Genomic DNA, 42,782 nt, shown 5'->3' with positions numbered 1-42,782 from the left:
CCCCTCGGGGGAGGGGGACCATCCGAAGGATGGTGGAGGGGGCATCTCCTCCCCCACCGGGGGAGGGGGACCGCGCGAAGCGTGGTGGAGGGGGCCGCCAACCCCAAGCTCACACCCCTACGGCCACACCTCCGCCACCCCCGGCGGCAACCCCGCATCTTCCCGCCACGCCTCCCGGTTCGCCTCCAGCGTGACCTGATCCAGCACCCACAGGTCCTCCAGCCGCCCCGCCGCGTCCCAGAAGCCGTCGGTCCAGGCGTGCTTGCGGAAATACTCCCTGTCCGCCGCCGCCACCTCGGTCTCCAGATGCTCGGCCCGCCAGGTCAACACATGCCCCGCATGCCACAGCGGCACCCGCTCCAGCGGCCCGCCCTGCATGGCGGCGGCCAGCACCTCGGCCAGCTGCCGCGTCTCGTCCCGCTTCAGCTCGAACGCCTCCATCTTCGCCCGCGCATACCGGTCCCAGCCCTCGATCGGCTCGGGCTTCGGGTCCGGGCCCTTGCGCCTCACCCAACTTTCGGTCGCCCGCCGCCGCCACAGATTGTCCAGCCCGACGTCATAGCGCCGCGCCAGCGACGCCCCCGTCTCCCCCGCCTCCCACGCCCGCCGCACCTCGCCCCAGGTGTCGAAATCCCTCAGCTTCCGCGTCGTCTGAAACTCCATCCCTTCCGCCCCTATCGCAAGTTGGAGGAAGCCATTCCTCCCCCACCGGGGAAGGGGAACCGCGAAGCGGTGGAGGGGGCTACTCCTCCCCCACCGGGGGAGGGGGACCGCGCGAAGCGTGGTGGAGGGGGCAAGGCCCCAGCACTGATCGATGGGATAGCCCGGCCACACCCCCTCATCGCCGCATCTCCGCTTCCAGCCGCGCGACCTGCCGCTCCAACCGGGCCAGCAGGACATCCTGCATCTTCCCCGGCGCTCCGGCCTGCATCATCTCCTGCAGGCGCAACATCCCGTCCAGAAAGCTCTGCGCCTGGGCCATCCGCGCCGCCACCCGCTCCAGCGGCTGCGCCCCCTTCCCGTCCCGTGCCGTCATCCGATCCTTCCCATCTCACCGCCGGGCCCCGATGCCTGGCCCCGTCATTATGCCCCCGCCCGCCCCCGTGCTGAGGAAGCGGGGTCCACAAGGACCGGTTGGGGACGCAAGGTGTTGAAACTATTGGGGTCGCGACGACACACCCCCTGTTCGGGCGGGATGGGAATAAAGTTTCAGGCCTCAGCCTCGCGAGGGCCGGGAAGGCTCGGCGAAGGGCGCGAAGTGGCGGGAGGATGGGGGGGCGGGTGACTTCTTGCCCCACCTCGACATTCTACGAATCGCAAGATAGCCAGCGAGCGGTAGGGAGGCGTGTTTGGCCAATATCGAAGATCTTGCCCGGCTCGAAAGTGTTATCGCGGATAACGCGAACCTCAATGGAGCACTTGCGCAACCACATATATTCCCCAAGGCGCGAGAGAAAATCACGAGAATTTTTGACCTATTAGACGCACCTCAGCAAAATGTATTTTTGTCGCTTGTGTCTCGATACAGTATACATTTTGACTATGGTCGTATAGCCTACAATCTAGTTCCAAGAATATTCGATTTATACAAGACTTTTAACAAAGTTTCATTGTGCACGCCCTATATTGACGCCCCCAAAAATCAAAAAAGCGCGGGACTCATAACTTATGAGATTCGAGCACAGCTTGTTGCGCATGACGTGCCTAAGAGCAGAGTCTCAATCCGAGACGTAGTTCCAAACGATGTTGTCGACGGCCCGCTCATCGTCGTCGATGATTTTTCTGGCTCAGGAAGAACCATTCGAAAGGCTGTCGAGCGTCTCTTGGTAGTCGGCTACAAACCTGAAAACATTTCTGTGTCCGTGCTGTATGCCATGCGAGACGCTATTCAATGCATTGAGGCATTGGGGGTGCGTGTTGACGCCGCGCTATCAGGCACCCGATGCCTCACAGAGTATGAATTTTCTGAGGCTGAAGGCGGCGCAGCGGCTCCTGAGATCTACGGTCAGATCGAAGCGAAACTAGGGGTAACAGAGGAGAACGTTAGAGGCTTTGGCCAAACGGAAGCGCTGGTGTCCATGAAGGCTACTCCAAACAACACTCTCCCAATTTTCTGGTACAAAGGCAAAAAGGGTGTGGGCTGGCCCTGCCCATTTCCGAGGTAAATAATCATGAGGGGACTAGATCGAATAATCATGGAGTCGATCGCTGCTGGCTCAGAATCCATGTCCGCTGCGGTATCTCGCGGATGGAGCTACAGCCAAATCCTTGACGGCGTCGCTCGGCTTCAAACCTTAGGCCTTGTCGTTAGAACAGAAGGGCAACTGGTACTTAGTACGCGGGGGCAGGCCGCCCTCGAAGCCGCTAAGAGAATGACCTTTCCAAAGCCTCGTATTTCAACCCGGGTTGAGCGCCTACCATCTAGTGCCGTATATGTTCCATCGGAAGCCGCTCTCGAGGAGATTCGGGAGTCAGTCAGTACAGCCAGACAAGGATAAGGGTTCGCCCAAATCTTTTGCTGGGCGGGCGGCGAGTCGCCGTCCAGGAGAAATCGCGAAGAACACAGCCTATGGCGCAAAATGGATTCGCATGATGCTCCCCATTTCGCGCCGCGAACTGCGTTCGCAAGCTCGCTACGCTCACTCGATAGATAAAGGGTGACCAACTTCCCTCCGCAGGGCGGCTTCCAATGATATATAGCCAATCCAAAGATTTTATTCTGACGGCTTCAAAAGCCGGTTGGTCAGAGCAAGATATTGCTTACGCCATCAAATACTCGGCGCGATTGAGTCAATCGGGCCTCCCAACCATTTTCGATGTTAGACACCTGTCAGTTTTGTCTGGCTTCAAAAGAGATTTTCTCTATCGCGCCGCTAACGGCCAAAATAAATTTTATAGGAAGTTCTCTGTTAAAAAACGTGATGGCTCAGAACGACAATTAGTAGAGCCGCTTCCGGACCTAAAGGAATTTCAGTCTTGGCTTGCCGATTCCGTGGGCTCTAAGCTTCCTGTTTCAAAGTACGTTCATTCTTACCGACCAGGCCGCAGCATCAAAACTAACGCTAGGTTTCACTTAGGGAAGAAAGTTGTTGTTCGTCTAGACGTGAAGGACTTTTTTGCTTCTACAAAATTAGGTGCGGTAGAAAAGGTCTTATTGTCTTGCGGTTATACATCAAGCGTCTCTAGGATTTTGGCTAGCTTGACAACTTTGAATGGAGCACTTCCACAAGGCGCTCCGTCTAGCCCATCGCTTTCAAATGCAATATACATTTCGCTCGACAACAAGCTTGGATCATACGCGCTAGAGAATAATTGGCACTACACCCGATATGCTGACGATCTTACATTTTCAGGCTCTGGCTCTCCTCGAAGTCTTATATCTTTTGTAGAAAATTCCCTCAAAGACGAAGAACTTGAATTAAACGAATCTAAGATTCGGGTGATGCGAAGAGGCAGCAGACAGGTAAGCTGTGGAGTAATTCTGAACGAATGTCTTGGGCCTTCCCGTGAAATGCGCAGAACATTTTTGCAGGAAGTTCATTTCGTACGAAAATTTGGCTTAGCTGGCCATATCGATCGAAAAGGAATTGAAACATCCGATTACATTTCGACATTAATAGGTCGAGGAAATCATATACTTTGGATGATGGCTCAACACCCTAACAGACTCCCTCCGTTTCAGGAGGCCTTGAGTTTTTTAAAGAGCGTCGAGATCGAATCCCGAAGTTAAGGAAAGTATTCCTCGTCACCAATTAGACGACTAAAATCTCCCCCACTCTAACGCCCCTTCCGGAACGCCTCCGCCTTCTCCGCCGCCGCCTCGGCTCGCCAGCGTTTCGGCGCGGCCTTGTCGACCGCCTGCCCTTCCGCCGTCATGACGTCGTTGGCGAACTCCAGGTCCATCAGCTTCATGCGCTTGATCTCGTCGCGCAGGCGGGCGGCTTCCTCGAACTCCAGGTTGGCGGCGGCGTTGCGCATGCGGCCTTCCAGGTCCTTGAGGGCGGCCTGGAAGTTGGAGCCGGTGAAGGGTTTGGCGGCCTCGGCCACGCCGGGGCGGGTCAGGCGATCCATCTCGCGGCTCTCGTAAGGGCTGGCCATGATCTCCTTGATGTCGCGCTTGACGCTTTCGGGCGTGATGCCGTGTTCGGTGTTGTAGGCCTGCTGCTTCTCGCGCCGGCGGTTCGTCTCGGCGATGGCGCGCTCCATACTGCCGGTCATGCGGTCGGCGTACAGGATGACCCGGCCGTCGACGTTGCGGGCCGCGCGGCCGATGGTCTGGATCAGTGAGGTCTCCGAGCGCAGGAAGCCCTCCTTGTCCGCATCCAGGATGGCGACCAGGCCGCACTCGGGAATGTCCAGCCCCTCGCGCAGCAGGTTGATGCCGATCAGGCAGTCGAAGGTGCCCAGGCGCAGGTCGCGCAGGATCTCGATCCGCTCCAGCGTGTCGACGTCGGAGTGCATGTAGCGGACGCGAATGCCCTGCTCATGCATGTATTCCGTCAGGTCCTCGGCCATCTTCTTGGTCAGGGTGGTGACCAGGGAGCGGTAGCCGTTGCGGGCCACGGCCTTCACCTCGTCGATGACGTCGTCGACCTGGTTGCGGGTCTGGCCGCTGACGGGACGGATCTCGACCGGGGGGTCGATCAGGCCGGTGGGGCGGATGACCTGTTCGGTGAAGACGCCGCCCGTCTGGTCCATCTCCCAGCTGCCGGGGGTGGCGCTGACGAAGACGGTGGCGGGGCGCATGGCGTCCCATTCGTCGAACTTCAGCGGGCGGTTGTCGATGCAGCTGGGCAGGCGGAAGCCGTATTCGGCCAAGGTGGATTTGCGGCGGTAGTCGCCCCGGTACATGCCGCTGATCTGGCCCACGGTGACGTGGCTCTCGTCCACGAACAGCAGGGCGTTGTCGGGGATGTATTCGAAGAAGGTGGGCGGCGGCTCGCCCGGCGCGCGGCCCGTCAGCCAGCGGGAATAGTTCTCGATCCCGGCGCAGGAGCCGGTCGCCTCCATCATCTCCAGATCGAAGCGCACGCGCTGTTCCAGGCGCTGGGCCTCCAGGAGCTTGCCGTTCTCGACCATCCAGTCGAGCGTCTCCTTCAGCTCGGCCTTGATGCCGGTCATGGCCTGGTTCAGCGACGGACGCGGCGTGACATAGTGGCTGGCCGCATAGACGGTGATCTCCTCCAGATCGGCGGTCTTCTTGCCGGTCAGGGGGTCGAACTCCTGGATGCTCTCCAGCTCGTCGCCGAACAGCTGGATGCGCCAGGCGCGGTCCTCCATGTGGACGGGGAAGATCTCCAGCACGTCGCCGCGCTTTCTGAACATGCCGCGCTCGAAGGCGGCGTCGTTGCGCTTGTACTGCAGCGCGATCAGATCGGCCCGCAGCTTGGCCTCGTCGATCTGGTCCCCGACCTTCAGGGTGAAGGTCATGGCCGTATAGGTCTCGACCGAGCCGATGCCGTAGATGCAGCTGACCGACGCCACCACGATGACGTCGTCCCGCTCCAGGATCGCCCGCGTCGCCGAATGGCGCATGCGGTCGATCTGCTCGTTTATCGAGCTGTCCTTCTCGATGTAAGTATCTGATTTCGGGACATAAGCTTCGGGTTGGTAGTAGTCGTAGTAGCTGACGAAATACTCGACCGCATTGTCTGGGAAGAAGGCCTTGAACTCGGAATAGAGCTGGGCGGCCAGGGTCTTGTTGGGGGCCAGGATCAGCGCCGGGCGCTGGGTCTGTTCGATGACCTTGGCCATGGTGAAGGTCTTGCCCGAGCCGGTGACGCCCAGAAGGACCTGATTGCGCTCGCCGGTTTTGGCTGTCGCGACCAGTTCGGCGATGGCGGCAGGCTGGTCGCCGGCGGGGGTGTATTTCGTCTCCAGCCGGAAGGGAATGTGCTTGCGGTCGGCGGGACGATCGGGGCGGTGCGGGGTCCAGTCGGCAGGCTTGCCAGGGGCCTCCTCCGGCGTCAGGCGCGGGCCGGTGACGGGGGCGAACATGGGGAGTTTGTTCGTCGCTGCCGCCGGATCGAAGATGAAGGGGGCCGACGCCTCAGCCACGCCCTGTGCCGACTGGCCGGGGACGTGGACGGGTTTGACGGGCTTGCCGGGGGTCGGAGCGGAACGGGCCATGAACACCATCTAGGCACGGGCGGGCCGCGATGCCAGCCGCAGGGCACCGCCCATGCTGGCAGCGGATGTCAGCATGGGCAGCAGGATGGCATCAGCGGCGGATGCGCGCGCGCAGCTCCAGCTCGCCGATGCGGCGATCCAGATAGGCGCGGTCGTCGGAGGACGGCTGACTGCGGGCATAGGCGGCCTCCAGCCGGACCAGATCGCCGTGCTCGACCGCGATGTCGGCAGCTTCGGTGCGACCGATGGCCGAGGCGTTGGTGGACAGCGCACGCTCGATGTTGGCCAGACGGGTGCGATTGTCGAGCGGAGCGGTCGAGCCGCCGCCGTAGCCGACATCGCCGACGCGGGCGTCCAGCGCATCCAGTCGGCTCTCCAGATCGTCGCGTTCGCGGGTGCTGAGCGAACCGTCGCGCAGATAGCCGGCCTCGACCTGGATCAGGGCCTGGTAATCTGACTTCAGGCGCGTGCCCTCGGTGCGGGTGATGCGGCGGTTGCGCACGGCGGTGTCCACGCGCGCCTCGAATTCGGCGCGGCCGCCGGAGACGGAGACGTAGCCGGTGTCCGAGCCCTGATCGTCGCCGAAGCCGCCGTCGGCCAGTGCCTGGGTCAGGGCCCCGTAGCGGTCGTTCAGCTCCGTGCGTTCGCTGGTCGTGAAACGGCCGTCGGCGGCATAGCGGGTCTCAAGCTGCACCAAGGCGTCATAGTCGGCCTTGATGCGGGTGCCGGTCGAGGACGACAGACGACCAGAGCGGACGTCGGCATCGACGCGGGTGTTGAACTGAGTGCGCTGGGTGTTCAGCGGACGCCGCCCGGCCGCCCACTGGGCATCAACAGAGGTCGATACCCCCAGCCGATCGCCGAACAGCGCGCCGAGAATAGCACCGATCGCCTCCTGCTGCTGCGACGGCTGTTGCTGGCTCTGGGTGGAGCCGTAGGGCGTCTGGGCCAGCGCCACGCCGGAGGATAGCAGCAGGGCCGAACCGGCCAGGGCGAGTGTACGGATGGAGGCAGTCTTGATGGTCGTCATCGCAGGGATGTCCCAGGTGGAAGTTGCGGTGGAAACGGCTGGCTCCGAGGGAGGTTGCGCTGGCTGCCGCCCAGCGCTCAATGCCTGCCCCTGATGCCCGCTTGACACATGTAACCCCAAGGTGACATGTAACCGATAGGTGACATTGCGTGAGGTTCGGGCGGTGATGCGGGATCAGGGTGAGGCGAAGCGGGCGTTGAATGACCGGGCGCGCCGGTATGGCTGGGGGCTGGTTCTGACCGCGGTCGGCGTAGTGGCCTGCGGAGCAGGCTTTGTCGTGGGAGACGGACGCACGGGTGATGCGGCGACGGCGGCGGGTGTTCTGGCCGGGATCGGATTTGCCATCATGGTCGTGGGACTGATCCTGGCGGCCTGGCATCACCCATCGCGGTCGCAACAGATCGGCGAGCGGGCGCAGACGAAACGGGATCGCTTGCAGGCCGAGCGGTCGCGCATGTTGTGGACGTTCCCGCTGATCGGGATGGCCCTGTTGGGGATCGCCTTCGAGGCGGCGCGCGACATTCAGACCGAGGGCCCCAGCCTGATCGGCGTTCTTCGGCTGGGCGTGCCGGTGCTCTATGCCTGGCTGGTGGTGCTGATGGTGCTGGGCTGGGACAACTATTCGGGGACCAACAAGCGGTTCCTGGACGACGAACTGACGCGCGTCTTCCGGGCCCAGGCTCTCAAGGCGGGGTTCGTGGCGCTGATGGCGGGGATAACCTTGACCCTGGGCCTGATGATCTGGTGCCCCGAAGCCGGCCTGACGGCCATGATCGTCGCCCTGATGGCGGGGGCGGCGACGGCGGGATTTCGTTTTGCCTGGCTGGACCGCGAAGCCAATCAAGCGGATACGGCAAGCGACGATGAGTGACCCGCGCTTGGGCTCGCGGCTGAAAGAAGTGCGGACCGCGGCGGGGCTGACGCAGGTCGAACTGGCGGCGCTGGCGGGTGTGTCGCGCAAGACGGTGAATACGGTCGAGAACGGGGTGTTCGTGCCGTCCACGATACTGGCGCTCAGCCTGGCGCGAGCCCTGAACACCACGGTGGAGGATCTGTTCTGGCTGGTCGATTCAGGACCGTCTAGACCGCTGGCATGACCGCATTGCCGCTGAGCGAAATCCTGATGCTGCTGGCCGCCCTGGTGGCCGCCGGGCTGGTCGGGGGGCTGATCGCGGGTCTGTTCGGGGTGGGCGGCGGGACGGTGATCGTGCCGGCGCTGTTCTATGCGTTCGAAGTGCTGGGGCTGGGCGGCGAGAGCAATCTGCACGTCGCCATCGGCACGTCCCTGGCCACCATCGTGGCGACGTCCTGGCGGTCCCTGAAGGCGCACCGCGAGCATGGGGCGGTGGACGAGGTGGTGCTGAAGACCTGGACGCCGTGGGTGGCGCTGGGCGGCCTGATCGGAGCGGGGGTGGCGGGGCTCACGTCGATGGAGGGGCTGGCCATCGTTTACGGGGTCTGTCTGGCCCTGATCGCGGCGCAGATGGGGCTGCTGCCCGAGCGTGTGGTGCTGAGGCGGGACATGCCGACCGGCTGGGGCCGCCGGGTGACGGCGACCGTCATCGGCGGACTGTCGGCCATGATGGGTATCGGCGGCGGCAGTTTCGGCGGCCTGACCATGACCCTGTGCGGCCGGCCGATCCATCAGGCGGTGGCGACGGCGTCAGGGTTCGGTCTGGCCATCGGAGCGACGGCGACGGCCGGTTTCGTCGTGTTTGGCTGGAGCGCAGACGGGCGGCCGCCGCTGTCGCTAGGCTATGTCAACATACCGGCAGCGGTGGTGATGGGGCTGCTGACCACGGCGGTGGCCCCCTATGGCGCCCGGTTGGCGCACCGGCTGAACAAGACGACGCTGAGGCGCGTGTTCGCGCTCTATCTGCTGGCGACAGCCTTGTCGGTGGTGGTGAAGGCGCTCTAACTCTTGAGCGTCAGGGTCGTCGGTGTGGCGGTGAAGCTGGACAGGCGGCCCAGATAGCTCATGCCCAGCAGCGAGTGCGGCAGGCCATTCTCGATCACCAGGGCCTCGACACTATCGACGCGCGTGCCCCCGATGCTGACCGAAGCCAGGGTGACGGGTGCGGCGCGGACCCGACCGGCGGCGGTGATGATTGTGCCGGAGAAGTCGGCGGCGGTGACGTGCACGCCCAGACGTTCGGCATCCGCACGCGTCAGGGAGACGACGCTGGCCCCCGTATCGACCATGACGCGGATGGGCCGGCCACCGGTGCGGGCATTCATGCGCGCCTCGGCCCAATAATGTCCGTCGTCCGAGCGGGCGATGCGTGTGTCGGCGCCGGTGGCGGGTGCCGGCGTCGCTGCGGCAGCGACAGTCACGGGCACGACGGCCGCCTGGGCCTGGCCACGGTCGCCCAGCTGATTGACCCAGAAGGCGGCCGTCAGCGAGCAGGCAATCGCCAGGATCATCACACCGAGGTTGGACAGGTTCAAACGCATGGACCGAACACACTCACCAGACACGACCGCTTCTGCGACTCTGACACCCTGGCAGGGGTCGGTTGGGATGCGGTGAACGGGCGTGGTGGACGCGGCGTTAAGGCTATTCTCCGACCAGCACCTGACGCTCGCGTCCCGGCAGTGCCGCCATGATCGTCGCCCGTTCTGCATCCGTCATCGCGCTCCAGCCCGCGATCTCGGACAGGGTGCGGTAGCAACCCAGGCACAGGCTGGACGCGCCATCGACCACGCACACCTGGACACACGGGGTGGCGATGGAGCGCGGAGGGCCTTGTGGCGTGGGCGACACGTTTGATGACATCGGTGCGAAATATGGTCCGGTTGCGGAGTATAAATCTTGCAATTTGCAGCACGCCTGCTAGATTGGATGCTGACGCGAAACGACTATGACGGTGAGATTCCCGAAAAGCACGACGCGTCTCTTTTCATCTTTCATCGAAAGGAGACGCCAAGATGAATAACAAGGAGCGCAACCTCCAGCACGCCATGATGTCCTTTGCCCTGTTCGGCGGGATGCTGGTGAACACGAAGAATACGAACGGCGCAGGCGACCGCGTGGTCAGCCACCCTTCGAACTTCGTACCCATCAAACTGGACCGCAAGCGCTAGAAGAGCGACAGCGCCAGTGAGAAGACCGAGCCCCGGCCCCTCAGGACCGGGGCTTTTTGGTGGGTGCTATCACTCGGCTCGCGGAGCCTCGTCGCTTGAGCGATTTTTTGGGCGCTAGCACTCGCCGCGCGGCGGCTCGCTGCTTGAGCGAGGAGAGCGAATGCGGCACAGCGTGGCCATGACCCTGATCACGCGCGAACGCCAAGGCCCCCTCGAAATATGGACCCTGGACCGGGCCGAGCGGCTGAACGCCCTACCCGATCCGCAGGACGGCGAGGCGTTTGCTACGGCCTGCGAGGCGGTCAATGCGGACCGAACCGTGTCCTGCGTGATCCTGACCGGCGCGGGGCGGGCGTTCTCGGCAGGCGGCGATCTGACCGCCATGCGGGATCGGCGCGACCTGTTCGGCGGTACGGGCATCGACATCCGCGAGAACTACCGCCGGGTCGTGCACCGGATCGTGCGGTCGCTCTATGGGCTGGAGGTGCCGCTGATCGCGGCGGTGAACGGCCCGGCCATGGGGCTGGGGTGCGACATCGCCGGACTGGCCGACATACGTATCGCGTCGGAGGCGGCCAGTTTCGGCGTCCCCTTCCTGAAGCTGGGCATACTACCGGGCGACGGCGGAACCTGGCTGATGCCGAGGAACGTCGGCTATGCCCGCTCGGCGGAACTGCTATTCACGGGCCGGACGCTCGATGCAGCCACCGCGCTGGACTGGGGCCTGGTCAACCGGGTCGTGCCTGCTGACCGCCTGATGGAGGAGGCCTTGGCCACGGCGGCGCAGGTCACCGCCCAGGCCCCGCATGCTCTGCGCATGACCAAGGCCCTGCTGCGCCAGGGAAGGGATGCGACCTTCGACCAGATCCTGGAGATGACCGCCGCCATGCAGGCCCTGGCCCACCTGACCGAGGACCACGCCGAGGGCGTCAGCGCCGTGCTGGAGAAGCGGGCGGCGACGTTCGAGGGGCGCTGACGGTCAACTAACCCCTGTTCGGCGTCTGCATGGAGCGGTTGGCCGGGACGCCGACGGTGGCGGTGCGGGGGGCGCCCGCCGTTTCGCCGGGCTTCATGAACTTGACCAGGACGCGCTGGCCGATCAGCAGAGGGGCGTCGCCGACGGTAACGACGACCTCGACGACGCGCTCGTCGGAGCGTTGCGACGGGTCGTCCGACGCCAGCTTGCGGGCCCCGAAGACGGCGGCACGGCGCAGGACGGTGCCGACATAGACCTTGGTCGTGTCACCCTCGGGCGTGACTTCGACGGCCTGGCCGGCGCGGATGTTGGGGATGTCGCTCTCGACGATCTCGGCGCGGGCAATGCGCGGGGCGTCAGGCTCCAGATCGAACATGTTGGACACGTTCAGGGTCGAGGCCCCGGCGCCGGGATTGGCATAGCGGCGCACGATGCGGCCGTCGGCGGGCGCGCGGATGACCGTCAGCTCGACATTATAGGCGGCCTGATCGCGGCGGGCGCGGGCGGTATCGACGGCGGCGCGGGCCGAGGCCATGCGAGCTTCGGCCGTGGCGATGGCGTCGCGGGCCTGGTCCAGCCGCTGGGCGGCGACGAAGTTGGTGGCGACCAGCTGCTGCAGGCGATCGAACTCGCGCTGGGCGGTGCGGATGTCGACCTGGATCTGGCGCAGCTGGCTTTCGGCCTGGGCGACGTCGGCGGCGGCGCTTTGCAGGGCGAGGCGGGGTTCGTCATCCTCCTGACGAGCCAGGATCTGACCGGCCACGACGCGGTCGCCTTCCTGGACCAGGACTTCCCGCACGACGCCGCCGCGACGGGCCGCGATCTGGATGATGCCGCCCTCAACGTCGACCTTGCCGTTGGCGATGGCCGCATAGGGGCTTTCGACCTTGCTGGCCTCGCGCTCGGCCTCCTCGGCCTTCTTGGCGGCGGCAGCGTTGTTCATGAACATAACAACGAGGCCGATGACGACGATCAGCGCGAGGCCGATCCAGGTCCATTTGCTTTTCAGGAAACCGGGCATTCTAGGGGGTCCTTCAGGGCGTTCAGTGCGACGCGAGCGTGGCGTCGGGATTGGGGGTGCGGCGCTGATCGTCGATGATCACGCCGTCTTCGATGTGGATGACCCGGTCGGCCCAGGCCTCGAGGCGCGGGTCGTGGGTGACGCAGATGACCGCCGCGCCATGTTCGGTCGCGGCCCGGCGCAGCAGGCGGATGACCACCTGGCCGTTCTCGCCGTCCAGGGCAGAGGTCGGTTCGTCGGCGAACAGGATTTTGGGGTCCTTGGCCAGGGCGCGGGCGATGGCGACGCGCTGCTTCTCACCACCGGACAGGGCGGCCGGGCGCTGATGCAGGCGATGGCCCAGGCCCACCTCTTCCAGCGCCAGGGTGGCACGTTTGCGCGCCGCGTCGGGCGACAGGCCCTGATATTTCAGTACCGTAGTGACCTGGGCCAGGGCGCTGAGGGCCGGGAACAGGTTGAAGCCCTGGAAGATGAAGCCGCAGTGATCCAGCCGGAACTTGTCGATGCGCCCCGACGACAGCTTCCACATGTCGTCGACATCGAGAGCATCCACGCGCCCGGCCTCGGGCCGCAGCAGGCCGGACAGGGCGGCGATCAGGGTGGACTTGCCGGAGCCCGAGGGCCCCATGACCATGGTCAGGTCACCGTGACGGGCGTCGAAATCCACGCCCTTCAGTACCTCGACGAAGGCCTTGCCGGACTTGAAGCGCTTGACCAGTCCGGTGGCCTCGATGGCGGCGGAGCCGTGACGGCCGTGCAGCTTGGTATGGCCGATCATCGCAGCAGGTCCGCAGGTTGGCTCTTCTTCAGTATGCCCATCGACAGCAGGCCCGAGGCCATGGCGATCAGGATCAGGCCGCCGCCGACGACGATCAGCAGCACGGGCGGCAGGGAGATGATGACGGCATTGGCCGCCGCCAGCAGCGACACCAGCCAGGTCAGCAGGATGGCTGCACCGACCCCCACCACGCCGACCCAGAAGCTAAGTTCCATGACGATGCGGCGAAGGCTGCCCATGCCGACGCCCAAGGCACGCAGGGAGGCGAACTCCTTAATGTTGGCCATGATGGCACCGCGCAGGGTCTGCCAGGTGATGGCCACGCCGATGATGATGCCCAGGACGACGCAGCCGCCGATGATGATGACCAGAATGCCCTCCTCGAACATGGCCCCTGCGTTGGCGTCGGCCAGCTCCTGACGCGTCCAGGCCTTCCACTGCCCGTCACCGCTTTCATTCAGCTGATCGGCGACCAGACGGGCTTGTGAAGGGTCGCGCAGCTTGACCATCAAGGGACCGACGCGTGGGCCGGTATCGGCCTGGCCCAGCATGCGCAGGGTGTCGCGCGACATGACGATGTTGGCCTGCATCATGTTGGGATAGCCGCGCGTGATCGCCGCCACCGTGACCGTCTGACCGTTGTAAAGGGCCTTCTCACCCAGCTTGACCCCCAGTTGTGGCAGGGCGGTCTCGTCGACCGCGACCGTGTAGGGCTGGCGCAGGGCGTCGATCAGGTCCTGGGAATAGTCGGTCGGAATGGTGACCGCATCCGGCGTGGTGTCGATGATGCTGGCCTGCACGAAAGCCTGACGGGGCGCATCCATCTTGGCCCGATCGGCCTGGGAGAGGGTCGGATCGACATTCTTGACCGACTGGAAGGTGCCCCCTGCGCCGTCCAGGGGCTGGACCTCCACGACTTCGGGGTTGTTGTAGACCAGAGGTATGAACCGGCGCGGCACGCCGGACGGGCCGCCGATCAGGCTTTTCGCGCCGGGCTGCATGACGATGATGTCGGCACGCGACCGTTCGATCTGGGCCGTGAAGCCCTTGCCGATGCCGATGAAGACGCCGGTCATGGCCAGGACGAGCAAGCCCGACAGCGCCAGCGCCATGACGGCGGCCATGTAGCGGCGCCACTCGAAGAGCAGGGTGGAGAGAGCGAGAGACATGGGACCCCTTGGTTGTCCGCTATCTGACGCCGCCAGGTGTTCCGGCCAAGTTAAATCGGGGTAAGGCGACGACCCGCATTCGCCAAAGGGGGCAAACAGGCTGTGGACGAGAGCGCGGCTTCGGGTCTAGTTATTCTGTAACAGCCCGCAAGGAATGGACGGGCCAGGGAGAACCACCAGACATGCTGCTTCGTTCACTTCGGTCCGCCATCGCCGCGACCGCCTCCATCGCCACCGTCGCCGGGGCGCTGGCCGTCACCGCCGCCCCGACCGTGGCCAAGGCCGACGAAGGAATGTGGACCTTCGACAACTTCCCCATCCAGATGGTGAACGACAAATACGGCACCCGCATCGATCAGGCCTGGCTGGATCGGGTCCGCAACTCGGCGGTGCGTCTGCAGGGTTGCTCGGCCTCGTTTGTGTCTGAGGATGGGCTGATCCTGACCAACTGGCACTGTGTCGTCGGCTGCGTGCAGGACCTGTCCAGCCCCGAGAACGACTACGTCAAGAACGGCTGGATGCCTGCCACCCGCGAAGAAGAGAAGACCTGCCCCGGCCAGACGGCCGAGGTCCTGACCGACATCGTGGACGTGACCGATCGCGTTCTGGCCGCCGGCGAGGGCCTGGAAGGCGCGGCCTTCAACGCCGCCCGCAGCGCCGAGACCACCAAGATCCAGGAAGAGAACTGCGCCGGCGATCCCAAGTTCAGCTGCCAGGTGATCAGCTTCTACCGCGGTGGCCGTTATGCGCTCTACAAGTTCCGCCGCTATGACGACGTGCGTCTGGTGTTCGCGCCCGAGAACCAGGCGGCGTTCTTCGGTGGCGACCCCGACAACTTCAACTTCCCGCGCTATGCACTCGATGCCGGTTTCCTGCGCGCCTATGAGGACGGCAAGCCGGTCGAGACGCCCAACTTCCTGAAGTGGAACCCCGAAGCGCCCAAGGAAGGCGACGTCACCTTCGTGGCCGGCAACCCCGGTACGACCCAGCGCCTGCTGACCATGAGCCAGCTGGAGCGACTGCGCGATCAGCAGTTGCCGACCCAACTGATCCAGGGGTCCGAACTGCGCGGGCGTCTGCTGGAATATTCGCTGGAGGATGACGAGGCGTATCGCGCGTCGTTCGACACCATCTTCGGCCTCGAGAACAGCTTCAAGGTCTGGTACGGCCAGCAGGCCGCCCTGACCGATCCGGCCTTCATGGCGACCAAGCGCGAACAGGAAGCCGAACTGCGCCAGCGCGTCGCCGCCGACCCAGCCCTGCAACAACGCATCGGTGATCCGTGGGCCGAACTGGAAGCCGTCGAGGCCGCCGCGCGCGATCTGTATCTGCCCTATCGCCAACTGGTGCAGGGCGCGGGTGGCGGTTCGCAGCTGTACAGCTATGCCCGGGCCGTGGCCGGTGTCGCCCGCGACAACGCCCGCCCCGAGGCCGAGCGCCGCATCACGCCGGCCCAGCGCACGGCGCTGGAAGGTCGCATGGCCACCGTCCTGCCAGTCACGCCCGCCATCGACGAAATCCAGATGCGCCAGTGGCTGTCCAAGACCCGCGAATATCTGACGGTCGACAATCCGACGGTGAAGGCCATGCTGGGCCGCGAAAGCCCGGAAGCCCTGGCCGAGCGGTTGATCGCCGGGACCAAGCTGGCCGACCCGGCCTTCCGCGTCGCCGCCCTGTCGATGACGCCGGAACAACTGGCCGAGGCCGATCCGCTGATCGGTTTCGTTCTGGCCAATGAAGCAGCCAGCGCCGAAGTAGCCAGCCAGTGGGCCAGCACGGTCACGGCCCCCACCTCCCGCGCCGCCGAGCGCGTCGCCCAAGCCCGCTTCGCGGTTTATGGCGACAACCTGTACCCCGATGCGACCTTCTCGCTGCGCCTGTCCTATGGCCAGGTGCAGGGCTGGACCTATCGCGGCGTGACGGTGCCGGCCTTCACCTACATGGGCGGGCTTTACGAGCGGGCGACGGGCTCGGTGCCGTTTAATGCGGCCCAGAAGTTCCTGGACGCCGAGGACCGGATCAACAAGCAGACCGTCTATGACTTCGTCTCCACCAACGACATCATCGGCGGCAACTCCGGCTCGCCCGTGATCAATGCCGCCGGCGAGGTGATCGGCACGGCATTCGACGGCAACATCCACTCTCTAGGCGGGTCGTTCGGCTACGACGGCAATCTGAACCGGACGGTGTCGGTCTCGACCGCCGCCATCACCGAGGCGCTGCGGGTGGTCTATCCGAGCCCGCGCCTGCTGGAAGAGCTGGGGGTCCAGTAACGATCCTTCTCCCCTTGCGGGAGAAGGTGTCAGGCGCTGCCTGACGGTTGAGGGGTCGCACCGATCTTGCCGGGCGACCCCTTCGTCATTCATGGTCTTTCATCGACAATCGCACCCAATGGTGCGACCCCTCATCCGGGCCACCCGTCGTCGTCTCGCAATGCGAGCCTCCTTCACCCGCAAGGGGAGAAGGGCAAGGAGTCACTCATGCGTCTCACCCCCACCCTCGCCGCCGCCCTGCTGACCCTCGCTGCCGGCTCCATGGCCCCCGATCAGGCTTTGGCCGAGGAAGGCATGTGGACCTTCGACAACTTCCCCATCGCGCGGGCCAATGCGACGCTGGGGACGAACATTGATCAGGCCTGGCTGGACCGGGTGCGGTTGAGCTCGGTCAAGTTCGGCGGCTGTTCGGCGGGCCTGGTCTCGGCCGAAGGGCTGGTGATGACCAACAACCACTGTGTCGCCACCTGCGTGGCCAATCTGTCGACCCAGGCCGTCAACTATGCCGAGACCGGCTTTGCCCCGCGCAGCCGCGAGGACGAGCTGAAATGCCCCGGCGGCACGGCCGAAATCCTGACGGAGATCACCGACGTCACCGAGCGGATGCAGGCGGCCGGTGCCGGTCTGGAAGGCCAGGCCTTCACCCGCGCGCGCGATGCCGAAGCCGGACGGATCGAGCAGGAGGCGTGCGGCGATGCGACCGACAAACGCTGTCAGGTCGTCAGCCTGTATCGCGGGGGTCAGTTCAAGCTCTATACCTACAAGAAATTCTCCGACGTGCGCCTGGCCTGGGCCCCCGAGGATCGGGCCGCGACGTTCGGCGGCGACCTGGACAACTTCAGCTTTCCGCGCTTCGCCATCGATGCGGCCTTCATCCGCCTGTATGAAAACGGCGCGCCGGTCGCGACGCCCACCCACTTCAAATGGAATGCCGACAAGCCCGTGGAGGGCACGCCCGTCTTCGTATCCGGCAGCCCCGGCGCGACCCAGCGCCTGCTGACCCAGGACCAGCTGTTCACGATCCGCGATGTCGTCCTGCCGATGGATCAGCTGCTGGCCAGCGAGCTGCGCGGGCGGCTGATCCGCTTCAGCCAGGAGAGCGAGGAAAACGCCTTCATCGCCATGGACCCGATCGTGGGGCTGGAGAACACCTACAAGCGCGGCCTGGGCCGGATGCGAGCGCTGACCGACCCCGGCTTCATGCGCATGAAAGCCGAGGCGGAAGCCGATTTCCAGACGCGCATTCGCGGAGCGACGGCAACGCCTGCCGATCCGTGGACGACGCTGTCGTCGGTCCAGCCGATCGCGCGTGAACTCTATCCCGCCATGGCCCTGCTGGAAGGCGGCACGGGTCTGGGTACCACCCCGGTGGCGGGCGGCTCGCAGCTGTTCAACTGGGCGCGGACACTGGTGCGCGGCGCGCAGGAGCGGGAGAAGCCGTCGGCCGAGCGCCTGCCCGAGTTCGCCGACAGCCGTCTGGCTGCGGTGCAATCCGGTCTCTTCGCCGAACGCCCGGTCTATCCCGGTCTGGAGCAGGTGCGGATGGAATGGTGGCTGTCCAAGACCCGCGAATGGCTGACCGTCGACGACCCGCGCATGCCCATCCTTCTGGGTCAGGAATCGCCAGAGGCGCGGTCGGCGCGTCTGGTCTCTGGCACGACGCTGGCCGATCCGGCCGTGCGCCGGGCGCTGTGGGAGGGGGGTCTGGCCGCCATCCAGGCGTCGGACGATCCGATGATCCAGTATCTGCTGACCTTGCAGGAGCCGACCCGGGCCATTCGGGCCGACTGGGAGGCCCGCGTCGATGCGCCGACCGCCCGCGCATCCGAGCAGCTGGCCGCCCTGCGCTTCCAGGCCTATGGCGACAGCGTATATCCCGATGCGACCGGGACGCTGCGCCTGACCTATGGCCAGATCGAGGGCACAGACGTGCCCGGACAGCGGTTCAGGGCGTTCACGACCTTCAGCGGCCTGTGGGACCGGGCGACCGGCTCGGCTCCGTTCGATGTCGCACCCAAACTGCTGGCCGCGCGTGAGCGGATCGACGGGGATACGGTGCTGAACATGGCGGTCTCGTCCGACACCATCGGCGGCTCGTCGGGCTCACCGGTCGTCAATGAGGCGGGCGAGATCGTGGGGGCGAACTTCGACTCCACCGTCCTGACCCAGCGCAACGCCTACGGCTACGACCGCAACGTCAACCGCTCGGTCATCGTGACCACCGGTACGGTGACGACGGCACTGCGGGATGTCTACGGAATGCAGCGGCTGGTCGAGGAGTTGGGCGTCCGGTGAGGACGCCCTTGCCGCGGCATCGAACTGGAGGAAGGGTTTAGCCGCCCACCTGTCCGAAGTCGGCGACCCGGCCCATGACGTCGCGCACCTGGCCCAGCAGCTTCAGGCGGTTGTCCCGCTCCTCGGCCACGTCGGAGTTGACCAGCACCTTGTCGAAGAAGGCGTCGACCGGGCCGCGAAGGCCGGCCAGGGCGGTCATGGCGGCGGCGAAGTCCTCGGTTTCCAGCGCCGCGTCTACCGCCGTGCCGGCGGCCCCGACGGCAAAGGCGAGGGCGACTTCTTCCTCGGGCTGGCCGGGCAGGCCGGTCTGGACCATGCCGGTGGGCACATCGCCCTTCTTGGCCTCGGCCCGCAGGATGTTCGACGCCCGCTTGTAGCCCGCCAGCAGATTGGCCCCGTCGTCAGTGCTCAGGAACCCGTCCAGCGCCTCGACCCGCCGCACGATACGGACCAGGTCGTCGTCGCCCAGCGCGAAGACGGCATCCACAAGATCGTGGCGCTTGCCCTGGTCGCGGAGGAGGACCTTCAGGCGGTCGGCGAAGAAGACCTTTAGCCCGGCTTCGTCGGGATAATTTTCGAGCGGCAACAGTGGATCTTCGGTGTCGTTCCTTAGCCACTGTACGTTCGCTTCAAGACGCTTCAACTCGGCTCGAAGCTTCTCAAGCACATTGGGCGGCATATCCACGATGTCGTCCATCGAAGCCCGCCGCGGCGCTGCGAGCTTCACTCGCATTGCAGAGACCTGAGCTCGAAGCTCTTGCCGCCACAAGACTGCATTCAGCGACAAAGAGAGGTTGTTCTCCAGCACCAACCGGATCACCCCCAGCGCCGCCCGCCTCAGGGCGAACGGGTCCTTCGACCCCGTGGGCTTTTCGTCGATGGCGAAGAAGCCGACCAGGGTGTCCAGCTTGTCGGCCAGGGCTACCGCCACGGTCAGCGGCGCGGTCGGGACGGTGTCGGCGGGGCCCTGGGGCTTGTAGTGGTCGCGGATGGCGTCGGCGACAGCGTCGGGATGGCCGAAGGCGCGGGCATAGTACCCGCCCATCACGCCCTGCAGTTCCGGGAACTCGCCGACCATGCCGCTGGCTAAATCGGCCTTCGCCAGACGGGCGGCGGCCTCGGCCTGATCGGGGTCGGCCCCGACCAGGGGCGCGATCTCGCGGGCCAGAGCAGCGATGCGCTCGACCCGGTCGTGCAGCGTGCCCAGCTTGGCGTGGAAGGTGACGCCTTTCAGCTTGTCGTTCCAGACGTCGAACCCGACCTTCAGGTCCTCGTCCCAGAAGAAGCGGGCGTCGTTCAGGCGCGCGCTCAGAACCCGGCTGTTGCCGGCGGCCAGGGCCTGGCCGCCATCGGACGCCTCGACATTGGCGACGACCAGGAAGTTGGGGGCGAGCTTGTGCGTGGCCGGATCGCGCACGGCGAAATACTTCTGGTGCACCTTCATCGACAGGCGCACCACCTCGGGCGGCAGGTCCAGGAACTGCGGGTCCATGTCGCCCAGGATCGGCGTCGGCCATTCGGCCAGCCCCGCCACCTCGTCCAGCAAGCCGTCGTCATCGACCAGCGCCAGCCCCCGCGCGGCGCAGGCAGCCTTGGCGCCATCGAGAATGCGCAGCTTGCGGTCGGCCACATCCAGCAGCACGAATTCGCGCTCCAGCTTCGCCCGGTAGTCGGCGAAGTCCCTGACCGTGAACGGCTGGCCGGAGCCGAGGAAGCGGTGGCCCTCGGTCGTGTAGCCGCTGTGGATGCCGTCGATCTCGAACGGCACCACCGCCCCGTCGAACAGGGCCACGATGCGCTTCAGCGGCCGCACCCAGCGCAGGGGGCCGGACCCCCAGCGCATCGACTTGGGCCAGGGAAAGCCGCGCACAATCTGGTCGACCATGTCGGGGATGATGGCCGTCGTCGCCTGCCCCGTGGACGACAGGACGCCGAACCAGACGCCGTCACGCTCGGTCAGTTGATCCTTGGTCAGGCCGGTCTTGCGCAGGAAGCCGTCCAGCGCCTGATCGGGCGCGGAGGTGCGCGGGCCCTTGACCTCTTCGGACCGGTCCGGCGTCGCTGATGGCAGCCCCTCGACTACCAGCGTCAGCCGCCGCGGGCCCGCATAGGTGGTCAGGGCCTCGTAAGCGAGACCCGCCGCCTTCAGCCGCTCGGCCGCCATCCGCTCCAGATCACGCGCCGCCCCCGCCTGCATGCGCGCGGGGATTTCTTCGGAGAACAGTTCGATGAGAAGCTGGGGCATCAGGCGGTTTTCCGCTCTTGTTCGACATAGGCGACGGCACAGGCCTTACACAGGTCCCTGATCCGTCCGATGTAGCTCTGGCGTTCGGCAACCGCGATGGCGCCGCGCGCGTCCATCAGGTTGAACAGGTGCGACGCCTTCAGCACCTGATCATAGGCGGGCAGGACCAGGGCCTGATCCTGCGGGCCTTTCATTGCGAGAAGGCGCGAGACCTCGGCCACCATGTCTTCGAACCGGCGCTTCAGGCCGTCAACGTCATAGCCGTGAAAGTTCGCTTCCGACTGCTGGCGCTCGTTCTCCAGGAAGACCTCGCCATAGGTCAGGCCCTCCTTGGTGAACTTCAGATCATAGACGTTGTCCACGCCCTGAACGTACATGGCCAGGCGCTCCAGCCCGTAGGTCAGTTCGCCCGAAACGACGTCCACCTCAATGCCGCCGACGCCCTGGAAATAGGTGAACTGCGTCACCTCCATGCCGTCGCACCAGACCTCCCAGCCCAGCCCCCAGGCACCCACGGTGGGGTTCTCCCAGTCGTCCTCCACGAAGCGGATGTCGTGCAGTTTCGGATCGATGCCGATGGCCGCCAGGGAGCCGAGGTACAGTTCCTGAAGGTTTTCCGGATTGGGCTTCAGGATCACCTGATATTGGTAATAGTGTTGTAATCTATTGGGATTTTCGCCGTAGCGGCCGTCGCCAGGGCGGCGGCTGGGCTGGACATAGGCGGCCTTCCACGGGCGCGGACCGAGCGCGCGAAGCACCGTCGCCGGGTGCAGGGTGCCGGCCCCAACCTCGATGTCGTAGGGCTGCAGGATCGCGCAGCCCTGATCGCCCCAGTATTTGTGGAGGGTCAGGATCAGGTCCTGGAAGGCGAGAGGTTCGGTGGTCACGGGTGGCTGTTCGCAGTCGCAAAATGAGAGGCGCGGACCCTAGACGGCGGGCCTTTGCGCGGCAAGCCGAGGCCATACGCTTCCTTAAGCGGGGACGGCTAGAACCGCATCCATGAAGGCCATCGACCAGATGCGGCGCAGGGCCGCCCGCTATCTCGATATCGACGCCGTGACCATCGCACCGGCGCGGGGCCTCTTTTCTCTGAGTTTCGACGACATTCCCGAAACCGCCTGGACCGAGGCCGGGCCGATCTTGGCCGAGCATGGGGTTTTGGCCACCTACTATGTCTGCGGCGGGCTGGAGAGCGGCTGGAACATGGAGCGGCCGCAGTTTCGCACCGAGCATCTGCAGGCCCTGCATGCGGCGGGGCATGAGGTCGGCTGTCACACCTTCGGCCACACCAGCATGCTGCGCATGGATGCCGAGGCGATGCGGCTGAGCCTTGAGGCCAATGCCGCCTGGGTGGCCGCGCGGCTGGACGGTCATCGCATGACCACCTTCGCCTATCCGTTCGGGGATGCAACGCTTCAAGCCAAGCGGATCGTCCGCGACCGCTTCGCCCTGGGGCGCGGGGTGCGCGACGGGGTCAATGCGGGGCGCGCGGACCGGGGCCTGATCAAGTCCATCGGCCTGGAGAGCCGCCGCCTGCCCCACTACGACCTGGAGGCGATGATGGCCGAGGCGGCGGCGTCGAACGGCTGGCTGACCGCCTATGGCCACGACGTCTCGGATCGACCCACTGACTATGGCTGCACGCCGGACGATCTGGATCGCGTCCTGCACGCGGCCAAGGGCGCGGGGCTGGAAATCCTGCCGATCGGTCAGGCCTGGGCGAAACTGGCGGCCTAGGCCGTGATCACCCGGGCCTCGATGCCCGCCGCGGCCAGATCGGCCATCAGGCTGTCGACCGCGGCATCGACCGCCGCCGCATCGCGCCCGCGGATGACCAGATTGGTCCCGATCTCTCCGACCGAACCGTGGCCGAACGGATAGCTGCCGTAGCTGAGGGCGCGATTGGCTTTTGCCGCCGCGCCCAGCATCTCCGCGATCGTCCCCTCGCCCACGCCCGACACCTGCACCGTCCGCGCATGCACGATCGCCCCGGTGCGCAGTCGCGGAGCCACATCCTCCAGCATGGCCGTCATGATCCTGGGCGCCCCCGCCATGACGAAGACATTGCCGATCTGGAAGCCGGGCGCATCCGTGACCGGATTGGCGATCAGGCTGCCGCCCTCCGGCACCCGCGCCATCCGCCGCCGCGCCGCATTGAACTCGCCCGGGCCATAGCGCTTCTCCAGGATCGCCACCGCGTCGGGATGCTCCGGCAAGGCCACGCCAAAGGCATTGGCCACGGCATCGGCGGTTATGTCGTCATGCGTCGGCCCGATGCCTCCGGTGGTGAAGACATAGTCGTAAGTGGTCCTGAGCGCATTCAGGCTGTCGACGATCTGCGCCGTCCGATCCCCGACCGTCCGCGCTTCCAGGAGGTCAATGCCCAGCGCGCCCAGAAACCGGGCGATGGTGTTCAGATTGGTGTCCTGCGTCCGACCGGACAGGACCTCGTCCCCGATGATCAGGACGGCAGCGGTAGGGGATGGAGTGCTCATGGGATGCAGATAGGCGCATCCGGCCCGCACGTCATCGTCTCGCCTTGAGCATCTGTGCTATGCTCCCCACCTGATCGCCGATCCCGCCTGAAAGCCTGCACGCATGTACGAGACCCCCGAACTGGACGAGGACACCTTCGTCCGCACCCACGAGATCCGCGTCCATCAGGACGAGGAGGCTTGGGAGGGCATGCGCGCGGCCGGCAAGCTGGTCGCCGAGGCGCTGGACATGATCACCGAGTTCGCCGTGCCAGGCGTGACGACGCAGGAGATCGACGACCGCATCCGCACCTTCACCCTGGACCACGGGGCCCTGCCCGCCTGCCTGGGCTACAAGGGCTATGAGAAGACGGTCTGCACCTCGATCAACCACGTGGTCTGTCACGGCATTCCGGGCGACCGGGTGCTGAAGGACGGCGACATCGTCAACATCGACCACACCGTCATCGTCGACGGCTGGCATGGCGACAGCAGCCGCATGTATCCGATCGGCGAGATCAACGCCCGGGCGCGCAAGCTGATCGACGTGACCTATGATTCGCTCGACGCCGGCCTGGCCATGATCAAGCCGGGCAACACCTTCGGCGACATCGGCTATGCCATCCAGCAGGTGGTCGAGGCCAACCGCATGTCGGTCGTGCGCGACTTCTGCGGCCACGGGATCGGCCGACTGTTCCACGACAGCCCCAACGTCCTGCACTACGGCCGACGCGGCGAAGGTGCGGTGCTGAAGAAGGGCATGTTCTTCACCGTCGAGCCGATGGTGAATCTAGGCAAGCCGCATGTGAAGGTGCTGTCCGACGGCTGGACGGCCGTGACCCGTGACAAGTCCCTGTCGTCCCAGTGCGAGCACACCTGTGGCGTCACCGACGACGGCGTCGAACTTTTCAGCGCCAGCCCGGCGGGACTGTTCAGACCGAAATTCTAGGCTAACGTCGCCCCGTCACCGGGGGACGCATGCTGGATCAACCGCCCGAAAAGCCCAAGCCGCCTCATCATGCGGGCCATCGCGAACGCCTGCGCGAACGGGCGCGGGGGGCGGGCATCCATCACCTGCCTGACTACGAGTTGCTGGAGCTGTTCCTGTTCCGCAGCCAGCCGCAGGGGGACGTCAAGCCGATCGCCAAGGCCCTGCTGGCGCGGTTCGGCTCGCTGGCGGCGGTGCTGGCCGCATCGGTCGAGGACCTGATGACGGTCAAGGCCGAGGACACCAGGGGGCGCACCAAGGGGATCGGGGCCGAGACGGCGCTGGACCTCGCCGCCCTGCACGAGGTTTCGCGTCGCGTGGCCAAGGAGGAGCCCGCCAAGCGCACGGTCATCTCGTCCTGGTCTGCGTTGCTGGCCTATGTGCGCCTGTCGCTGCAGCATGAGCCGCGCGAGCAGTTCCGGGTGCTGTATCTGGACAACCGCAACCAGCTGATCTTGGACGAAATCCAGAACCGGGGCACGGTCGACCACGCCCCCGTCTACCCGCGCGAGGTCGTGCGCCGCGCGCTGGAGCTGTCGGCCAAGGCCATGATCATCGTGCACAACCACCCGTCGGGCGATCCCACCCCGTCCCGCCCCGACATCGACATGACCCGCCAGGTCATAGAGGCGGCGCGGTCGCTGAACATCGAGGTCCACGACCACCTGATCGTCGGCCGCCAGGGTGTGGCTAGCTTCAAGCAGTTGGGGTTGATGTGACAGGTGCCCGCCGCCTCAGTCACGTCGTGCTCGGCCTTAGCCTGCTCAGCGGCGCGGCGAGCTTGACCCTCGCCATTACGGGATCATCCGTTTTGGTTGCAGAGCGCCCCGTCACGCAGGGCTTCAACCGGATCGAGTATATCGTCGGACGCGATGACCTGCCGCGCAATGGATGGCGGCTGGAGGGCACCTATTTTTTCCGGCCATGCGCTGGTGAAAGCGCATCAGGAAATCAAGCCGTGCCGCTCCACTCCTTCGCAATGCCCTGTGTCAACTTGCGCCTTCTTGGCGAGACAACCGATGCAGAGCCGCTGATGCCTACCCGCCGCGCGATCCTCGCCGCCTCCCCCGTCACTGTCTTGTCGACAACAGTCTCCGCCGAGCCTGATACCGCCCCCGCCGTTATGATCTCCACCTGGGACTTCGGTGCAGCGGCCAATGCGGCGGGTGTGGCGCGGCGTCAGGCGGGCGACTCGGCGCTGGACATGGTCGAGGCGGGCGGTCGCGTGGCCGAAGCGGACGAGAGCAATTCCTCCGTCGGCCTGGGTGGTCTGCCGGACCGCGACGGTCGGGTGACGCTGGATGCCTGCATGATGGGCTGGAACGGCGACATCGGGGCGGTCTGCGCACTGGAGGATGTGGTCCATGCCGTCTCGGTCGCCCGTGCCGTCATGGAAAAGACGCCGCACACCATGCTGGTGGGCGAAGGGGCGCGGACGTTCGCCGTCGACCAAGGCTTTCCGACGCAGAACCTTTTGACTCCACGGGCCGAGGCCGCCTGGCGTGACTGGCTGAAGACCGCCGAATATGCGCCGCGTATCAACAGCGAGAACACCGACTGGCGGTCGATGCCGGGCGGTCCGGGCAACCATGACACCATCGGCCTGATCGCCATCGGGGCGGACGGGCATATGGGCGGGGCCTGCACCACCTCGGGCATGGCCTTCAAGATGCGCGGCCGGGTCGGTGACAGTCCCCTGATCGGTGCGGGCCTCTATATTGACGACGAGGTCGGCGGGGCCACCGCCACCGGTGTCGGCGAGGACGTGGTGCGGGTCGCAGGCAGCCATGCCGTCGTCGAAGCCATGCGCCACGGCATGGACCCCACCTCCGCCTGTCGCAGCGTGATCGAACGTCTGGCCCGGCTGCGCGGCACAAAGGTCGCAGCATCGCAGGTCGCCCTGCTGGCCCTGGACAAGCAGGGCCGCGCCGGGGCCTTCGCCCTGCGACCCGGCTTCACCTATGCCGTCACGGCCGCCGACGGCACGACCCGGATCGAGAGGGCCGGTGCCCTGTTCGCATGACTGTGCTGACCACCGACAGGCTGACCCTGACGCCCGTCAACGTGGATGATTATGACGACCTGAGTGCTCTCTGGGGCGACGCAGCCTTCGCCACGGCCATCCTGCCGGAGGCCATGAATACTGAGGAGGTCTGGTTTCGGCTGCTGCGCGATATCGGTCAGTGGCAGGTCCGGGGCTATGGCAGCTGGACGATCCGCCGGACGACCGATGGAGTCTACGTCGGCAATGTCAGCGTGCTGGACCACCGCCGTCTGATGACTCCTGCGTTCGATGCGCCGGAACTGGGCTGGGGCGTGGCACCGCAGTTTCAGGGTCAGGGGCTGGCATACGAGGCCGTCAAGGCGGCGTTGGACTGGTGCGACCGGTCACTGAAGGTGCCGCGAACCGTTTGCATGATCGACCCCGCAAACGGGCCATCGCACGCCCTGGCGCGGCGCATGGGCTACCAGCCGTATGCAGAAACCTTCTACAAGGGTGGTCCGGTGGTGTTGCTGGAGCGCCCCGCCCGCAGTGCATCGCTGTAGCCAGCCATTAAGGTTTACGCGGCATAGTCATCGACGATCTATCGGAGACCAGCGCGCCCATGCCCATGCCTGTCGAAGAGCTTCGCGGCCATCTGCTCGAGGCCTTTCCCGACGCCGAGATCGCGATCGACGATCTGGCGGGCGACGGCGACCACTATCGCGCGCGCATCGTCTCGAAGGCGTTTGCCGGCCTGCCCAGGGTGCGCCAGCATCAGCTGGTCTATGCCGCGCTGAAGGGCAAGATGGGCGGCGAACTGCATGCTCTGGCGCTCGAAACCTCGACGCCTGCGGAGGTCTGAGCCATGCGTTATCGCCCCTTCGGCCAGCACGGACAGGCCGTCTCAGCCGTCACCCTGGGCCTCAGCTCGCGCGACATCGCGCGGGGACCGGAGGCGGCGCGCGCCATCATCTATGCCGCGCTGGAAGCGGGCATCAACAGCTATCGCCTGCGCGACGCCAACCCCGTCCTGGCCGAAATCCTGGGCGACGCCGTCAAGGAGGTTGATCGCCGCCTGCTGCAGATTTCGCTGACCCTGGGGGCCGGGGACGGTCGTAAGGGCTCGGACCGCGACTTCTCGGCCGAGGGGATGACGGCCTGCATGGACCGGGCGCTGCATGCCTCGTCCCTGGGCTGGTTCGACCAGGCCCTGCTGGACCAGCCGATGCACGACGAACTGCCGCAGTCGTCGCTGAATGCGCTGAAGGCCCTGCGCGCCACCGACCGCGTGCGTCTGTTGGGCATCGCCGGCGACGGCGAGGTCATGGACGCCTATGTCTCGACCGGGGCCTTCGACGTTCTGGTCACGCCCTATCACGTCAACTCGCCCTGGCAGGTGCGGTCGCGTCTGCGCGATGCCCGTGAGAAGGACATGGCTGTCTTCGCTATCGGCTACTTCCCCGAGAGCCTGGATACGGCCAAGAAGGCGGAAATGATCCATGAGGAACCGAAGAAGAAAGGCCTGTTCGGTTTCGGCGGCAGTACTGGCCGACGGGCCAAGTCCGATCCGCTACGCGGCGCAGGCACCTTCGCCTTCCTGCACCGCACGCCCAACTGGACAGCCGAGGAGATCTGCCTGGCCTATGTGCTGACCGACCCGTCGATCTCCAGCGCCATGATCCATGCCGAGGATGTCGAGCGGCTGAACATGCTGGCCGCCATTCCGGATCGCGACCTACCGCCCGGCCTGGCCGCCCAGATCGAGATGGCGCGTGTGGCCGGGGCCAAGTCCGTCGCGGCCTGACGCCCGTTCAACACCGCGTCATATCGGGGCCCCGCCCTTGACCGGAACCGCCACGGTCCCTAGCTGACGGCCTTCACGAAAGGCCCCTTCAGTGACCGATCAAGCCGTGGCGTCCGCCGACCCTATCCATGCCTTCATCGCCGATGCGATCCAGACCCATCCGGTCGTCCTGTTCATGAAGGGCACGCCGGACGCGCCACGTTGTGGTTTCTCTTCGCTGGCGGTGCAGATCCTTGACCACATCGGTGCGCCCTTTGTCGGGGTGGATGTGCTGCAGGACGACGGCCTGCGCGACGGCATCAAGACCTTCAGCGACTGGCCGACCATTCCCCAGCTGTATGTGAAGGGCGAATTCGTCGGCGGCTCCGACATCGTGCGCGAGATGTTCAACGCCGGTGAGCTTCAGGCCCTGATGGCCGAAAAGGGCGTGGCCCTCGGCGAAGACGCCGACGCCTGATGGCCCGCCCGGTCCTGGAGCCGCGTGAGGACCGCGAGATCTTCGTCGTTCCCCTGACGATCCGGCCCGAACACATCGACGAGAACGGCCACGTCAACAACGTCGTCTATGTCGGCTGGCTGCAGGACGCGGGCACGGCCCACTGGACCGCCCGCTTCGACGAGGCGACGCGCGCGAAATGGTCCTGGGTCGGCATCCGGCACGAGATCGACTATCTGCGTCCGCTGATGCCCGACGAGACCGGTGTGGTCGCCCGCACCTGGGTCGGCGATCCGCAAGGGCCGCGCTTCAACCGCTATGTCCGGATCGAGAACGCCCAAGGCCAGGTCTGTGCCCAAGGCGTCTCCGAATGGGTGCTGGTCGATGCCAAAACGATGAAGCCGCACCGGATCCCGGCCGACATGCTGCCGACCTTTCAGGCCCGCTGATTACAGCGTCTGCGGATTGAGCAGGCGCAGCCTTGCATCCGACGACAGGCCCAGCGTTCCAAAGCCCCACGCCAGCTCGACCCCGTCCGGGACCAACGCCTTGCAGAGGTCCGGCGACCGGCGGTTCAAGACCACATCGGTGTAGCCGTCCGAGGCCTCCGTCAGCTGGACCTCGAAACTGTCCAGGCTGGTGCAGCCGTTGGAGCCGACGCGGACGATCAGGCGACCGTTCTCGACACGCGGTTGCCCGACCGCTTCCAGCGAAGTCGAATTCGTGTCCGACAGGCGCACGACATCGGTCTTGCCTTCGTCATTGGCATAGATGACGCAGCCCGACAGAAGCGGCGCGATCAGGACCGCAGCCAGCAGAGCCCGTTTCACTGAGCTGCGTCCGAGGACTGGTGCACGACCCGCGTGGTCGGCTTGTCGGTCGCGATGATGATGCAGCCGCCCAGCATGGGCGCGGTGAAGGCCGTCAGGACGGCAGCGATGGCGAGACGACGCAGCATGGGATGTTCCATTCCGGATGAGGCGAGAGAGCGACCGCGCCCTCTTGCGGTGACGCTTGATCCCAATGTGCCGGCGGTTCGCGCGAATGGCACGTGAACAATCCGAAAGGTGCGGATTATCAGGTCCGGGGCAGCTGATAGGGATTTTCGACCGATACGCGAGAACCGGGGGCCAGGCCCAGTTCCTCGAAGGTCCAGGTGACCTCCAGCCCGTCGGCGACTGGCCGCTGGCAGCGATCTTCCTTGATCCGGCGCACGGTGATCACGGCTTCATCGCGGCCCTGACGCACGACCGGGGTAAGGTCGGCCTTGGCCGTGCAGCCGTTGGAGGTGACGCGGAACAGCGCCTGATCGTGGGCGATGACGGCGGCGTGCACCGGCTCCATCTGACCCGGCATGGCCGTCTGGGCGACCACGTCTTCACGCGCGAAGGGGTTGGTCAGCGCACAGGCCGAGAGGTTGACGGCCAGCAGTGTCGCGCCGGCCAGACTGGCGATCGATTTCATGCCCCGGCCCTCCAGACCGTCTCTGAACTTCATCATAGTGCGCCTGTTCGCTTCGCACGTGAACCCCGGTTCCACGAAATAGAAAAGGCCCCGGATCGCTCCGGGGCCCTTTCCAGAATTGTCTCGCTGGACCAGCGGTCAACCGCCTTACGAGGAGTAGTATTCCACGATCAGGTTCGGCTCCATCTTCACCGGGAACGGCACGTCGGCCAGTTCCGGCACGCGGACGTAGCGAACCGAGAAACCGCGGTCGCCCAGTTCCAGATAGTCCGGCACGTCGCGTTCCGACGATTGCTGGGCTTCCAGGACCAGGGCCATGTTGCGGCTCTTTTCCTTGACCTCGATGACCTGGCCCGGCTTGACGCGGTACGAACCGATGTCGACCTTCTTGCCGTCGACGGTCACGTGGCCGTGGCTGACGAACTGGCGGGCGGCCCAGACGGTCGGGACGAATTTGGCGCGATAGACGATGGCGTCCAGACGCGACTCCAGCAGGCCGATCAGGTTCTCGGAGCTGTTGCCCTTGCGGCGCGAGGCTTCTTCATAGGTGGCGAAGAACTGCTTCTCGGTGATGTTGCCGTAGTAGCCCTTCAGCTTCTGCTTGGCCTTCAGCTGCAGGCCGAAGTCCGAGACTTTCGACTTGCGGCGCTGGCCGTGCTGGCCGGGGCCGTAGGAACGCTTGTTGACCGGGGATTTCGAACGGCCCCACAGGTTTTCACCCATGACCCGATCGAGTTTATACTTGGCGCTGTGGCGCTTGGACATGTGTCACTCTCTTATATGATGCGGCCCGGTCCCTCCCCAGATGGAGAGACGATCTCAACGGCGGTCCACGCATCGTCCGTAGTGTCATCGCATCGAAGGGTTGCCCCGACGACGTGAAGGCGCGGCTTATCGACGTCGCGCCTTCAGGAGTCAAGCCGCACGGGCGGTTTCGTGTCCTGCGGTCAGATCGGCCTGGGCGTCGGTCGTGCTGTGACCGTCGCGGGATGGCCGGCCCAACAGATAGCCCTGGGCTTCGTCACAGCCCTGGATCCGGAGGAAATCGAGCTGGCTTTTCGTCTCGACCCCTTCGGCCAGGACGGGAATTTCCAGGCTCTCGCCCAAGGCCAGGACAGCCCGGATGATGGCCTTGGACTGCTGGCTGCCTTCCAGCTCGGACATGAAGGACCGGTCCAGCTTGATCTTGTCGAAGGGAAAGGCGCGCAGCGTCGACAGGGACGAATAGCCGGTGCCGAAGTCATCCATAGCCACCGACACCCCCAGCAGCTTCAGCTGACGCAGGATGTGGGTCGTCCGCTCCATGTCGGCGATCATGGCCGTCTCGGTGATTTCGAGCTCCAGCCGTTCAGGCTTCAAGCCTGTCTCGATCAGGATCTGATGCACCAGCCGGGGCAGGTCGATGTGCGACAGCTGAACGGGCGACAGATTGACCGCGATCCGGTGCGGTACCTCCCAGCGGGCGGCTTCCGTGCAGGCGGCACGCAGAACCCACTCCCCGATCGGCAGGATCAGGCCGGTCTCTTCGGCCAGGGGGATGAATTGGTCCGGCGGGATGTATGAGCCGTCCGCCTGCTTCCAGCGCAACAGGGCCTCGAACCCGGTCGCCTTGCCGGTCGAGAGCGACGCCTGAACCTGATAGTGAAGTTCGAACTGATTGTTATCCAAGGCCTCACGCAGGCCCTGCGTCAGGCGGCGGCGGTCACGCACGGCCTCGTCCATCGCCTCTTCATAAAAGCAGACGTCGGTCGCCAGTGCGGCCTTGGCCCGATACATGGCGAGATCGGCATTGTTGATCAGCACCGACGCCTCGCGCGCGTCGTCGGGCCACAGGGCAATGCCGATGGCGGCACCGCAGTGGACGTCGGCATGGTCGGCCTGCATCGGCTGCATGATGGCGCTGCGTAGGCGCTCGGCCGCCTCCATGGCGTGCAGGCGACTGGTGACCGGGGTCAGGGCCATGAACTCGTCACCGCCCAGGCGCGCGACGAAGTCCCCTTCGGTCCGGGTCGTCATCATCCGGTCCGCCACATGCACCAGCAACCGATCACCGACGCCGTGGCCATAGATGTCGTTGACCTCCTTGAACCGGTTCAGGTCGATGGCAAAGAGGGCGAACTGCTGGCCACCCGTCTGGGCGACCCGGCGCTCGATTTCCTCAAGGAAGGACACGCGGTTGGGCAGTCCGGTCAGGCTGTCGTTGCGCGCTAGGTGGACGATGCGTTGTTCTTGGGCCAACCGCGCCCTCAGGTCGCGGACGGCAAAGATCCGGTAGTGCCCGGCCCCGTCGTCCCGACGCGCCGCACGCACGGCCACCTCGACCGGGATGGCCTCGCCGTCGCCCGGCGTCAATGTGCCCTGCACCAGCATGCCGTCGGCGGACCGCGCCGCCTCGTCAAGCCAGCGAGTCAGCGGCTGACCGACCAGTGCCTCGACTTCTACTCCACACAGACCGGCGAACGCCGCGTTGCCGATCAGGATCACGCCCTCGCTCTCGACCAGCATGCCGTCCACGCTGCCCTCGATCAGCTGATAAAGACGGCTGTTGGAATCCCGGCTGGTCTGGTCCTCAAGCGCATGGCTGGCGATCGCGACGCCCAGGATCAGGAAACCGACCGCGGCCACGCCCACGGCCAGCAGGGCCGAGGCCGCTTCACCCGTGACCGCGCCTTCCACCGGTGCCAGGGGAAGGATGGTCAAGGCCCCCATGCCCGTGAAATGCAAGGACACGATCGCCAGGACCAGCAATCCGGGGGCGATGTAGGTCTTCAGCCCCGAAACCGTCCTGCGGACCTGTGCAAAGCCCAGCGCGCCGAACACAACCGCCGCACCCACGGACGCCACCACATAGACCGGCGACCAGATCACCAGGGCGTCCGCGGTAAAGGCCGCCATTCCCACATAGTGCATGGCCGCAACCGTCAGGCCAAAGGTGACCCCACCCGCTTCGGGCGATAGGCGGTGCCGCTGCGACCCCATGGCCATGGCTGTTCCGCAGCCGACGATCGCGACCAGAAGCGACAGCCCCGTCAGCAGGGGTGCGTAGGTGATCTCGACGCCGGGCCGATAGGCCATCATGGCCACAAAATGGGTGCACCAGATGGTGGCCCCGCCGGCCACAGCTCCGAGGAACAGCCAAGACCAGCGCATGCGCCTGCGGCTGGCCCTTGCCTTGCGGTATAGCCGGGCCATGATGACGGCCCCCAAAACGCAGATCAGGGCCGCAAGGGCTGTCAGATAGAGGTTGTGGTCCTCCACCAGACACGAAAACACACGCATACGGACTGCCGCCAACAACTGGAACTGCGGCTGTCCCTAATGACCAAGCCTGAGTGCACGGCTAACAATCAGGCTTAACCAATCCTTGCCGTACCCGACCTAAGGCGTGGCAGCACCGGGTTCGGCCACCCAGACAAAGTCGTCGGCGCGACGCTCTATGCGCCCCAGGCCCGGATACGGGAAGTGGACGGCGTACAGACGCAGGTTTTCGCTGGCTGCGCGTTCCAGCAGGGCGCGGCGGCTGGCCTCGGCGACATCGGCCCGACCGTCGAACTGGATGGTCCAGTTGGGGCGCTGCACCGAAATCACCGAATGGTGCATGGTGTCGCCGATATAGAGCAGGCCCTCGCTGCCCGAGGTGATCTGATAGCCGGTGTGGCCCGGCGTATGGCCCTGAATGTCCACCGCCGTGACGCCGGGCAGGACCTCGGCACCTGCCGCAAAGGTCTGCACCTTGGGCGTAATGGCCGTGACCAGGGCCGCCATGGTCGGATCGGCCTTCAGCGCATCCCATTCGTTGGCCGTCATGCGGATGGTGGCATTGGCAAAGACCAGCTGGCCCTGAGCATTGACCAGACCACCAACATGGTCGCCGTGCGCGTGCGAGATCAGGATGTCGGTCACCTGCGCCGGCTGAACGCCCGCGGCGCTCAGCGAGGTCAGCAGTTTGCCCTCCGTGCCCATCTGTCCGCCCGCGCCCGTGTCGAACAGCACGACCCTGTCGCCCATCCTGACCAGCATCGGCTGGATGCTGAGGCCCAGGTTGTCGGTCGGCAGGCCGTTGGCGGTCAGCAGAGCATCGACATCGGCCTTGGGCTCGCCGATGGCCAGCACCTCGCCATTGTTCGGCACCGACAGGCTGCCGTCCTTCAGCGCATAGGCATCCAGCGCCCCGATCGTGAAGGCGAAGGCGTTCGTAAAGGCTGGCGCTGCGGCTGGCGCAGTGGCCGCGGTCTCTGCGGCCTTCTCGGCGGGCGGGGAACAGGCCGCAAGCGTCAGGGCCAAGGCGGAAACGGCGGTCAGGGCAAGGCGCATCATCGGCTCCAGTTCGGAAAAGGAAAACGCCCGCCGGGGGGACCGGCGGGCGTCGTCAGCATCAGGCGGTGGCGGCGGCGAAGAGTTCGTTGGCCTTGTTCCAGTTCACCACGGTCCAGAACGCCTTGAGGTAATCCGGGCGGCGGTTCTGATATTTCAGATAATAGGCGTGTTCCCAAACGTCGGCGCCCAGTACGACCGCGCCCTGTTCGTCCGCGACGTCCATCAGCGGGTTGTCCTGGTTGGGCGTCGAAGTGACCTTCAGCTTGCCGTCCTGGACGATCAGCCAGGCCCAGCCCGAGCCGAATTGGCCGGCACCGGCGGCGTTGAAGTCCTCCTTGAACTTGTCCATCCCGCCCAGATCGCGGTCGATGGCGGCGGCCAGCTCGGCCGACGGCTCGCCGCCATCACCCGCCGGGGCCAGCAGTTCCCAGAACAGGCTGTGGTTCCAGTGACCACCACCGTTGTTGCGCACGGCCTTGGGGGCCTTGGAGATGGTCTTGAAGATGTCTTCCAGGTCCTTGCCCTGCAGACCGGCCTCCTTGTCGACGGCCTCGTTCAGCTTGTCGACATAGGTCTGATGGTGCTTGTCGTGGTGGAAGGTCATCGTCTCCTTGTCGATGGCCGGCTCCAGCGCGTCATAGGCGTAAGGCAGGGGGGGCAGGGTGAAGGCCATCGGGGAAACTCCTGAGCTTTGCGGTTTGAGGTACGGTATCTAGGTGCCCGCTCGCTGAACCCAAGAGTCACGAAGAGATTTCGTTCCTCCCCCATCGGGGGAGGGGGACCACGAAGTGGTGGAGGGGGCCAGCGACAAAGGCCGGCGGACGGGGTTAGCCCCCTCCACCACCCTGCGGGCGGTCCCCCTCCCCCGATGGGGGAGGAACAGGCAGGTTTGCCTTCAGACAGTCCCGGACGGCCCGACGCTGATCTCCGCTGGCGGCGGTGAAGTCCGCTCCGTCCGCCTCGAACACGGCCCGCGTCGCCGCGTCCAGCCCGTTGGCCAAGGCGGCGCGCACCCTGGCCTCGCCCTTGGGATGCAGGCAGAAGCCGACCTCGCGGCACAGGGCGGCGAACAGTTCGTCGTAGTTGGGAGCAGAGTCAGGGGTCTGTTTCATTTGCGCTTGCTAGCACGAAGCCGGGTTGGCGAGCCGCCTGATCAGCAGATTATTCGACCTTCGACGGCTCAGCCCGGACAGGCGGCGGCGGCCTCGCCGGCGATCTGATCGGCGATCGCCTCGTCGATCGGCCCCATGAGCGGCTCAGTGCCCAGGCTGTGTCCGCGCCCGGGATGGGACACGAACCGCACCTGCTGCTCGCCCAGAACGCCCTCGGCGGCAGCGCGCTGGCGCTGCTCGCGCACCTGTGAGTCCCTGTCACCGTAATGCAGGATCAGCGGCGAACGCCAACGCGCGAACCGGGCCGCCAGCGGCTCGTCGTCGGTCATCCATGACTTCCACCATGCACCGCTGAACACCGGTGCCGCCGCACTGGGATAGGGCGCTGCATCATCCAGAGCCATCGCGCTGGCCTTCGCCTGTTCATACAGCGCAGTCTGGTTGGCGCGCAGCTGATCGAGATCGGCCCGCGTCCACGCCCCGTTCGGATGCAGGAACGGCGCAAGGGTTTCGAACACTGCCGATGGCGTGTTCATCCAGTTGGATCGCACCTCTTCATTGGTGATGGTGCCGTCGCCGTCGGCATCCATCATCGTCAGCGAGTCCGCGTCACGGCCCGTGCTTTGCCAGCGGACCGCCGAGACCTTGCTCTCCAGCGGCGCGCCCATGCCGATGACCAGCGCCGGCTCGGGCGCACCCGCCTTGGCCACGCCGGCCACATGAACCGCGCCCTCGGAATGGGCGAAGAAGACGACGCATCTTGCCCCCAGACCGGCACTGGATCTGGCCCAGTCATACAGGACACCGACGTCCGCGCTCAAAGCCTCGGCCGTCACTCCCGGCGCGGCCGCCGCATCGATCGCCTCAGTCGGCGGCACGCCGTGGCGAACGCCACGCCGGTCGAACCGCAGTGCCGTCATGCCGCGGGCGTTGAATCGTGTGGCGGCCAGATCGGCGAACAGCTTGTCGCGCGGCGTTCCCGACCGTCCGAACGTCACATCGCGGTCGAAGGCCCCCGTCCCGGCCACCATGATGACCACGCCCCGCGAACCACCCTCCGGCACATCTGCCTGGCCCGTCAGGACATAGCCGTCGGTAGACGGGACGGCGAAGGGTCGAGCTTGCTGGGCGACAGCGAGCGAAATGGCGGCGGCCAAGGCGATCATGCGGGACTCTCCTTACGCAACCTCGCCTCACGGCAAAAGCGACGTCAAGCCGACCGGCTCAGTCCTTCAGCCGCTGCGCGTGGAAGCTCACGTGATCCGCCATGAAACTGGCCATGAAGAAGTAGGAGTGGTCGTATCCGGGCTGCATCCGCAGGGTCATCGGCTGACCCGCAGCCTCCGCCGCCGCCTGCAACAGTTCCGGCTTCAGCTGGTCGGTCAGGAATTGATCGGCGTCGCCCTGATCGATCAGGATGTCATCGTAATGGCCTCGCGCCGCGCCCGTCTCAATCAGCAGGGCCGCGTCATGCCGCGCCCATTCGGCCCGGTCGTCGCCCAGATAGGCGGTGAAGGCCTTCTCGCCCCAGGGACAGCGCGTCGGCGAGCAGATCGGTGCAAAGGCCGATACCGAACGGAACAGGTGCGGATGCCGCAGCGCCAGCGTCAGCGCCCCGTGGCCGCCCATCGAATGGCCGCTGATCGACCGCGTCTTCGTTGTCGGAAACTGGTCGTCGATCAGGGCGATCAGCTCGGAGGTGACGTAGGTCTCCATTCGGAAATGCGGGGCCCAGGGTTCTTCAGTCGCATCGACATAGAAGCCGGCTCCCTGCCCCAGGTCATAGGCCGCATCGTCTGCCACGCTCTCGCCCTTCAGATCGGGGCCACGCGGCGAGGTGTCGGGGGCCACGACGATGATCCCATGCTCGGCGGCCGCGCGGTAGGCCTCGCCCTTGGTGGTGAAATTGTCCTCGGTGCAGGTCAGGCCCGACAGCCAGATCAGCACCGGAAACGGGCCTTCCCCCGGGGGCACAAAGACCGACAGGGTCATGGGCGTGCCGGTCGTTGCGCTGTCATGCTTCAAATAGCGCAGGGTGCCGCCGTGGACAGTATGGGTCTTGGTAACCTGCATGGGCTGGCTCATCCCGGTCGATGCAGCGCGCAGATCTTGTTGCCGGACGGGTCGCGCAGATAGGCCAGCACCAGGGTGCCGAACGGTCCGTTGCGCTCGCCGGGCGGGTCCTCGATCGATGTGCCGCCCGCTGCGACGCCGGCGTCATGGAATGCCTTCACCGCGTCTGCATCACGCGCGCCGAAGCCGATGGTTCCGCCATTGGCATGACAGGCGGGCTGGCCGTCCAGCGGCCTGGTGATGGCAAAGGCCCCGCGCGGCGTGCGCCACCAGACCCGGCCCCGGTCGTCATCCGTGCCCGGCGGAATGCCCAGCGCACCCAGGGCCGCATCATAGAATTTCCGCGACGCCTCGATGTCGTTCGCGCCGATGGTGATGTGAGTGAACATTGTAGCTGCCGTTCTAGAAAAGCGAATTGAACAACTTGGTACTGTGCGCGAAGAGCTTACGAGCCATCTCGTTGACGTAGTAAATATCTGGCTGAGAAATCACTGCCCGAATACGAAGCGAAAAATTTGGGCTCTCTGGATCCAAAGAAAACGTGACGAGACCGATCCCATAAATGGCTGCAAGTGCGTCCATCCGCTCCAAGTCGGCTTTAGAAACCGTATCAGGCATCACCATATAGGATTTGTGTGAGTATAGCCGGTAGGCGATTGCCTGGCCGAATGCCACTACTGGGGAATAGGGGTCAGTCTTTATTTCTGCCGAGACTATTCTCGGCTCGAACCGGACCAGGTCAGAAGGCTGCGCCTTCAGAACGCCGATCACATCAGGGGTTCCCCACTTACCCTTAAACAAATTCCCGCCGATTGCTTCGGCATGCGTCGCCTCTTCAAGCTCTTCTTTTAGCCATTCTGCAAACGCACCGTAATATTGCTGTTCAATGTGGGGAGACAGCATTGTAGCCGGGCTAGGCATTTCGATTGGCAGCGGTTCAGCCTCAACATCTCCCACGTTGCTGGCCAGCACGTAGGTCCCGCGAGTGACTTTCACGATATCCGACGCCGTCGTGAGGAGGTTGTGCACCCCTCCGTGGATAGAATTGTGAGGCGTATTTGGCTCGCCTGTTTCAACTGCCCGGAGCAGATCAGACCAACGAATCCCGTTCGGGTGCTGCGCCAAAACTTGACGAGCTTTCGCTTTAATCTGCTCTCTATTTAGCTTCGACAATCTCCAGTCTCCCCAACTGCTTATGCGGCCACGGCAGCATTCTTCCAAGGTGTCTCAGAACACCACCACGCTGCGGATGCTCTCGCCCGCATGCATCAGGTCGAAGGCCTCGTTGATCCGCTCCAGCGGCAGGGTGTGGGTGATCATCGGGTCAATCTCGATCTTGCCGTCCATGTACCAGTCGACGATGCGTGGCGTATCTGTGCGGCCGCGCGCGCCGCCGAAGGCCGAGCCGCGCCACACGCGACCGGTGACCAGCTGGAACGGGCGGGTGGAGATTTCCTTGCCCGCCTCGGCCACGCCGATGACGATGCTCTCGCCCCAGCCGCGGTGGCAGGCCTCCAGCGCCTGGCGCATCACCAGCGTGTTGCCGGTGCAGTCGAAGGTATAGTCGGCCCCGCCGCCGGTCATCTCGACCAGATGGGCCACGACGTCGCTCACATCCTTGGGATTGACGAAATGGGTCATGCCGAAGCGGCGGCCCCATTCTTCCTTGTCGGCATTGATGTCCACGCCGACGATCATGTCGGCCCCGACCATCTTCAGCCCCTGGATGACATTCAGCCCGATGCCGCCCAGGCCGAAGACCACGGCGTTCGCGCCCGGCTCGACCTTGGCCGTATTGACCACCGCGCCGACGCCCGTCGTCACGCCACAGCCGATGTAGCAGGCCTTGTCGAAGGGCGCGTCCTTGCGGATCTTGGCCACCGCGATCTCGGGCAGGACGGTGTAGTTCGAGAAGGTCGAACAGCCCATGTAGTGGGCGATCGCCTGACCCTTGTAGCTGAAACGGCTGGTGCCGTCCGGCATTACGCCCTTGCCCTGGGTGGCGCGGATCGAGGTGCACAGATTGGTCTTGCGGCTGAGGCACGACTTACACTGACGACATTCCGGCGTGTACAGCGGGATCACGTGATCGCCGACGGCGAGCGAGGTCACGCCCGGCCCCACCTCGACCACCACGCCCGCGCCCTCGTGGCCAAGGATGTTGGGGAAGATGCCCTCCGAGTCCAGCCCGTCCAGCGTATAGGCGTCGGTGTGACAGATGCCCGTCGCCTTGATCTCGATCAACACTTCGCCTGCACGCGGCCCCTCAAGATCGACCTCGACGATCTCCAGCGGACGTTTGGCTTCGAATGCAACGGCGGCGCGGGTTTTCATGGGGGATGCTCCTGACAGGCGTGATGATGTTCTAGGCCATGCGCCGGGTGATATGAAACAGGATGGCTTACAGAAATCTCGTCGTTCTGACCGGGGCCGGCATATCGGCCGAGAGTGGCGTGCCGACGTTTCGGGCGTCGGACGGGCTGTGGATGGGGCATCGGATCGAGGATGTGGCGACGCCCGAAGCCTTTGCGCGCGACCCGACCCAAGTGCAGGACTTCTACAACCAGCGGCGACGTCAACTGGCCTCCGTCGTGCCCAATGCCGCGCATATCGCTCTGGCCGAGCTGGCGGCGCACTGTCAGGGCGAATTCCTGCTGGTCACACAGAACGTCGACGACCTGCACGACCGGGCGCATGCGGCGGTGACGCCCGCTCCGGGCTTCGACCTGATCCACATGCATGGCGAACTGCTGAAGGCGCGCTGCACAGTGTCGGGCGCGGTCTGCGACTGGCCCGGTGATCTGACGGTGGGTGAGCCCTCGCCCCATCACCCGCGCGGCACCTTGCGCCCCCACATCGTCTGGTTCGGGGAGATCCCGCTTCAGATGGAGCGGATCGAGGCGGCGCTGTCGGCCTGCGACCTGTTCCTGTCCATAGGGACATCGGGTGCGGTCTGGCCCGCCGCTGGTTTCGTCGAGATCGCGCGCGCGGCAGGCGCGCAGACGGTGGAGTTCGACCTGGCCCCGACCAGCGGCAGCCACCGCTTCGACTTGGGTCTATATGGTCCCGCGACCCAGACCCTTCCGCCGTATCTGGAGACGCTGCGACCCTAGCCGCCGATCACCCCGGTGTGTTCCAGAAGGATCATCGTCCCCAGACCGATCAGGGCCACGCCTCCGACCGCCTCGGCGATCTTGCCGAACTTCAGGCCGACTGCGCGGCCGATCAGCATGCCGATCGTGGTCATGACGAAGGTGGTAAAGCCGATGGCGGCGGCGATGATCCAGATGTTGGCACCGATGAAGGCCAGGCCAACGCCCACGGCGGCCGCATCGATGCTGGTACCCACGGCCGTGGCGATCAGGGCCAGAACGCCGCGCCGAGCGGCCCGCTGACCATCGTCCGCCTCGACCGGCTGGAACGATTCCCACAGCATCTTGCCACCGACCGCCGCCAGAAGGCCGAAGGCGATCCAGTGATCGACGCGCTCCACGAACCCCGCCGCCGCCAGACCCAGGGCCCACCCGACCAGAGGGGTGATGGCTTCGATGATGCCGAACACCAGGCCGTTGCGGATCGCGGTGGAAAAGTTGGGGCGATGCGCCGCCCCGCGCCCGACGGAGGCGGCAAAGGCGTCGGCCGACATGCTGAGCGACAGCACGGCGATGGAAATGGGGGTCATGGAAACGAGCACTCGCCGGACACACGGAGACAGCGCGTTCACGGCCCCGCCGGAGGGGTCGCAAAGCACGCTGGTCTCGCCAGGCGGATGTGACATCCGCTGATCGCGCCACGTCGCATGGGAACGACGAGTGTGTTGACGCGGTCCCGGCTGATCCTTGCCGGCGGCTACTCCCCAACGGGGCGGTGACTACAGAAGCCAGCCGACGGACGCAAGGCTCGACCTATTCCTCCCCCATCGGGGGAGGGGGACCGCCCGAAGGGGGGTGGAGGGGGCCAGCTTCATCAAGATGCTTGGCCACTCTGTTCAAGACCGCTTGACGAATGTCAGGATGTGCATAGGTGTCAAGGTCCAGACCTTCTGCCTGAAAAACCTCTCGAGCGAAGTCTTCGGCAGTCGAAGGCGGGGTGACAACCAGCGCTTCGTAAGCATTAGGCGGAAGACAGAATCCTAGGTCGACACACAGCTCATGCAGCAGCCGCTCGACCTGCTGCTCTGTCATTCCTTCGGCCCGTTCTTCTCCGCCGCCAGTCGCGCCAGCACCCGGCCCCGGCCCTTCGACAGCGCCGTGATTACGCCCCGGAACGTCGCCACTTCCTGGGCCGTGAAGGCGGCGCGGCCCAGCATGACGCGCAGGTTCTGGCTCATCGAGCGGAACTTCTCGGGCGGATGGAAGAAGCCGGCGGCGTCCAGCTCCCGCTCCAGATGTTCGTACATGCCCAGCGTCAAGGCCCCGTCGGCGGGCGGCTCGGCCTCGCGAAAGTTGGGCGGGGGCGCATCCAGCACGGTCGCCCGCCACTCATAGGCATTGATCGCCACGGCCTGGGCCAGGTTCAGGCTCTGGTGGCGCGGGTCGATGGGGATGGTGACGATCCCTTGGCACAGGGCAATGTCGGAGGTCTCCAGCCCGGCCCGTTCGCCCCCGAACAGCAGGCCGACGTTCAGCCCCGAGGCCCTGTCGTCATACAGGCTCCGCGCGGTCTCGCGCGGGGTGCGCACGGGCTGGCGCGTCTCGCGCGGGCGGGCGGTGGCGGCGTGGACGACCTGCAGATCGGCCATGGCCTCGGCCACCGTCTTGAATACCCGGACGCCCTCCAGCACCCAGTCCGCGCCCGAGGCGGTCGCCCAGGCTCGCTCCTGGGGCCAGCCGTCACGCGGCGCGACCAGCCGCAGCTCCGACAGGCCGAAGTTGGCCATCACCCTGGCCACCGCCCCGATGTTTTCGGCCATCTGGGACTTGTCGAGGATGACGACGGGAGGCGTCAGGATCGGAGGCTCGGACAATCAGTCCTCGCCGTACATGGCCAGCCACGGATCGGCCGTCCCGGCCTCGACCTCTGCGACCTTGACCGCCGGCCAGCCGATGGAGACGTCCGCCGAGGCGCGCCACGCGGCGGTGTAAAAATCGCGCAGTTCCGCCGCCGCCGCCGACAGACGGGCAACGGTGA

Annotated in this window: 47 protein-coding genes and 1 riboswitch (1 of these 48 only partly in view); of the genes, 19 read left to right on the top strand and 28 right to left on the bottom strand. The window is 65.5% G+C overall.

Translation table 11 applies throughout. From position 1 onward, the window contains the following. Positions 1-117: 117 nt before the first annotated feature. Positions 118-663: a hypothetical protein gene (locus ACE3TH_RS10680; RefSeq protein WP_374599734.1), complete on the bottom strand. Its 546-nt coding sequence runs from the start codon at positions 661-663 to the stop codon at positions 118-120. 175 nt (positions 664-838) lie between these two features. Next, on the bottom strand, positions 839-1,036 hold the full coding sequence (locus ACE3TH_RS10675) for a hypothetical protein (protein ID WP_374599733.1): 198 nt from the start codon (positions 1,034-1,036) through the stop codon (positions 839-841). Positions 1,037-1,349: 313 nt separating this feature from the next. Between ACE3TH_RS10675 and ACE3TH_RS10670 the strand changes: the two genes are divergently transcribed. Together ACE3TH_RS10670 and ACE3TH_RS10665 are read left to right on the top strand one after the other, a co-directional pair. Beyond that, on the top strand, positions 1,350-2,165 hold the full coding sequence (locus ACE3TH_RS10670; protein WP_374599732.1) for a hypothetical protein: 816 nt from the start codon (positions 1,350-1,352) through the stop codon (positions 2,163-2,165). A gap of 524 nt (positions 2,166-2,689) precedes the next feature. Then, positions 2,690-3,730 carry a reverse transcriptase family protein gene (locus ACE3TH_RS10665; RefSeq protein WP_374599731.1) on the top strand — a complete coding sequence of 347 codons (1,041 nt, stop codon included), beginning with the start codon at positions 2,690-2,692 and terminating at the stop codon, positions 3,728-3,730. 47 nt (positions 3,731-3,777) lie between these two features. Here the strand turns inward: ACE3TH_RS10665 and uvrB are convergent, their stop codons facing one another. Beyond that, a complete protein-coding gene (gene uvrB / locus ACE3TH_RS10660) occupies positions 3,778-6,129 on the bottom strand; it encodes an excinuclease ABC subunit UvrB (RefSeq protein ID WP_374599730.1) in 2,352 nt (783 codons plus the stop codon). 91 nt (positions 6,130-6,220) lie between these two features. Further along, on the bottom strand, positions 6,221-7,159 hold the full coding sequence (locus ACE3TH_RS10655) for a hypothetical protein (protein ID WP_374599729.1): 939 nt from the start codon (positions 7,157-7,159) through the stop codon (positions 6,221-6,223). A 139-nt stretch (positions 7,160-7,298) separates the two neighbouring features. Between ACE3TH_RS10655 and ACE3TH_RS10650 the strand changes: the two genes are divergently transcribed. The 3 genes from ACE3TH_RS10650 to ACE3TH_RS10640 are packed head-to-tail and all read left to right on the top strand — an operon-like array spanning position 7,299 to position 9,077. Next, on the top strand, positions 7,299-8,030 hold the full coding sequence (locus tag ACE3TH_RS10650; protein WP_374599728.1) for a hypothetical protein: 732 nt from the start codon (positions 7,299-7,301) through the stop codon (positions 8,028-8,030). Next, positions 8,023-8,256: a helix-turn-helix transcriptional regulator gene (locus ACE3TH_RS10645; RefSeq protein WP_374599727.1), complete on the top strand. Its 234-nt coding sequence runs from the start codon at positions 8,023-8,025 to the stop codon at positions 8,254-8,256. The genes ACE3TH_RS10650 and ACE3TH_RS10645 overlap by 8 nt, the downstream gene beginning before the upstream one ends. After that, complete coding sequence (locus ACE3TH_RS10640; RefSeq protein ID WP_374599726.1) at positions 8,253-9,077, top strand: sulfite exporter TauE/SafE family protein; 825 nt, start codon at positions 8,253-8,255, stop codon at positions 9,075-9,077. Before ACE3TH_RS10645 ends, ACE3TH_RS10640 begins: the two co-directional genes overlap by 4 nt. On the opposite strand, the gene ACE3TH_RS10635 is transcribed toward ACE3TH_RS10640, so the two are convergent. Beyond that, positions 9,074-9,613 (bottom strand): TIGR02281 family clan AA aspartic protease, encoded by a 540-nt coding sequence (locus ACE3TH_RS10635; RefSeq protein ID WP_374599725.1) that lies wholly within the window; start codon positions 9,611-9,613, stop codon positions 9,074-9,076. The two genes, ACE3TH_RS10640 and ACE3TH_RS10635, sit on opposite strands and share 4 nt — an antisense overlap. Positions 9,614-9,716: 103 nt before the next feature. After that, positions 9,717-9,923, bottom strand: a complete 207-nt coding sequence (locus ACE3TH_RS10630; protein ID WP_374599724.1) for a DUF1289 domain-containing protein — start codon at positions 9,921-9,923, stop codon at positions 9,717-9,719. Positions 9,924-10,087: 164 nt separating this feature from the next. On the opposite strand from ACE3TH_RS10630, the gene ACE3TH_RS10625 reads away from it, so the two are divergent. After that, positions 10,088-10,243 (top strand): hypothetical protein, encoded by a 156-nt coding sequence (locus ACE3TH_RS10625; protein WP_374599723.1) that lies wholly within the window; start codon positions 10,088-10,090, stop codon positions 10,241-10,243. Between the two features lie 178 nt (positions 10,244-10,421). Further along, positions 10,422-11,219: a crotonase/enoyl-CoA hydratase family protein gene (locus tag ACE3TH_RS10620; RefSeq protein WP_374599736.1), complete on the top strand. Its 798-nt coding sequence runs from the start codon at positions 10,422-10,424 to the stop codon at positions 11,217-11,219. A 7-nt stretch (positions 11,220-11,226) separates the two neighbouring features. On the opposite strand, the gene ACE3TH_RS10615 is transcribed toward ACE3TH_RS10620, so the two are convergent. From ACE3TH_RS10615 to ACE3TH_RS10605, 3 genes are read right to left on the bottom strand one after another with little or no spacing between them, the layout of a single operon-like run. Next, on the bottom strand, positions 11,227-12,240 hold the full coding sequence (locus tag ACE3TH_RS10615; RefSeq protein ID WP_374599722.1) for an HlyD family secretion protein: 1,014 nt from the start codon (positions 12,238-12,240) through the stop codon (positions 11,227-11,229). A gap of 22 nt (positions 12,241-12,262) precedes the next feature. Further along, on the bottom strand, positions 12,263-13,018 hold the full coding sequence (locus ACE3TH_RS10610; protein WP_374599721.1) for an ABC transporter ATP-binding protein: 756 nt from the start codon (positions 13,016-13,018) through the stop codon (positions 12,263-12,265). Further along, a complete protein-coding gene (locus ACE3TH_RS10605) occupies positions 13,015-14,187 on the bottom strand; it encodes an ABC transporter permease (protein ID WP_374599720.1) in 1,173 nt (390 codons plus the stop codon). Before ACE3TH_RS10605 ends, ACE3TH_RS10610 begins: the two co-directional genes overlap by 4 nt. A gap of 182 nt (positions 14,188-14,369) precedes the next feature. Between ACE3TH_RS10605 and ACE3TH_RS10600 the strand changes: the two genes are divergently transcribed. Both ACE3TH_RS10600 and ACE3TH_RS10595 read left to right on the top strand, forming a co-directional pair. Further along, positions 14,370-16,460, top strand: a complete 2,091-nt coding sequence (locus ACE3TH_RS10600) for a S46 family peptidase (protein WP_374599719.1) — start codon at positions 14,370-14,372, stop codon at positions 16,458-16,460. A gap of 207 nt (positions 16,461-16,667) precedes the next feature. Continuing rightward, on the top strand, positions 16,668-18,755 hold the full coding sequence (locus tag ACE3TH_RS10595) for a S46 family peptidase (protein ID WP_374599718.1): 2,088 nt from the start codon (positions 16,668-16,670) through the stop codon (positions 18,753-18,755). A 37-nt stretch (positions 18,756-18,792) separates the two neighbouring features. Here ACE3TH_RS10595 and glyS read toward each other — a convergent pair whose 3' ends face one another. Beyond that, positions 18,793-21,000 carry a glycine--tRNA ligase subunit beta gene (gene glyS, locus ACE3TH_RS10590; protein WP_374599717.1) on the bottom strand — a complete coding sequence of 736 codons (2,208 nt, stop codon included), beginning with the start codon at positions 20,998-21,000 and terminating at the stop codon, positions 18,793-18,795. Continuing rightward, complete coding sequence (locus ACE3TH_RS10585) at positions 21,000-21,887, bottom strand: glycine--tRNA ligase subunit alpha (RefSeq protein ID WP_374599716.1); 888 nt, start codon at positions 21,885-21,887, stop codon at positions 21,000-21,002. The genes glyS and ACE3TH_RS10585 overlap by 1 nt, the downstream gene beginning before the upstream one ends. Positions 21,888-21,999: 112 nt before the next feature. Between ACE3TH_RS10585 and ACE3TH_RS10580 the strand changes: the two genes are divergently transcribed. Then, the gene (locus ACE3TH_RS10580; RefSeq protein ID WP_374599715.1) at positions 22,000-22,737 is read left to right on the top strand and encodes a polysaccharide deacetylase family protein; all 738 of its coding nucleotides are present in this window, start codon (positions 22,000-22,002) and stop codon (positions 22,735-22,737) included. On the opposite strand, the gene ACE3TH_RS10575 is transcribed toward ACE3TH_RS10580, so the two are convergent. Further along, entirely contained in the window at positions 22,734-23,495 is a 762-nt protein-coding gene (locus ACE3TH_RS10575) for a competence/damage-inducible protein A (RefSeq protein ID WP_374599714.1), read from the bottom strand. The two genes, ACE3TH_RS10580 and ACE3TH_RS10575, sit on opposite strands and share 4 nt — an antisense overlap. 103 nt (positions 23,496-23,598) lie before the next feature. Here ACE3TH_RS10575 and map point away from each other — a divergent pair, with 103 nt between their 5' ends. The 8 genes from map (at position 23,599) to ACE3TH_RS10535 (ending at position 29,135) form a co-directional block, all read left to right on the top strand. Beyond that, complete coding sequence (gene map / locus ACE3TH_RS10570) at positions 23,599-24,423, top strand: type I methionyl aminopeptidase (protein ID WP_374599713.1); 825 nt, start codon at positions 23,599-23,601, stop codon at positions 24,421-24,423. 29 nt (positions 24,424-24,452) lie between these two features. Further along, complete coding sequence (gene radC, locus ACE3TH_RS10565) at positions 24,453-25,181, top strand: DNA repair protein RadC (protein WP_374599712.1); 729 nt, start codon at positions 24,453-24,455, stop codon at positions 25,179-25,181. Positions 25,182-25,495: 314 nt separating this feature from the next. After that, entirely contained in the window at positions 25,496-26,485 is a 990-nt protein-coding gene (locus ACE3TH_RS10560; RefSeq protein ID WP_374599711.1) for a N(4)-(beta-N-acetylglucosaminyl)-L-asparaginase, read from the top strand. Continuing rightward, positions 26,482-27,009 (top strand): GNAT family N-acetyltransferase, encoded by a 528-nt coding sequence (locus ACE3TH_RS10555; RefSeq protein WP_374599710.1) that lies wholly within the window; start codon positions 26,482-26,484, stop codon positions 27,007-27,009. The genes ACE3TH_RS10560 and ACE3TH_RS10555 overlap by 4 nt, the downstream gene beginning before the upstream one ends. A 59-nt stretch (positions 27,010-27,068) precedes the next feature. Next, the gene (locus ACE3TH_RS10550; protein ID WP_374599709.1) at positions 27,069-27,308 is read left to right on the top strand and encodes a BolA family protein; all 240 of its coding nucleotides are present in this window, start codon (positions 27,069-27,071) and stop codon (positions 27,306-27,308) included. A gap of 3 nt (positions 27,309-27,311) precedes the next feature. Further along, entirely contained in the window at positions 27,312-28,250 is a 939-nt protein-coding gene (locus tag ACE3TH_RS10545; RefSeq protein WP_374599708.1) for an oxidoreductase, read from the top strand. A gap of 91 nt (positions 28,251-28,341) precedes the next feature. Further along, positions 28,342-28,707 carry a Grx4 family monothiol glutaredoxin gene (grxD, locus tag ACE3TH_RS10540; RefSeq protein ID WP_296167370.1) on the top strand — a complete coding sequence of 122 codons (366 nt, stop codon included), beginning with the start codon at positions 28,342-28,344 and terminating at the stop codon, positions 28,705-28,707. Beyond that, positions 28,707-29,135 carry an acyl-CoA thioesterase gene (locus tag ACE3TH_RS10535; RefSeq protein WP_374599707.1) on the top strand — a complete coding sequence of 143 codons (429 nt, stop codon included), beginning with the start codon at positions 28,707-28,709 and terminating at the stop codon, positions 29,133-29,135. The genes grxD and ACE3TH_RS10535 overlap by 1 nt, the downstream gene beginning before the upstream one ends. Here the strand turns inward: ACE3TH_RS10535 and ACE3TH_RS10530 are convergent, their stop codons facing one another. From ACE3TH_RS10530 to ACE3TH_RS10470, 13 genes are all read right to left on the bottom strand, one after another. Then, complete coding sequence (locus ACE3TH_RS10530) at positions 29,136-29,516, bottom strand: hypothetical protein (protein ID WP_374599706.1); 381 nt, start codon at positions 29,514-29,516, stop codon at positions 29,136-29,138. Next, positions 29,513-29,644 (bottom strand): hypothetical protein, encoded by a 132-nt coding sequence (locus tag ACE3TH_RS10525; protein ID WP_374599705.1) that lies wholly within the window; start codon positions 29,642-29,644, stop codon positions 29,513-29,515. The genes ACE3TH_RS10530 and ACE3TH_RS10525 overlap by 4 nt, the downstream gene beginning before the upstream one ends. A gap of 119 nt (positions 29,645-29,763) precedes the next feature. Then, entirely contained in the window at positions 29,764-30,183 is a 420-nt protein-coding gene (locus ACE3TH_RS10520) for a hypothetical protein (RefSeq protein WP_374599704.1), read from the bottom strand. Positions 30,184-30,297: 114 nt separating this feature from the next. Beyond that, positions 30,298-30,915 carry a 30S ribosomal protein S4 gene (rpsD, locus tag ACE3TH_RS10515; protein WP_292170826.1) on the bottom strand — a complete coding sequence of 206 codons (618 nt, stop codon included), beginning with the start codon at positions 30,913-30,915 and terminating at the stop codon, positions 30,298-30,300. A gap of 150 nt (positions 30,916-31,065) precedes the next feature. Next, entirely contained in the window at positions 31,066-33,429 is a 2,364-nt protein-coding gene (locus tag ACE3TH_RS10510; protein ID WP_374599703.1) for an EAL domain-containing protein, read from the bottom strand. A gap of 99 nt (positions 33,430-33,528) precedes the next feature. Further along, the gene (locus ACE3TH_RS10505; RefSeq protein ID WP_374599702.1) at positions 33,529-34,467 is read right to left on the bottom strand and encodes an MBL fold metallo-hydrolase; all 939 of its coding nucleotides are present in this window, start codon (positions 34,465-34,467) and stop codon (positions 33,529-33,531) included. A gap of 58 nt (positions 34,468-34,525) precedes the next feature. Then, entirely contained in the window at positions 34,526-35,140 is a 615-nt protein-coding gene (locus ACE3TH_RS10500; protein ID WP_374599701.1) for a superoxide dismutase, read from the bottom strand. Between the two features lie 154 nt (positions 35,141-35,294). Then, a complete protein-coding gene (locus ACE3TH_RS10495) occupies positions 35,295-35,579 on the bottom strand; it encodes a hypothetical protein (RefSeq protein ID WP_374599700.1) in 285 nt (94 codons plus the stop codon). Between the two features lie 68 nt (positions 35,580-35,647). Beyond that, positions 35,648-36,745, bottom strand: a complete 1,098-nt coding sequence (locus ACE3TH_RS10490) for an alpha/beta hydrolase (RefSeq protein WP_374599699.1) — start codon at positions 36,743-36,745, stop codon at positions 35,648-35,650. 58 nt (positions 36,746-36,803) lie between these two features. After that, positions 36,804-37,652, bottom strand: coding sequence for an S-formylglutathione hydrolase (gene fghA / locus ACE3TH_RS10485; RefSeq protein WP_374599698.1), 849 nt, complete (start codon positions 37,650-37,652; stop codon positions 36,804-36,806). Positions 37,653-37,660: 8 nt separating this feature from the next. Next, positions 37,661-38,041, bottom strand: a complete 381-nt coding sequence (locus ACE3TH_RS10480) for a VOC family protein (RefSeq protein ID WP_374599697.1) — start codon at positions 38,039-38,041, stop codon at positions 37,661-37,663. A 13-nt stretch (positions 38,042-38,054) separates the two neighbouring features. Then, positions 38,055-38,825: a hypothetical protein gene (locus ACE3TH_RS10475; RefSeq protein WP_374599696.1), complete on the bottom strand. Its 771-nt coding sequence runs from the start codon at positions 38,823-38,825 to the stop codon at positions 38,055-38,057. Positions 38,826-38,879: 54 nt separating this feature from the next. Continuing rightward, positions 38,880-39,986, bottom strand: coding sequence for an S-(hydroxymethyl)glutathione dehydrogenase/class III alcohol dehydrogenase (locus ACE3TH_RS10470; protein ID WP_374599695.1), 1,107 nt, complete (start codon positions 39,984-39,986; stop codon positions 38,880-38,882). 62 nt (positions 39,987-40,048) lie between these two features. On the opposite strand from ACE3TH_RS10470, the gene ACE3TH_RS10465 reads away from it, so the two are divergent. Beyond that, positions 40,049-40,765: an NAD-dependent deacylase gene (locus ACE3TH_RS10465; protein ID WP_374599694.1), complete on the top strand. Its 717-nt coding sequence runs from the start codon at positions 40,049-40,051 to the stop codon at positions 40,763-40,765. Here ACE3TH_RS10465 and ACE3TH_RS10460 read toward each other — a convergent pair. From ACE3TH_RS10460 to ACE3TH_RS10450, 3 genes are all read right to left on the bottom strand, one after another. Beyond that, positions 40,762-41,334 carry a manganese efflux pump MntP family protein gene (locus ACE3TH_RS10460; protein WP_374599693.1) on the bottom strand — a complete coding sequence of 191 codons (573 nt, stop codon included), beginning with the start codon at positions 41,332-41,334 and terminating at the stop codon, positions 40,762-40,764. The two genes, ACE3TH_RS10465 and ACE3TH_RS10460, sit on opposite strands and share 4 nt — an antisense overlap. Before the next feature lie 38 nt (positions 41,335-41,372). Beyond that, positions 41,373-41,517, bottom strand: a riboswitch (yybP-ykoY riboswitch). A gap of 315 nt (positions 41,518-41,832) precedes the next feature. Then, complete coding sequence (locus tag ACE3TH_RS10455) at positions 41,833-42,618, bottom strand: RNA methyltransferase (RefSeq protein WP_374599692.1); 786 nt, start codon at positions 42,616-42,618, stop codon at positions 41,833-41,835. Beyond that, on the bottom strand, positions 42,619-42,782 hold the end of the coding sequence (locus tag ACE3TH_RS10450; protein WP_374599691.1) for a S1/P1 Nuclease. 865 nt of this gene lie beyond the right edge of the window; only the last 164 of its 1,029 coding nucleotides appear in the window; the start codon falls outside the window, past its right edge; its stop codon occupies positions 42,619-42,621.

This window comes from Brevundimonas sp. (assembly GCF_041919755.1).
Classification (GTDB): domain Bacteria; phylum Pseudomonadota; class Alphaproteobacteria; order Caulobacterales; family Caulobacteraceae; genus Brevundimonas.
The sequence above is the reverse complement of the archived record's forward strand: the minus strand, read 5'-3'. Positions and strand labels throughout refer to the sequence as shown.

Bases quoted from the DNA above. Each gene is read 5' to 3' on its own strand.
- ACE3TH_RS10680 (WP_374599734.1), bottom strand. From the start codon at position 663: ATGGAGTTTCAGACGACGCGGAAGCTGAGGGATTTCGACACCTGGGGC.
- ACE3TH_RS10675 (WP_374599733.1), bottom strand. From the start codon at position 1,036: ATGACGGCACGGGACGGGAAGGGGGCGCAGCCGCTGGAGCGGGTGGCG.
- ACE3TH_RS10665 (WP_374599731.1), top strand. From the start codon at position 2,690: ATGATATATAGCCAATCCAAAGATTTTATTCTGACGGCTTCAAAAGCC.
- uvrB (WP_374599730.1), bottom strand. From the start codon at position 6,129: ATGGCCCGTTCCGCTCCGACCCCCGGCAAGCCCGTCAAACCCGTCCAC.
- ACE3TH_RS10655 (WP_374599729.1), bottom strand. From the start codon at position 7,159: ATGACGACCATCAAGACTGCCTCCATCCGTACACTCGCCCTGGCCGGT.
- ACE3TH_RS10645 (WP_374599727.1), top strand. From the start codon at position 8,023: ATGAGTGACCCGCGCTTGGGCTCGCGGCTGAAAGAAGTGCGGACCGCG.
- ACE3TH_RS10640 (WP_374599726.1), top strand. From the start codon at position 8,253: ATGACCGCATTGCCGCTGAGCGAAATCCTGATGCTGCTGGCCGCCCTG.
- ACE3TH_RS10635 (WP_374599725.1), bottom strand. From the start codon at position 9,613: ATGCGTTTGAACCTGTCCAACCTCGGTGTGATGATCCTGGCGATTGCC.
- ACE3TH_RS10625 (WP_374599723.1), top strand. From the start codon at position 10,088: ATGAATAACAAGGAGCGCAACCTCCAGCACGCCATGATGTCCTTTGCC.
- ACE3TH_RS10620 (WP_374599736.1), top strand. From the start codon at position 10,422: ATGACCCTGATCACGCGCGAACGCCAAGGCCCCCTCGAAATATGGACC.
- ACE3TH_RS10615 (WP_374599722.1), bottom strand. From the start codon at position 12,240: ATGCCCGGTTTCCTGAAAAGCAAATGGACCTGGATCGGCCTCGCGCTG.
- ACE3TH_RS10610 (WP_374599721.1), bottom strand. From the start codon at position 13,018: ATGATCGGCCATACCAAGCTGCACGGCCGTCACGGCTCCGCCGCCATC.
- ACE3TH_RS10605 (WP_374599720.1), bottom strand. From the start codon at position 14,187: ATGTCTCTCGCTCTCTCCACCCTGCTCTTCGAGTGGCGCCGCTACATG.
- ACE3TH_RS10600 (WP_374599719.1), top strand. From the start codon at position 14,370: ATGCTGCTTCGTTCACTTCGGTCCGCCATCGCCGCGACCGCCTCCATC.
- ACE3TH_RS10595 (WP_374599718.1), top strand. From the start codon at position 16,668: ATGCGTCTCACCCCCACCCTCGCCGCCGCCCTGCTGACCCTCGCTGCC.
- glyS (WP_374599717.1), bottom strand. From the start codon at position 21,000: ATGCCCCAGCTTCTCATCGAACTGTTCTCCGAAGAAATCCCCGCGCGC.
- ACE3TH_RS10580 (WP_374599715.1), top strand. From the start codon at position 22,000: ATGAAGGCCATCGACCAGATGCGGCGCAGGGCCGCCCGCTATCTCGAT.
- ACE3TH_RS10575 (WP_374599714.1), bottom strand. From the start codon at position 23,495: ATGAGCACTCCATCCCCTACCGCTGCCGTCCTGATCATCGGGGACGAG.
- map (WP_374599713.1), top strand. From the start codon at position 23,599: ATGTACGAGACCCCCGAACTGGACGAGGACACCTTCGTCCGCACCCAC.
- radC (WP_374599712.1), top strand. From the start codon at position 24,453: ATGCTGGATCAACCGCCCGAAAAGCCCAAGCCGCCTCATCATGCGGGC.
- ACE3TH_RS10560 (WP_374599711.1), top strand. From the start codon at position 25,496: ATGCCTACCCGCCGCGCGATCCTCGCCGCCTCCCCCGTCACTGTCTTG.
- ACE3TH_RS10555 (WP_374599710.1), top strand. From the start codon at position 26,482: ATGACTGTGCTGACCACCGACAGGCTGACCCTGACGCCCGTCAACGTG.
- ACE3TH_RS10550 (WP_374599709.1), top strand. From the start codon at position 27,069: ATGCCCATGCCTGTCGAAGAGCTTCGCGGCCATCTGCTCGAGGCCTTT.
- ACE3TH_RS10545 (WP_374599708.1), top strand. From the start codon at position 27,312: ATGCGTTATCGCCCCTTCGGCCAGCACGGACAGGCCGTCTCAGCCGTC.
- ACE3TH_RS10535 (WP_374599707.1), top strand. From the start codon at position 28,707: ATGGCCCGCCCGGTCCTGGAGCCGCGTGAGGACCGCGAGATCTTCGTC.
- ACE3TH_RS10525 (WP_374599705.1), bottom strand. From the start codon at position 29,644: ATGCTGCGTCGTCTCGCCATCGCTGCCGTCCTGACGGCCTTCACCGCG.
- ACE3TH_RS10520 (WP_374599704.1), bottom strand. From the start codon at position 30,183: ATGAAGTTCAGAGACGGTCTGGAGGGCCGGGGCATGAAATCGATCGCC.
- rpsD (WP_292170826.1), bottom strand. From the start codon at position 30,915: ATGTCCAAGCGCCACAGCGCCAAGTATAAACTCGATCGGGTCATGGGT.
- ACE3TH_RS10510 (WP_374599703.1), bottom strand. From the start codon at position 33,429: ATGCGTGTGTTTTCGTGTCTGGTGGAGGACCACAACCTCTATCTGACA.
- ACE3TH_RS10505 (WP_374599702.1), bottom strand. From the start codon at position 34,467: ATGATGCGCCTTGCCCTGACCGCCGTTTCCGCCTTGGCCCTGACGCTT.
- ACE3TH_RS10500 (WP_374599701.1), bottom strand. From the start codon at position 35,140: ATGGCCTTCACCCTGCCCCCCCTGCCTTACGCCTATGACGCGCTGGAG.
- ACE3TH_RS10495 (WP_374599700.1), bottom strand. From the start codon at position 35,579: ATGAAACAGACCCCTGACTCTGCTCCCAACTACGACGAACTGTTCGCC.
- ACE3TH_RS10490 (WP_374599699.1), bottom strand. From the start codon at position 36,745: ATGATCGCCTTGGCCGCCGCCATTTCGCTCGCTGTCGCCCAGCAAGCT.
- fghA (WP_374599698.1), bottom strand. From the start codon at position 37,652: ATGCAGGTTACCAAGACCCATACTGTCCACGGCGGCACCCTGCGCTAT.
- ACE3TH_RS10480 (WP_374599697.1), bottom strand. From the start codon at position 38,041: ATGTTCACTCACATCACCATCGGCGCGAACGACATCGAGGCGTCGCGG.
- ACE3TH_RS10470 (WP_374599695.1), bottom strand. From the start codon at position 39,986: ATGAAAACCCGCGCCGCCGTTGCATTCGAAGCCAAACGTCCGCTGGAG.
- ACE3TH_RS10465 (WP_374599694.1), top strand. From the start codon at position 40,049: ATGGCTTACAGAAATCTCGTCGTTCTGACCGGGGCCGGCATATCGGCC.
- ACE3TH_RS10460 (WP_374599693.1), bottom strand. From the start codon at position 41,334: ATGACCCCCATTTCCATCGCCGTGCTGTCGCTCAGCATGTCGGCCGAC.